42 protein-coding genes, 8 pseudogenes and 1 riboswitch (1 of these 51 cut by a window edge) are annotated in these 57,671 nt (G+C 61.0%); of the genes and pseudogenes, 20 read left to right on the top strand and 30 right to left on the bottom strand.

From position 1 onward, the window contains the following. Positions 1-97: 97 nt before the first annotated feature. The 3 genes and pseudogenes from dbpA (at position 98) to yccS (ending at position 5,200) form a co-directional block, all read left to right on the top strand. Positions 98-1,435 carry an ATP-dependent RNA helicase DbpA gene (dbpA, locus tag RS887_RS09480; RefSeq protein WP_416339955.1) on the top strand — a complete coding sequence of 446 codons (1,338 nt, stop codon included), beginning with the start codon at positions 98-100 and terminating at the stop codon, positions 1,433-1,435. 142 nt (positions 1,436-1,577) lie between these two features. Continuing rightward, positions 1,578-2,756, top strand: a complete 1,179-nt coding sequence (locus tag RS887_RS09485; RefSeq protein WP_322615144.1) for an NAD(P)/FAD-dependent oxidoreductase — start codon at positions 1,578-1,580, stop codon at positions 2,754-2,756. 261 nt (positions 2,757-3,017) lie between these two features. Next, a pseudogene (yccS, locus tag RS887_RS09490) lies at positions 3,018-5,200 on the top strand (YccS family putative transporter). 154 nt (positions 5,201-5,354) lie between these two features. Here yccS and RS887_RS09495 read toward each other — a convergent pair. Continuing rightward, a pseudogene (locus tag RS887_RS09495) lies at positions 5,355-6,093 on the bottom strand (substrate-binding periplasmic protein). Between the two features lie 257 nt (positions 6,094-6,350). On the opposite strand from RS887_RS09495, the gene RS887_RS09500 reads away from it, so the two are divergent. Further along, on the top strand, positions 6,351-6,803 hold the full coding sequence (locus RS887_RS09500) for a GNAT family N-acetyltransferase (RefSeq protein WP_322615145.1): 453 nt from the start codon (positions 6,351-6,353) through the stop codon (positions 6,801-6,803). A 126-nt stretch (positions 6,804-6,929) separates the two neighbouring features. Here RS887_RS09500 and RS887_RS09505 read toward each other — a convergent pair whose 3' ends face one another. From RS887_RS09505 to RS887_RS09515, 3 genes are read right to left on the bottom strand one after another with little or no spacing between them, the layout of a single operon-like run. Beyond that, a complete protein-coding gene (locus RS887_RS09505; protein WP_085716427.1) occupies positions 6,930-7,226 on the bottom strand; it encodes a winged helix-turn-helix domain-containing protein in 297 nt (98 codons plus the stop codon). Positions 7,227-7,276: 50 nt separating this feature from the next. Then, a complete protein-coding gene (locus RS887_RS09510) occupies positions 7,277-7,783 on the bottom strand; it encodes a M48 family metallopeptidase (protein WP_322615146.1) in 507 nt (168 codons plus the stop codon). A 45-nt stretch (positions 7,784-7,828) separates the two neighbouring features. Beyond that, positions 7,829-9,952 (bottom strand): putative bifunctional diguanylate cyclase/phosphodiesterase, encoded by a 2,124-nt coding sequence (locus tag RS887_RS09515; protein WP_322615147.1) that lies wholly within the window; start codon positions 9,950-9,952, stop codon positions 7,829-7,831. 323 nt (positions 9,953-10,275) lie between these two features. Between RS887_RS09515 and RS887_RS09520 the strand changes: the two genes are divergently transcribed. Next, the gene (locus RS887_RS09520; RefSeq protein ID WP_322615148.1) at positions 10,276-10,944 is read left to right on the top strand and encodes a polysaccharide lyase family 7 protein; all 669 of its coding nucleotides are present in this window, start codon (positions 10,276-10,278) and stop codon (positions 10,942-10,944) included. Positions 10,945-11,134: 190 nt separating this feature from the next. Here the strand turns inward: RS887_RS09520 and fba are convergent, their stop codons facing one another. The 6 genes from fba to tkt all read right to left on the bottom strand — a co-directional run bounded on the left by fba (position 11,135) and on the right by tkt (position 17,548). Continuing rightward, a complete protein-coding gene (gene fba / locus RS887_RS09525; protein WP_007981624.1) occupies positions 11,135-12,199 on the bottom strand; it encodes a class II fructose-bisphosphate aldolase in 1,065 nt (354 codons plus the stop codon). Between the two features lie 268 nt (positions 12,200-12,467). Further along, positions 12,468-12,800, bottom strand: coding sequence for an MliC family protein (locus tag RS887_RS09530; RefSeq protein ID WP_322615149.1), 333 nt, complete (start codon positions 12,798-12,800; stop codon positions 12,468-12,470). A gap of 56 nt (positions 12,801-12,856) precedes the next feature. After that, complete coding sequence (locus RS887_RS09535; RefSeq protein WP_008019897.1) at positions 12,857-13,078, bottom strand: hypothetical protein; 222 nt, start codon at positions 13,076-13,078, stop codon at positions 12,857-12,859. 35 nt (positions 13,079-13,113) lie between these two features. Continuing rightward, positions 13,114-14,277 carry a phosphoglycerate kinase gene (locus RS887_RS09540; RefSeq protein WP_322615150.1) on the bottom strand — a complete coding sequence of 388 codons (1,164 nt, stop codon included), beginning with the start codon at positions 14,275-14,277 and terminating at the stop codon, positions 13,114-13,116. A gap of 24 nt (positions 14,278-14,301) precedes the next feature. Beyond that, on the bottom strand, positions 14,302-15,360 hold the full coding sequence (gene epd, locus RS887_RS09545; protein ID WP_322615151.1) for an erythrose-4-phosphate dehydrogenase: 1,059 nt from the start codon (positions 15,358-15,360) through the stop codon (positions 14,302-14,304). Positions 15,361-15,550: 190 nt separating this feature from the next. Next, positions 15,551-17,548, bottom strand: a complete 1,998-nt coding sequence (gene tkt, locus RS887_RS09550) for a transketolase (protein WP_322615152.1) — start codon at positions 17,546-17,548, stop codon at positions 15,551-15,553. A gap of 261 nt (positions 17,549-17,809) precedes the next feature. On the opposite strand from tkt, the gene RS887_RS09555 reads away from it, so the two are divergent. The 4 genes and pseudogenes from RS887_RS09555 (at position 17,810) to RS887_RS09570 (ending at position 22,374) form a co-directional block, all read left to right on the top strand. Next, on the top strand, positions 17,810-18,805 hold the full coding sequence (locus RS887_RS09555; RefSeq protein ID WP_111285470.1) for an ArsR/SmtB family transcription factor: 996 nt from the start codon (positions 17,810-17,812) through the stop codon (positions 18,803-18,805). 18 nt (positions 18,806-18,823) lie between these two features. After that, positions 18,824-20,014 carry a methionine adenosyltransferase gene (metK, locus tag RS887_RS09560; RefSeq protein WP_057398198.1) on the top strand — a complete coding sequence of 397 codons (1,191 nt, stop codon included), beginning with the start codon at positions 18,824-18,826 and terminating at the stop codon, positions 20,012-20,014. Positions 20,015-20,202: 188 nt separating this feature from the next. Beyond that, positions 20,203-21,879 (top strand): annotated as a pseudogene (gene ligB, locus RS887_RS09565) (NAD-dependent DNA ligase LigB); the annotation flags it as partial. Positions 21,880-21,978: 99 nt separating this feature from the next. After that, entirely contained in the window at positions 21,979-22,374 is a 396-nt protein-coding gene (locus RS887_RS09570; RefSeq protein ID WP_085716416.1) for a DUF1090 domain-containing protein, read from the top strand. 142 nt (positions 22,375-22,516) lie between these two features. Here the strand turns inward: RS887_RS09570 and RS887_RS09575 are convergent, their stop codons facing one another. Next, positions 22,517-22,966 carry a c-type cytochrome gene (locus tag RS887_RS09575; RefSeq protein WP_111285464.1) on the bottom strand — a complete coding sequence of 150 codons (450 nt, stop codon included), beginning with the start codon at positions 22,964-22,966 and terminating at the stop codon, positions 22,517-22,519. Between the two features lie 128 nt (positions 22,967-23,094). On the opposite strand from RS887_RS09575, the gene RS887_RS09580 reads away from it, so the two are divergent. Further along, on the top strand, positions 23,095-24,279 hold the full coding sequence (locus RS887_RS09580; protein WP_322615153.1) for a murein transglycosylase A: 1,185 nt from the start codon (positions 23,095-23,097) through the stop codon (positions 24,277-24,279). Positions 24,280-24,396: 117 nt separating this feature from the next. Here RS887_RS09580 and RS887_RS09585 read toward each other — a convergent pair whose 3' ends face one another. Both RS887_RS09585 and RS887_RS09590 read right to left on the bottom strand, forming a co-directional pair. Further along, a complete protein-coding gene (locus RS887_RS09585) occupies positions 24,397-24,780 on the bottom strand; it encodes an MAPEG family protein (RefSeq protein WP_322615154.1) in 384 nt (127 codons plus the stop codon). 49 nt (positions 24,781-24,829) lie between these two features. Beyond that, positions 24,830-25,663, bottom strand: coding sequence for an EamA family transporter (locus tag RS887_RS09590; protein ID WP_322615155.1), 834 nt, complete (start codon positions 25,661-25,663; stop codon positions 24,830-24,832). Between the two features lie 319 nt (positions 25,664-25,982). Here RS887_RS09590 and RS887_RS09595 point away from each other — a divergent pair. Beyond that, positions 25,983-27,152, top strand: a pseudogene (locus RS887_RS09595) (MFS transporter). A 91-nt stretch (positions 27,153-27,243) separates the two neighbouring features. Here RS887_RS09595 and RS887_RS09600 read toward each other — a convergent pair. Continuing rightward, the gene (locus tag RS887_RS09600) at positions 27,244-27,648 is read right to left on the bottom strand and encodes an acyl-CoA thioesterase (RefSeq protein ID WP_056853937.1); all 405 of its coding nucleotides are present in this window, start codon (positions 27,646-27,648) and stop codon (positions 27,244-27,246) included. A 198-nt stretch (positions 27,649-27,846) separates the two neighbouring features. Then, a riboswitch (S-adenosyl-L-homocysteine riboswitch) is annotated at positions 27,847-27,949 on the top strand. Between the two features lie 23 nt (positions 27,950-27,972). Between RS887_RS09600 and ahcY the strand changes: the two genes are divergently transcribed. From ahcY to RS887_RS09625, 6 genes and pseudogenes are all read left to right on the top strand, one after another. Continuing rightward, a complete protein-coding gene (ahcY, locus tag RS887_RS09605; RefSeq protein ID WP_085716412.1) occupies positions 27,973-29,382 on the top strand; it encodes an adenosylhomocysteinase in 1,410 nt (469 codons plus the stop codon). A 157-nt stretch (positions 29,383-29,539) separates the two neighbouring features. Next, complete coding sequence (gene metF, locus RS887_RS09610) at positions 29,540-30,385, top strand: methylenetetrahydrofolate reductase [NAD(P)H] (protein WP_111285452.1); 846 nt, start codon at positions 29,540-29,542, stop codon at positions 30,383-30,385. 193 nt (positions 30,386-30,578) lie between these two features. Then, the gene (locus RS887_RS09615) at positions 30,579-31,349 is read left to right on the top strand and encodes a substrate-binding periplasmic protein (RefSeq protein WP_416339942.1); all 771 of its coding nucleotides are present in this window, start codon (positions 30,579-30,581) and stop codon (positions 31,347-31,349) included. A 26-nt stretch (positions 31,350-31,375) separates the two neighbouring features. Beyond that, positions 31,376-32,810: pseudogene (locus tag RS887_RS09620) on the top strand (IS1182 family transposase). Between the two features lie 171 nt (positions 32,811-32,981). Next, positions 32,982-33,074: pseudogene (locus tag RS887_RS30540) on the top strand (amino acid ABC transporter substrate-binding protein); the annotation flags it as partial. Between the two features lie 223 nt (positions 33,075-33,297). Then, the gene (locus RS887_RS09625; protein ID WP_322615156.1) at positions 33,298-35,160 is read left to right on the top strand and encodes a DEAD/DEAH box helicase; all 1,863 of its coding nucleotides are present in this window, start codon (positions 33,298-33,300) and stop codon (positions 35,158-35,160) included. Between the two features lie 240 nt (positions 35,161-35,400). Here RS887_RS09625 and RS887_RS09630 read toward each other — a convergent pair whose 3' ends face one another. From RS887_RS09630 to RS887_RS09645, 4 genes and pseudogenes are all read right to left on the bottom strand, one after another. Beyond that, positions 35,401-35,994 (bottom strand): YceI family protein, encoded by a 594-nt coding sequence (locus tag RS887_RS09630; RefSeq protein WP_322615157.1) that lies wholly within the window; start codon positions 35,992-35,994, stop codon positions 35,401-35,403. A 32-nt stretch (positions 35,995-36,026) separates the two neighbouring features. Then, entirely contained in the window at positions 36,027-36,578 is a 552-nt protein-coding gene (locus RS887_RS09635) for a cytochrome b (protein WP_322615158.1), read from the bottom strand. 249 nt (positions 36,579-36,827) lie between these two features. After that, positions 36,828-38,156 (bottom strand): annotated as a pseudogene (locus RS887_RS09640) (IS4 family transposase). Between the two features lie 118 nt (positions 38,157-38,274). Next, entirely contained in the window at positions 38,275-40,029 is a 1,755-nt protein-coding gene (locus tag RS887_RS09645) for a flavin monoamine oxidase family protein (RefSeq protein ID WP_322615159.1), read from the bottom strand. Between the two features lie 223 nt (positions 40,030-40,252). Between RS887_RS09645 and RS887_RS09650 the strand changes: the two genes are divergently transcribed. Together RS887_RS09650 and RS887_RS09655 are read left to right on the top strand one after the other, a co-directional pair. Further along, positions 40,253-41,659 carry an adenosylmethionine--8-amino-7-oxononanoate transaminase gene (locus tag RS887_RS09650; protein ID WP_322615160.1) on the top strand — a complete coding sequence of 469 codons (1,407 nt, stop codon included), beginning with the start codon at positions 40,253-40,255 and terminating at the stop codon, positions 41,657-41,659. A 166-nt stretch (positions 41,660-41,825) separates the two neighbouring features. Then, the gene (locus tag RS887_RS09655; RefSeq protein ID WP_322615161.1) at positions 41,826-42,545 is read left to right on the top strand and encodes a 16S rRNA (uracil(1498)-N(3))-methyltransferase; all 720 of its coding nucleotides are present in this window, start codon (positions 41,826-41,828) and stop codon (positions 42,543-42,545) included. 96 nt (positions 42,546-42,641) lie between these two features. Here the strand turns inward: RS887_RS09655 and trhA are convergent, their stop codons facing one another. Continuing rightward, positions 42,642-43,259 (bottom strand): PAQR family membrane homeostasis protein TrhA, encoded by a 618-nt coding sequence (gene trhA / locus RS887_RS09660; RefSeq protein ID WP_322615162.1) that lies wholly within the window; start codon positions 43,257-43,259, stop codon positions 42,642-42,644. A 131-nt stretch (positions 43,260-43,390) separates the two neighbouring features. Between trhA and RS887_RS09665 the strand changes: the two genes are divergently transcribed. Further along, positions 43,391-44,305: a LysR substrate-binding domain-containing protein gene (locus RS887_RS09665; protein WP_322615163.1), complete on the top strand. Its 915-nt coding sequence runs from the start codon at positions 43,391-43,393 to the stop codon at positions 44,303-44,305. 112 nt (positions 44,306-44,417) lie between these two features. Here the strand turns inward: RS887_RS09665 and madM are convergent, their stop codons facing one another. The 11 genes and pseudogenes from madM to RS887_RS09720 all read right to left on the bottom strand — a co-directional run. Further along, positions 44,418-45,182: a malonate transporter subunit MadM gene (gene madM, locus RS887_RS09670; protein ID WP_322615164.1), complete on the bottom strand. Its 765-nt coding sequence runs from the start codon at positions 45,180-45,182 to the stop codon at positions 44,418-44,420. Position 45,183: 1 nt separating this feature from the next. Beyond that, entirely contained in the window at positions 45,184-45,600 is a 417-nt protein-coding gene (gene madL / locus RS887_RS09675) for a malonate transporter subunit MadL (protein ID WP_111285438.1), read from the bottom strand. 64 nt (positions 45,601-45,664) lie between these two features. Next, positions 45,665-46,576, bottom strand: coding sequence for a malonate decarboxylase subunit epsilon (gene mdcH, locus RS887_RS09680; RefSeq protein ID WP_322615165.1), 912 nt, complete (start codon positions 46,574-46,576; stop codon positions 45,665-45,667). Next, complete coding sequence (locus RS887_RS09685) at positions 46,573-47,193, bottom strand: malonate decarboxylase holo-ACP synthase (protein WP_322615166.1); 621 nt, start codon at positions 47,191-47,193, stop codon at positions 46,573-46,575. The genes mdcH and RS887_RS09685 overlap by 4 nt, the downstream gene beginning before the upstream one ends. After that, positions 47,187-47,990, bottom strand: coding sequence for a biotin-independent malonate decarboxylase subunit gamma (gene mdcE, locus RS887_RS09690; protein ID WP_322615167.1), 804 nt, complete (start codon positions 47,988-47,990; stop codon positions 47,187-47,189). The genes RS887_RS09685 and mdcE overlap by 7 nt, the downstream gene beginning before the upstream one ends. Beyond that, the gene (locus tag RS887_RS09695) at positions 47,987-48,838 is read right to left on the bottom strand and encodes a biotin-independent malonate decarboxylase subunit beta (RefSeq protein WP_322615168.1); all 852 of its coding nucleotides are present in this window, start codon (positions 48,836-48,838) and stop codon (positions 47,987-47,989) included. Before RS887_RS09695 ends, mdcE begins: the two co-directional genes overlap by 4 nt. Continuing rightward, on the bottom strand, positions 48,831-49,130 hold the full coding sequence (locus tag RS887_RS09700) for a malonate decarboxylase subunit delta (RefSeq protein WP_007975424.1): 300 nt from the start codon (positions 49,128-49,130) through the stop codon (positions 48,831-48,833). The genes RS887_RS09695 and RS887_RS09700 overlap by 8 nt, the downstream gene beginning before the upstream one ends. Continuing rightward, complete coding sequence (locus RS887_RS09705; protein WP_322615169.1) at positions 49,130-50,020, bottom strand: triphosphoribosyl-dephospho-CoA synthase; 891 nt, start codon at positions 50,018-50,020, stop codon at positions 49,130-49,132. The genes RS887_RS09700 and RS887_RS09705 overlap by 1 nt, the downstream gene beginning before the upstream one ends. Then, positions 50,020-51,690 carry a malonate decarboxylase subunit alpha gene (gene mdcA / locus RS887_RS09710; RefSeq protein ID WP_322615170.1) on the bottom strand — a complete coding sequence of 557 codons (1,671 nt, stop codon included), beginning with the start codon at positions 51,688-51,690 and terminating at the stop codon, positions 50,020-50,022. The genes RS887_RS09705 and mdcA overlap by 1 nt, the downstream gene beginning before the upstream one ends. Positions 51,691-51,899: 209 nt before the next feature. Beyond that, positions 51,900-52,361: a chemotaxis protein CheW gene (locus tag RS887_RS09715; RefSeq protein WP_322615171.1), complete on the bottom strand. Its 462-nt coding sequence runs from the start codon at positions 52,359-52,361 to the stop codon at positions 51,900-51,902. After that, positions 52,354-57,671, bottom strand: a pseudogene (locus tag RS887_RS09720) (Hpt domain-containing protein); it runs 702 nt beyond the window's last position. Before RS887_RS09720 ends, RS887_RS09715 begins: the two are co-directional and overlap by 8 nt.

A 57,671-nucleotide genomic window follows, 5' to 3' on the forward strand; every position in this document is an offset into this window, starting at 1 on the left:
GCCATCGGACTGGTACACTGCGCGACATTTTGTTTTGCAGGCCAGTCCCGTGACCACCATCGCCACCGAATTTAATACTTTGCCGCTGTCCGCCGCCATGCTGGCTAACCTCGACTCCCTCGGTTATGCCCAGATGACGCCGATCCAGGCGCAAAGCTTGCCGGTGATCCTCAAGGGGATGGACCTGATCGCCCAGGCCAAGACCGGCAGCGGCAAGACCGCCGCATTCGGCATCGGCCTGCTGAACCCGATCAATCCGCGCTACTTCGGCTGCCAGGCGCTGATCCTGTGCCCGACCCGCGAGCTGGCCGACCAGGTCGCCAAGGAAATCCGCCGCCTGGCCCGTGCCGAAGACAACATCAAGGTCCTGACCCTGTGCGGCGGCGTATCCCTCGGCCCGCAGATCGCCTCGCTGGAACACGGCGCGCACATCATCGTCGGCACCCCGGGGCGCATCCAGCAGCACCTGCGCAAGGGCTCGCTGGTGCTTCACGGCCTCAATACCCTGATCCTCGACGAAGCCGACCGCATGCTCGACATGGGTTTCTACGACTCCATCGAAGAAATCATCATGCAGGCCCCGGAACGTCGCCAGACCCTGCTGTTCTCCGCCACCTACCCGGTCGGCATCAAGCAGCTGGCGTCGAAGTTCATGCGCAATCCGCAGCAGGTGAAGGCCGAAGCGTTCCACGACGATACGCAGATCGAACAGCGCTTCTACGAGATTTCCCCGGACGACCGCATGAGCGCGGTGACCAAGGTGCTTGGCCACTTCCGCCCGGCATCCTGCGTGGCGTTCTGCTTCACCAAGCAACAGGTTCAGGAAACCGTCGATCACCTGACCGCCAAAGGCATCTCCGCCGTCGGCCTGCACGGCGATCTGGAACAGCGTGACCGCGACCAGGTGCTGGCGATGTTCGCCAACCGCAGTACTTCGGTACTGGTCGCCACCGACGTCGCCGCCCGCGGCCTCGACATCGACTCGCTGGACATGGTGATCAACGTCGAGCTGGCCCGTGACTCCGAAATCCACATCCACCGCGTGGGCCGTACCGGTCGTGCTGGCGAGAAAGGCCTGGCCATCAGCCTGGTCGCGCCGTCCGAAGCGCAGCGTGCACAAGCCATCGAGCAATTGCAGAAGACGCCGTTGACCTGGGACCAGGTGGACAACCTCACCTCCAAGGGCGGCGGCCCGCTGCTGCCGCAGATGAGCACCCTGTGCATCGCTGCCGGCCGCAAGGACAAGGTTCGTCCGGGCGACATTCTTGGCGCACTGACCGGTGACGCCGGCATCCCCGGTGCCCAGGTCGGCAAGATCGCGATTTTCGACTTCCAGGCCTATGTGGCCGTGGAGCGCGGCGTCGCCAAGCAGGCCTTGCAACGTTTGAATGACGGCAAGATCAAAGGCCGTTCGATGCGCGTTCGCATCCTGTAAGTACGACGTATATCCCTGTGGGAGCGAGCTTGCTCGCGATGGCGGACTGTCAGACAACAACTATGTTGAATGTGCCGGCCTCATCGCGAGCAAGCTCGCTCCCACAATTGTTTTTGTGGTGACACATTTAGAGGACACCGTTTTGCGCTCTACCGAAGTCGTGATCATTGGCGCTGGCGCCGCAGGGTTGATGTGTGCACTGACCGCCGCCGGGCGCGGGCGCGAGGTGTTGCTGCTTGACCATGCCAACAAGGCCGGCAAGAAAATCCTGATGTCGGGCGGTGGCCGCTGCAATTTCACCAACATGTACACCGAACCGGGTAATTTCCTCTCGCAGAACGCGCATTTCTGCAAATCCGCCCTGGCCCGTTACACCCAGTGGGATTTCATCGGTATGGTGGCCAAGCACGGCGTGCCGTATCACGAGAAAAAACTCGGCCAGTTGTTCTGCGATAACAAATCCAGCGACATCCTTGAAATGCTGCTCGACGAGTGCGATCAGGTCGGCGTCAGCCTTCACCTGGACACCTCGATCCAGACCATCGAGAGGCTTGAGAAGGGCTACTTGCTGGACACTACAATGGGTCAGATCACCTGCGAATCGCTAGTGATCGCCACCGGCGGCCTGTCGATCCCGACCCTGGGCGCCACCGGTTTCGGCTACCAGGTGGCCAGGCAGTTTGGCCATGAGCTACTGCCGACCCGCGCAGGCCTGGTGCCGTTCACCATCACCGACCAGCTCAAGGCTTTGTGTACCGAGTTGTCCGGTACCTCGGTGGATTGCCTGGTGAGCTGCAACGACCAGAGCTTTCGCGAGAACATCCTGTTCACCCACCGCGGCCTCAGCGGCCCGGCGATTTTGCAGATTTCCTCGTTCTGGGAGTCCGGCGATACCGTCCTGATCAACCTGCTGCCGGATCACGACGTACCGGACTGGCTGCAACAGCAACAGGCCGAACGTCCCAACAGTGAGTTGAAAACCCTGCTCGGGGAAATTTTCACCAAGAAGATGGCCAACCTGCTGGCGGACAACTGGTTCGTCTCCAAACCGATGAAGCAGTACACCCACGCGGAACTGGCCGATATCGCGGAAAAACTGGCGAGCTGGAAAGTCGTGCCTGCGGGCACCGAAGGCTATCGCACCGCCGAGGTGACCCTGGGCGGCGTCAATACCAATGAGGTGTCGTCCAAGACCATGGAATCGCTGAAAAGCCCGGGGCTGTATTTCATCGGCGAAGTGCTTGACGTGACCGGGCATCTGGGCGGGTTCAACTTCCAGTGGGCGTGGGCGTCGGGTTACGCGGCCGCGCAGTACGTCTGATCCAAAAACCTACACACCCTCCTGTGGGAGCGAGCTTGCTCGCGATGGCGGCCTATCAGTCAACATCTCTGTTGAATGTTATGGCCTCATCGCGAGCAAGCTCGCTCCCACAGGTTTCTCGGCCAGCCACAAAACTTGTGATCAACCAGGTCACCAATGCTCAAAGGAACAGATTTTGCTGTCTGATGTGATCGGCGCCATTGCGTCGGCGTCATTAGTGGCTCAATTTAGCGTCATTGCCTCGGAAGGCCTTCGCATTTCATGTCATCGACTTCGTTCCGCCAGTCTCTGCGTCGCCTTTGGGCGCTGGATAAATTCAGCTACAGCGTGCGGGTATTCATCGCCCTGACCGGCACCATGGCATTGTGCTGGTATCAGGACGAAATGGGCCTGCTGATCCCGTTGTTCCTGGGGATTATCGCCAGCGCCCTGGCCGAGACCGACGACAGCTGGCAGGGCCGTCTCAACGCGCTGGCCGTGACGCTGGTGTGTTTCGCCGTTGCCGCCCTGTCTGTCGAACTGCTCTTCCCCTACCCCTCACTGTTTATCATCGCCTTCGCCCTGGCCGCGTTCTGCCTGACCATGCTCGGCGCCCTCGGCGAACGCTATGGCGCGATTGCCTCGGCGACGTTGATTCTGTCGGTCTACACCATGATCGGCGTGGACCAGCGTGGCGGTGCGGTCACCGACGTCTGGCATGAGCCGGTACTGCTGGTGGCCGGTGCGGCCTGGTACGGCCTGCTCTCGGTGTTGTGGCAGGCGCTGTTTTCCAATCAGCCGGTGCAGCAGAGCCTGGCGCGGTTGTTCCGCGAGCTGGGCTTTTACCTGAAGCTGAAATCCTCGCTGTTTGAGCCGGTCCGGCAGATGGATGTGGAGGCGCGGCGCCTGGAACTGGCCCAGCAGAACGGCCGGGTGGTGGCGGCACTGAATGCCGCCAAGGAGATCATCCTGCACCGGGTCGGTAACGGCCGACCGGGGTCGAAAGTCAGCCGCTACCTGAAACTGTACTTCCTCGCCCAGGACATCCACGAACGCGCCAGCTCTTCGCACTACCCTTACAACGCCCTGGCCGAGGCCTTTTTCCATAGTGACGTGCTGTTCCGCTGCCAGCGCCTGTTGCGCCAGCAAGGCAAAGCCTGCCGGGCCCTGGCCGAATCGATCCAGATGCGCCAGCCGTTCACCTATGACGCCGGTTTCGCCGAAGCCCTGAACGACCTGGATGCCTCCCTCGAACACCTGCGCATCCAGAGCAACCCGGCCTGGCGCGGCTTGCTGCGTTCACTGCGGGCACTGGCGGCCAACCTCGGCACCCTCGACCGCTTGCTCAGCGATGCCAGTAACCCTGACGCCCTGGCCGACGCCACCGACAGCAGCTTGCTTGACCGTTCACCGCGCAACCTCAAGGACGTGTGGCTTCGCTTGCGCACGCAGCTGACGCCGACCTCGCTGCTGTTCCGCCATGCCCTGCGATTGCCCCTGGCGCTGAGCATCGGCTACGCCATGGTGCATTTGATTCACCCGTCCCAAGGCTACTGGATCATCCTCACGACGCTGTTCGTCTGCCAACCGAACTACGGCGCCACCCGCCGCAAACTCGGTCAACGGATCATCGGCACCGCCATTGGCCTGACCCTGGCCTGGGCGCTGTTCGACCTGTTCCCGAACCCGCTGATCCAGTCCTGTTTCGCCATTGCCGCCGGGGTGGTGTTCTTTACCAACCGCACCACCCGCTACACCCTGGCGACGGCGGCAATCACCTTGATGGTGCTGTTCTGCTTCAACCAGGTGGGTGACGGTTACGGGCTGTTCGTGCCACGGCTGTTCGATACCTTGCTCGGCAGCCTGATCGCCGGGCTGGCGGTGTTCCTGTTCCTGCCGGACTGGCAGGGACGGCGCCTGAACAAAGTGCTGGCCAACACCCTGGCCTGCAACAGCATTTACCTGCGCCAGATCATGCAGCAATACGCGGTGGGCAAAAGCGACGACCTGGCCTACCGCCTGGCCCGCCGCAACGCGCACAACGCCGACGCGGCGCTGTCGACCACACTGGCCAACATGCTGATGGAGCCCGGGCATTTCCGAAAGGAAGCGGACGTGGGCTTCCGCTTCCTGGTGCTGTCACACACGCTACTGAGTTACCTGTCGGGCCTTGGCGCACACCGGGAAACCCAACTGCCGGCGGACGTACGCGAGCACTTGATCGAAGGGGCAGGGGCGAAACTGGCCACCAGCATCGACGCGATCGCCCAAGGGCTGGCGAGCAAGTTTCGATCGAGATTCAGAGCGATGAAGAAGAAGCACTGGCCAATGAACTGGAACAGATGCCCGATGAAATCGATGAAGGCCAGCGGCTGGTGCAGACGCAACTGGCACTGATTTGCCGTCAGCTCGGGCCGTTGCGGACATTGGCGGCGCATCTCATCAAGGATACGAGTGAGGATTGAGAATTCTGCTGTCTGAGCGGGCCTCTTCGCGGGCAAGCCCGCTCCACAGGGTTATCTGGTGGTCACAAGTTTTGTGTTCGCCTTCGCCCACTGTGGAGCAGGGCTTGCCCGCGAAGAGGCCGGCAAAAACAACATAGATTCTGGATCAGCCTACTCACATCCCATGCTGCTTCATCAACTTGTCGCAACTCCCGTCCGCCTTCATGGCCGCGATCTCGCGGTCGAAACCGGCGACGATCTGCTCATGCTGCGGATTCTTCAGGCTGACCAGAATGTGCAGGCTGTTCTCGCTCAAAGCCTTGGGCAGGAATTCCACGGCGTTGCGTACCTTGGGTGACTCGCGGGCCAGGTAGTAGCGGGCAACGTACTCATCTTCCAGCGTCAGCTTGACCCGGTCGGCCGCGACCATGCGCACGGCCATGGCGAAGCTGTGCACAGGGACTTTCTGCAATGAGTCGTCCTTGTCGAACTCAGGCGAATAGGCGTAACCGCGCACGATGGCAATCGGATACGTGTGCAATTGCTGCAGATTACTGAACTCGATGGGCACGTCTTTGCGCTTGAGAAAACGCACGCGATTGAGCAGGTACTCGCCGGAAAACTGGCCGAGGTCTTGTACGCTCGTCGTTATACCAGGCGTTGACCAGCACGTCGTATCGGCCCTCGCCCAATCCCATCAAGGCCCGTGCCCAGGGCACCTGTTCGAACTCACTGGCATAGCCGGCCCTGGCGAGCGCGGTACTGACAATGTCCGTGGCCAGACCACCGTTGACGAGCGTGGAATCGGTAAAGGGGGGCCAGGCATCAGCGACCAACCGCAGTTTTTCTGCCGCCGCTCCCTGAACCAGCAACAGCAATCCAATCAAGGCAAAAGCTCGATGCAATCGCGGCATGCTAGAAAATCCTTAGCGGGCGGATTGCCCGACGTGTTTTCAGCCAAAACCCCAAGGCCCCGTACCGGCAAGACCCGGGTGCTAAACATTAGCTCATCGAAGCCACAGCACAGCGCTTCGATCCAGATTACACAAAGAAGACATCCACGCGAGAAATGAATGATGGCATTTTGGCCTATGTCACAGATTCTTCCGCCATAAAGACTTCTGGCGTGAGTGCGCTTAGTATCGGAACGACGTTTTCAGGGAATCAAAACATGACAGTCGACTGGATCTGCAAACACCACAGCGACCTGGGCAAGGAGCAGCTGTACGCCATTTTGCAGCTGCGCGCCGAGGTGTTCGTCGTCGAACAGAAATGCGTTTACCAGGATATCGATGGCCAGGATCTGGAAGGTGACACCTGCCACGTGATGGCCTGGGACGGTAACCGGCTGGTGGCCTACCTGCGGCTGCTTGACCCGCAGTCACAGGGCGGCGACGTGGTGATCGGGCGGGTGATCATCGCCCCGCAGGCACGCGGCGCCGGGTTGGGGCATGAGTTGATGGAACAGGCGCTCAAACAGATCGAGAAATACTGGCCCGGTCTGCCGGTCTACCTCTCGGCCCAGGCGCACTTGCAGGGGTATTACGGGCGGTACGGGTTTGTCGTGGCGGGTGAGGAATATGTGGAGGATGGCATTCCACACATCGGGATGCGCCGCCCTTAAAGGCCTCTTCGCGAGCAAGCCCGCTCCCACATTTGATCTCTATCGCACACAAAACCTGTGTGCACTGCTGAACTAATGTGGGAGCGGGCTTGCTCGCGAAGGCGTCAGTCAAAACACTGAAAGACTTCAGGGATACTCGAGCACCGCCTTGATCTGCCGAAGGTTACGCTCGATCCACCCGCGATCGATCGCACCCCACTCGCGAATCCGATAGCGTCCCGCATGGTTGCGCGCGCCCTCTTCCTGCTCGAATTCACACACGATATCCAGATCCGCCAACGCCGCGATGGTGTCCTGTGCCGTGCGCCGGGGCATGCCGGTGACGTCGGTCAGCGCCGGGACGTTGCTGGCCAGCCCGCTGTCGATCAGGTACGCCACATACAACCGGCGATAGAAGCTGCTCTTGGTCTTGCTTACGTCCATCCGACGCTCCTGAAAAATCGTCCGGCCGCGGCCCGAGCCTGCGGCAGCTACTACGCGCCGGCAGGTGCCGGCAAATCCCGCCACGTCAGGTACACCCGCACATCGAATTCCACCTGGTGATAACCCGGCAGCATGTGCTCGCACAGTTTGTAGAACGCCTTGTTGTGGTCCGACTCCCTGAAGTGCGCCAATTCATGCACCACGATCATTTTCAGGAACTCGGACGGCGCTTCCTTGAACAGCGAAGCGATGCGGATTTCCTTCTTCGCCTTGAGCTTGCCGCCTTGCACCCGGGAGATCGTGGTGTGCAGGCCGAGGGCACGGTGGGTCAGGTCCAGGCGGTTGTCGAACAGTACCTTGTCGATGGCCGGAGCATTACGCAGGAACTCCTGCTTGAGGTCCAGGGCGTAGGTGTACAGCGCCTTGTCGCTCTGCACCCCATGCTTTTGCGGGTAACGCTGGCTCAGGTAATCGCCCAGCCGACCGTCGGTGATCAGCTGGCGCACCTGAGCCTGCAAGGTAGCAGGATAGGCCTGGAGATATTTCAACACGGTCATCGGGGCGGCAATACACGTCACTAAAAGGTCGCCAGTGTAGCGAATTCAGCAGGGCAGCGCGCTCCAGTCAAACGGCTGGACAAACCGTGCGGTGTCTTCGGCCATCATCGGCCGGGCCACCAGGAAGCCCTGCACATATTCACAGCCGTTGGCCTTCAGCCATTCATACTGCGCGACGGTTTCCACCCCTTCGGCAATCACCAGCATCCCGAACTGTCTGCACAGGTCGATCACACTGCGCACCAGCGCCGCATCCCGTACCGACTCCGGCAAACGGGCGATCAGATGCCGGTCGATCTTGAGGGTATCCAGCGCCAGGTCGCGCAAGTGCGACAGGGAACACGGTCCGGCCCCGAAGTCATCCAATGCCACGCGTACGCCCAGATTGTACAGCAGGCGCAATTGCTTGCGGGTTACTTCGGGGTTGTGCATCAAGGCCTCTTCCGTGACCTCGACTTCCAGATGATGGGGTTGCAAGCCATGGCGCTCCAGCACCTGGCGCAATTCAGTGACCAGATTGGGCATGCCGAACTGGGTACTGCTCAAACTGACGCCGAGCACCAGGTCCTCGGTAAACAGGGGCTCCCAGGCTTTGCGTTGCCCGGCGCTGCGATGGTAGATCCAGCTGCCCAGACGACTGATCAGCCGCGCCTCTTCCAGCAGTGGCAAAAACAGCCCAGGGGGGACATCGCCAACGCTCGGATGCTGCCAGCGCAACAAGGCTTCGAAGCCACGAATCCGCCCGTCGGCAATCGCAACCTGAGGCTGATACACCAGATTGAAATCCCGGTTCTCGATGGCTGTGCGCACACTTTCTTCCAGCATCAACCGCGAGCGCGCCCGGCCGTTCATATCGTGATCGTAGAAGCGATACTGCTGGCGACCGGCACGTTTGGCTTCGTACATGGCGATGTCAGCCGCGCGCAGCATCCCGTCGAGATTGGCGCCACAATCAGGGAATGTGGCGATGCCGATGCTGGCACCCAGGGCGATATCGAGGCCGTCGACCTGCTGACAGATCGACACTCGCTCGATGAGCTTCTCGGCAATCTTCGCCGCTTGCTCGGGGAACTCCAGATCCAGCAGCGCAGTGAATTCGTCGCCACCCATCCGCGCCAGAATGTCGAAGGGCCGCAAGCAGGCCTTCAACTGTTCGGAGACCCAACGCAGCACCCGATCGCCAGCATCGTGCCCGAGCGAATCATTGACGCGCTTGAAGCCGTCGAGGTCCAGGTACATCAAGACCCAGGCACTGTCGGAACGCTCACCGCGCAACAGCAGGTTCTCTACGGTCTGGTAGAAACCCCGGCGATTGAGCAACCCGGTCAGCGGATCGGTGACCGCCTGAAATTCCAGCTGCTGATGCAGATGACGCACCACCGACATGTCCAGCACGGTCACTACCATCGCATGTTGCTCGGCAGGCAACGGCGCACAGGACAAGGCCACCGGCACCTGCTGGCCGGGCGCCGTACGCAGCAGGGCATCGTGCAGGCGCAGGGTTTCGCCGCGTTTGTATCCGGCCAGCCACTCGGAGTCGGCCCAGATCGGGATATGCGGTTTTTGCAGGTAGTCCAGAAACTCCTTGCCTTGCAGTTCCTGCACCGTGGCATTGAGCAACCGCGACATCGCCGGATTGGCAAAACGAATCAGGCCGTCCTCACCCAATACCAGAATGCCTTCGGCAGCGTTATCGAGCACCGACGCATTAAAGGCACGAGCGGATTCCAGATCGTGACTCAGGCGTTGCAAGGCCCGGCGGTTTCGCTGGTGTTCGAGCAATGCCTGAACCTTGGGCGTGAAGACCTGTGGGTCGAACGGCTTGAACAGGTAATCCACCGCACCGCTGGCATAGCCCTTGATCACTGCGTCCTGGGACTGCTCGTTGGCGGTCAGGAAAATGATCGGCGTGAGACGGGTTCGCTGGCTACCGCGCATCAGGCGCGCCACTTCATAACCGTCCATGCCTGGCATCTGCACGTCCAGCAGCACCAGGTCGATATCGTGTTCAAGCAACAAGCCGAGGGCCTCGAAGCCCGAGGCGGCAGTAATGACCCGCCAGTCATGGCGCTGTAACAACGCGCGCATGCTGATCAGGTTTTCGGGGTAATCGTCGACGACTAAAAGGGTTGAGCTGCCTTCTACTGGCGTGGGTTGCGCGCATTCCATGCTGCTTCTCTTATTGCGGGGCGTCAGACCGGCTTCTCGTGAAAACCGGACAAATACTGTGACTTCACTCTAGACCCGGTTCTGCAAAAGCAGAAGGTGTCAGTGAGCCATCATTTAATCATAGTGTCTTTTTACCGACTAACGGTCGATGGTTCAGGCGATGGAAACCGGGAAAGATGGCGTTTCGACAGGATGTTGACGTCAGCCACCCGTCAGACAGGCGTTAACAAAATCTCCCGCTACGCTTATAAAGGCCGACCCCGAAGGTGCGGGCTAGAGCATCTGGCACGTCCGTGCAGCATGAATCAAGTGGAAGAACCGACATGATCGACCTTGCAACCTGGAACCTCAGCGTCCCCGTCGGCAGCCCGCCGTACACCGTCGAAACCTCCAAGCTGGTGGATGGCTTCAAGGATCAATACTTCCATTCCGACACTGGCACGTTGTTTTTCTGGGCGCCCGTGACCGGTTCCCGTACCGAAAATGCGATTTATCCACGCACCGAACTGCGTGAAACCTACAGCAATGGCACACTGAAAAACTGGTACTACCCGGACGCCGACAACTTGTTGCATGCCACGCTGGCCGTTAACCAGGTGCCCAGTTCCGGGAAAATCGTCATCGGCCAGATCCATGCCTACCAAAGCCAGAAACCGCTGGTGAAGGTCGAATACCAATACAAGACAAGTACAGCCACCGGCAACATCGTTGCCAAAGTCCGGATGCATCCGGATGACGATGAGGGTCGGGTGATCATTGTTGCGACGGGGGTGAAGCTCGATCAGCAGTTCAACTATCTCATTCACCTCAGCCCCGGTGGTGCCTTGGGCATCAGCGCGGCGGGCTATAACTGGAATACGCAAATCAGCACAACCTGGCGCGACAAACCGATGTACTTCAAGGCTGGGGTCTATGTGCAGGACAACACCGGGTACACCACTGAAGGCGGGAAAGTGACCTTCAGCAAGCTGGATATCGATCACAACAATTGATATCGAGGCACTGTTAACCTTGTGGGAGCGGGCTTGCTCGCGAAGGCGTACTGTCAGACGACATTAATGTTGAATGACACACCGCTTTCGCGAGCAAGCCCGCTCCCACACTGACCGCGTCGACCACGGGTCATCGCCCATAAAAAACCCGCCTTTCGGCGGGTTTTTATGCAGCTCAAACGCAGAAGGCTTAGTTGACCTTGGCGTTCAACTCACCTTTCAGGTAACGCTGATACATGCCTTCCAGCGAGATCGCCTTGATCTTCGAAGCGTTGCCGGCAGTACCGAAGGCTTCGTAGCGAGCGATGCACACGTCGCGCATGGCGGTCACAGTGGCGCCGAAGAATTTACGCGGGTCGAATTCGCTCGGGTTGGTAGCCATCAGACGACGCATTGCGCCAGTGGATGCCAGGCGCAAGTCGGTGTCGATGTTGACCTTGCGCACGCCGTGCTTGATGCCTTCGACGATTTCTTCAACCGGTACGCCGTAGGTTTCCTTGATGTCGCCGCCGTACTGGTTGATGATCGCCAGCCACTCTTGCGGAACCGAAGACGAACCATGCATTACCAGGTGAGTGTTCGGAATGCGCTTGTGGATTTCCTTGATGCGGTCGATCGCCAGCACGTCGCCGGTAGGCGGCTTGGTGAACTTGTAGGCGCCGTGGCTGGTGCCGATGGCGATGGCCAGGGCATCAACCTGAGTGCGTTTTACGAAGTCAGCGGCTTCTTCCGGGTCGGTCAGCATCTGGCTGTGATCCAGTACGCCTTCGGCGCCGATGCCGTCTTCTTCACCGGCCATACCGGTTTCCAGCGAACCCAGGCAGCCCAGCTCGCCTTCTACCGAAACGCCACAGGCGTGGGCCATGGCCACGGTCTGCTGGGTCACGCGCACGTTGTAGTCGTAGTCGGTCGGGGTCTTGCCGTCTTCACCCAGGGAGCCGTCCATCATCACCGAGCTGAAGCCCAGTTGAATGGAGCGCTGGCAGACGTCAGGGCTGGTGCCGTGGTCCTGGTGCATGCACACCGGGATGTGCGGGAATTCTTCGATGGCTGCCAGGATCAGGTGACGCAGGAACGGTGCACCGGCGTATTTGCGAGCACCGGCCGAAGCCTGGACGATCACCGGGGAGTCAGTCTTGTCAGCGGCTTCCATGATGGCGCGCATCTGCTCAAGGTTGTTGACGTTGAAGGCTGGAACGCCGTAGCCGAACTCGGCTGCGTGGTCCAGCATCTGGCGCATGCTGATAAGTGCCATTGTATGTATCTCTCCCGGTTGAGGGTCGTTAATCGTGCCAGCCTGCCGTAGCGGCGGCGGCTATTCAAGTTATTGCAGATCGGGGGTTAAGCCCGGGCTGCGAATTTGGTGTTGCATCAATCTCAATCACGACACAAAACAACTGTGGGAGCGGCGGTGCGACGTTTCGACTTGCTCGCGAATGCGATTTAACATTCAACATTTATGCAAGCTGATCCACCGCTTTCGCGAGCAAGCCCGCTCCCACATGGGGTCCGTGGTGTTTCAGTTATTGCGCCTTACAACCGCGGCCAATCAAATCATTGGTGGCGACCCAGTAAACCAGGCCTTCCTCACCTTTTATGTGAAACGCCAGCATGTCATTGCTGTACAGCGAACCCGATGCGCCCGGTTCCTGCTTCAAACGGTAGACCTGATCGGCACCGCCCAGGCGCACGTCGACTTCCCTAAGGCTGTCGTCGGTGTAACGCCAAACCACTTTGGCCTGGCTGTCGCAGGTCCAGGTGGTCCAGTTATCCACAGGTGCGGACGACTGGAACAGGTTCAACTGAGCACAACCCGCCAACAGCGCCAGCGCCGTAACGGCGATAAAACCTTTCATCCGTGTCCCTCGGCTGACGGCACACGCCGCCAGCCCTGAGTAAAGAGTCAGACCCGTCAAGGGCAGCCATGTTCCTTGGCGGGTGCCTGGGTCTCGTATTTGTCCAGGCCCTCGGGCCCGGAGCGCTTGTTGAGCACCGGGTTGGTTTCCGCCTGCCAGTCCGCCTGATAACAGCCGTTGCGTGACGCCGGCGCCTCGGGCTCCGGCGTGGCTTTCGGGCTGCTCCCGCAAGCCGCCAGTGAGCCCGCGACGATCAACAGCGCTAACGTCTTGACCATGTCCACACTCCCTTGCCGGGTCAAACGGGCGACCCTCAGGCCTTGGCCCGGCTTTCCAGGACTTCAACGGCTGGCAGCACCTTGCCTTCGACGAATTCGAGGAACGCGCCACCACCGGTAGAAATGTAGGAGATCTGCTCGGCCACGCCATACTTGTCGATGGCAGCCAGGGTGTCGCCACCGCCGGCAATGGAGAACGCAGCGCTGTCGGCGATGGCCTGGGCCAGCACTTTGGTGCCATTGCCGAATTGATCGAACTCAAATACGCCAACCGGACCGTTCCACAGAATGGTCCTGGACGACTTCAGCAGCTCGGCGAAATTCGCGGCGGTCTGCGGGCCGATGTCGAGGATCATGTCATCGGCAGCGACGTCAGCGATCAGCTTCACTGTTGCAGCAGCGCTCTCAGCGAATTCCTTGGCAACCACCACGTCCACTGGCAGCGGCACGCTGACTTTGGCGGCGATGGCACGAGCAGTGTCGAGCAGGTCCGGCTCGTACAGCGACTTGCCGACCGGGTGACCGGCAGCCGCCAGGAAGGTGTTGGCAATGCCGCCGCCGACGATCAACTGGTCGCAGATCTGGCTCAGACTGTTCAGTACGTCGAGTTTGGTCGACACCTTGGAGCCGGCAACAATGGCAGCCATCGGCTTGGCCGGAGCACCCAGGGCCTTGCCCAGCGCATCCAGTTCAGCAGCCAGCAGCGGGCCGGCAGCGGCGATCTTGGCAAACTTGGCCACGCCGTGGGTCGAACCCTCGGCACGGTGCGCGGTACCGAAGGCGTCCATCACGAACACGTCGCACAGGGCGGCGTACTGCCGGGCCAGTTCGTCGGCGTTCTTTTTCTCGCCTTTGTTGAAGCGCACGTTTTCGAACAGCACGATGTCGCCGGCCTTGACGTCAACGCCGCCCAGGTAGTCAGCCACCAGTTGCACTTCACGGCCCAGGGCGCGGCTCAGGTAGTCGGCGACTGGCTTGAGGCTGTTCTCGGCCGAGAACTCGCCTTCGGTCGGACGGCCAAGGTGCGAGCAGACCATCACGGCCGCGCCTTTTTCCAGGGCCAGCTTGATGGTCGGCAGCGAGGCCAGGATACGCGCATCGCTGGTGACAACACCGTCCTTGACTGGGACGTTGAGGTCTTCGCGGATCAATACGCGCTTACCTTGCAGATCGAGGTCGGACATCTTCAACACGGTCATGGGTCGCATTTCCTGGGTAGCTGTTTAGAGAGCAGTTTTTTTGGATGAAGCTATTTGCAGATAGTGTTGCGCAACGTCCAGCATTCGGTTGGCAAAACCCCATTCGTTGTCGAACCAGGCCAGGATGTTCACCAGCCGTGGGCCGGAAACTCGGGTCTGACTGGCATCGACGATCGCCGAATGTGGGTCATGGTTGAAATCACAGCTTGCGTGGGGTAGCTCGGTGTAGGCCAGCAGGCCTTTGAGCGGGCCGCTGGTGGCGGCCTCGCGCAGGATCCGGTTGACTTCGACAGCGTCGGTCGCAGTGGCCGTTTGCATCGTGATATCGAGGCAGGACACATTAACCGTCGGCACCCGCACGGCTTTGGCCTGAATTCGTCCGGCAAGTTCCGGCAACAGGCGCTCAATACCACGCGCCAGACCGGTGGACACCGGAATCACCGACTGGAACGCCGAACGGGTGCGGCGCAGGTCTTCGTGGTGATAGGCATCGATGACGGGCTGATCGTTCATGGCCGAGTGAATGGTGGTGATCGACACGTAATCCAGGCCAATGGCCTGATTCAGCAGGCGCAACAGCGGCACGCCGCAGTTGGTGGTGCAGGACGCGTTGGACACCAGCAACTCGTCGCCGGTCAGGCAATCCTGGTTCACGCCATAGACGATGGTCGCGTCGACGTCCGTCTCGCTGGCCATCGGCTGGGAAAACAACACACGCGGGGCGCCGGCGTCGAGGAAACGCTGGCCGTCTTCGCGAGTGTGATAAGCACCGGAGCACTCGAGCACCAGATCGATGCCCAGGGATGCCCAATCGATGCCTTCGGGGGTGGCACTGCGCAGGACCTTCACGCAGTCGCCATTGATATGCAGACAATCGCCGTCGACCTTCACTTCACCGGGGAACCGGCCGTGGGTGGAGTCGAAACGTGTCAGGTATTCGATACTGGCCATGTCGGCCAGATCGTTGATCGCGACAATCTCGAACCCGGCCTTGTCGCCTCGCTCGAACAACGCACGCAAGACGCAACGACCAATCCGGCCGTAGCCGTTGAGTGCAACTTTGTAGGGACGCGGTTGAGGCATGGGGTTCTCGATAGACGCAGGCAAACGAATTCTCGTTAACAACACATCCCCCCTGTAGGAGTGAGCCTGCTCGCGATGGTGGCCCAGACAACGCGGGGATTCAGGCATCCAGCGTTATCGTTAACGACCATCGCGAGCAGGCTCGCTCCTACAGGGGGACCGCGGTGGTCATGAAACCACCGCGTCGTGCTTAGTCTTCCAGCAGCTCTTCAGCCTGACCCAGGATGTTTTCCAGGGTGAAGCCGAACTCTTCGAACAAGGCCGACGCAGGCGCCGACTCGCCGTAGGTGGTCATGCCGATCACGCGACCTTCCAGGCCGACGTACTTGTACCAGTAGTCAGCATGGGAAGCCTCAATGGCGATACGGGCGCTGACCTGCAACGGCAGGACCGATTGCTTGTAGCCGGCGTCCTGGGCGTCGAACACGCTGGTGCAAGGCATGGAAACCACGCGCACCTTGCGGCCCTGCTCGGTCAGTTTGTCGAAGGCCTGAACGGCCAGACCGACTTCCGAGCCGGTGGCGATCAGGATCAGCTCAGGCTCGCCTGCGCAGTCCTTGAGCACATAGCCGCCGCGGCTGATGTCGGCGATCTGGCCGGCATCACGGGTCTGGTGCTGCAGGTTCTGACGCGAGAAGATCAGGGCCGAAGGACCGTCCTTGCGCTCCAGTGCGTACTTCCAGCTCACCGCCGATTCAACGGCATCGGCCGGACGCCAGGTGTCGAGGTTCGGCGTGCAGCGCAGGCTGGCCAGTTGCTCGATTGGCTGGTGAGTCGGGCCGTCTTCGCCCAGACCGATGGAGTCGTGGGTGTAGACGTGGATCACACGCTGCTTCATCAGGGCCGACATGCGCACCGCATTGCGGGCGTATTCCATGAACATCAGGAAGGTCGCGCCGTAAGGTACCAGGCCGCCGTGGAGGGCAACGCCGTTCATGATCGCGGTCATGCCGAACTCGCGCACGCCGTAGTACATGTAGTTGCCGCTGGCGTCTTCGGCGGTGACACCTTTGCAACCCTTCCACAGGGTCAGGTTGGAACCGGCCAGGTCAGCCGAACCGCCAAACAGTTCTGGCAGCAACGGGCCGAATGCATTCAGGGCATTCTGGCTGGCTTTACGGCTGGCGATGGTTTCGCCTTTCGCGGCCACTTCGGCAATGTATTCATCGGCCTTGGCCGAGAAATCGAGTGGCAGATCGCCATTGAGGCGGCTCATGAACTCAATAGCCAGTGCTGGGAAAGCTGCGGAGTAAGCAGCAAAACGCTGATCCCACTCGGCTTCGACCGCGCGGCCGGCTTCTTTGGCATCCCACTCGGCATAGATGTCGGCCGGAATTTCGAACGGGCCGTGGTTCCACTTCAGCGCCGCACGGGTCAGGGCGATTTCCGCGTCACCCAGCGGGGCGCCGTGGCAATCTTCCTTGCCTTGCTTGTTCGGCGAACCGAAACCGATGGTGGTCTTGCAGCAGATCAGGGTTGGCTGCGCGCTCTTGCGGGCCGTCTCGATCGCAGTCTTGATCTCTTCCGGATCGTGACCGTCGACATTGCGGATCACTTGCCAGTTGTAGGACTCAAAACGCTTCGGCGTATCGTCGGTGAACCAGCCTTCGACTTCGCCGTCGATGGAGATGCCGTTGTCATCGTAGAAGGCGATCAGCTTGCCCAGGCCCAGGGTACCGGCCAGGGAAGCGACTTCGTGGGAAATGCCTTCCATCATGCAGCCATCACCCAGGAACACATAGGTGTGGTGGTCGACGATGTTGTGGCCAGGACGATTGAACTGCGCCGCCATGACTTTTTCAGCCAGGGCAAAACCCACGGCGTTGGCCAGGCCTTGGCCCAGTGGACCGGTGGTGGTTTCTACGCCCGGGGTGTAGCCGAGTTCCGGGTGGCCCGGGGTGCGGCTGTGCAGTTGGCGGAACTGTTTCAGGTCGTCGATCGACAGGTCGTAGCCGGTCAGGTGCAGCAGCGAGTAGATCAGCATCGAGCCGTGGCCGTTGGACAGCACGAAGCGGTCACGGTCGGCGAACGATGGATTGCTCGGGTTGTGCTTGAGGTAGTCGCGCCAAAGTACCTCGGCGATATCCGCCATACCCATTGGGGCACCGGGATGGCCGCTGTTGGCTTTTTGCACGGCATCCATGCTGAGGGCACGAATGGCGTTGGCACGCTCACGACGGCTAGGCATCGCTGTTCTCCTGGGGGCTTGAATAAAACGAAACGGAAAAAAGGCGAGCATTTTCCCTCACCGGGCCGCCTCGGGGCAATGACAGATAGTCATCTGGAGGCGTTTTTCCAATGGATAACGACGTATTAACGTGATGAAACCTTTCTGCTCCGGTTTAGTTGACTGAACCTAACGTCAGGAAGTGCCATCTATCGAGCAATATCAAAACTTTTTGATATTGCTCTTGCGATGCCATCGACCCGTGACTAGACTGCCGGCCTTATGAATTTACGCGTGCCCTCCATTCAACATGACGATTGCGATGAGCTGGCGGCCTTGTGCAAGGCTGGCGGCGATCCCCTGCGGTTGAATGTTTTGCGCGCACTGGCCAACGACTCGTTCGGCGTGCTGGAGCTGGCGCAGATCTTCGGCATCGGCCAGTCAGGCATGAGCCACCACCTCAAGGTACTGGCCCAGGCCGGCCTGGTGGCAACGCGCCGCGAAGGCAACGCGATTTTCTACCGTCGCGCCCTGCCCCATACCGAACTGCTGGGCGGTAAATTGCACGCAGCCCTGCTCGAAGAAGTGGACAACCTGACGCTGCCGAGCGACGTGCAGTCGCGCATCGCCCAGGTCCATGGGCAACGCGCGGCCGCCAGCCAGGACTTTTTCTCACGGGTAGCGGAGAAATTTCGCGCCCAGCAAGACTTGATCGCCGGCCTGCCGCAATACCGCGAAAGCGTGGTGGCCCTGCTCGACAAGTTGAGCTTTGACAAAGACGCCACGGCCATTGAAGTCGGCCCCGGTGATGGTGCATTCCTGCCTGAACTGGCGCGCCGCTTCTCGCAAGTCACGGCGCTGGACAACAGCACCGCGATGCTCGAACTGGCGCGCCAGGTCTGCGAACGCGACAAGCTGACTAACGTTAGCCTGCAATTGGCCGATGCATTGAACGGCGTCAGCCTCAAGGCCGATTGCGTGGTACTGAACATGGTGCTGCACCATTTTGCCGCGCCGGCCGATGCGCTCAAGCACATGGCCCACTTGCTGCAACCAGGCGGTAGCCTGTTAGTGACAGAGTTATGTAGCCACAACCAGAGTTGGGCCAAGGAGGCCTGCGGTGATCTCTGGCTGGGGTTTGAACAGGACGATTTGGCCCGTTGGGCCACCGCTGCGGGACTCGCTCCCGGGGAAAGCCTCTATGTAGGCTTACGCAATGGTTTCCAGATCCAGGTCCGCCATTTTCAGCGACCGGCTGGCGACACTCACCATCGGTAAATTCAGGAAAACATCGAGATGAGCGAATACTCCCTCTTCACCTCCGAGTCCGTGTCTGAAGGGCATCCGGACAAAATCGCCGACCAGATTTCCGATGCAGTGCTGGACGCCATCATTGCCCAGGACAAACACGCTCGCGTAGCGGTGGAAACCCTGGTCAAGACCGGCGTGGCCATCGTTGCAGGTGAAGTGACCACCAGCGCCTGGGTCGACCTGGAGCAGATCGTTCGTGATGTGATTTGCGATATCGGCTACACCAGCTCCGACGTAGGCTTCGACGGCGCCACTTGCGGCGTGATGAACATCATCGGCAAGCAGTCCCCTGACATCAACCAGGGCGTTGACCGTGCCAAGCCTGAAGATCAGGGCGCCGGCGACCAGGGCCTGATGTTCGGCTACGCCAGCAACGAAACCGACGTGCTGATGCCGGCACCGATCACCTTTTCGCACCAGCTTGTGCAACGTCAGGCCGAGGCCCGTAAATCCGGCCTGCTGCCTTGGCTGCGCCCGGACGCCAAGTCCCAGGTCACCTGCCGTTACGAAGGCGGCAAGGTTGTCGGTATCGACGCGGTAGTCCTGTCGACCCAGCACAACCCTGAAGTCTCGTACAAAGACCTGCGCGAAGCCGTAATGGAGCTGATCGTCAAGCACGCGCTGCCTGCCGAACTGCTGAGCAAGGACACCCAGTTCCACATCAACCCGACCGGCCAGTTCATCATTGGCGGCCCGGTGGGTGACTGCGGTCTGACCGGTCGCAAGATCATCGTCGACAGCTACGGCGGCATGGCCCGTCACGGCGGTGGCGCGTTCTCCGGTAAAGATCCATCGAAGGTTGACCGTTCGGCCGCCTACGCCGGTCGTTACGTGGCCAAGAACATCGTTGCCGCCGGCCTGGCCGAGCGCTGCGAGATTCAGGTGTCCTACGCCATCGGCGTTGCCCAACCGACTTCGATCTCGCTGAACACCTTCGGCACCGGCAAGATCAGCGATGACAAGATCATCAAGCTGGTCCGCGAAGTGTTCGACCTGCGTCCATACGCGATCACCACCATGCTCGACCTGCTGCACCCGATGTATCAGGAAACCGCTGCGTACGGCCACTTCGGTCGCACCCCGGCAACCAAGACCGTTGGCGAAGACACCTTCACCACGTTCACCTGGGAAAAAACCGACCGCGCCGACGCCCTGCGTGCTGCTGCCGGCCTGTAAGACTTCCCCGCAACACCCGAAGCCCCGCACGGTTCGCGCCCTGCGGGGCTTTTTATTGCCTTGCGTTTGGGACCGCGTGGCCGCCTTCGCGAGCACCGCCACCAGAAATACCCGGAAAAAATCCCCATCACTGCGCCATCGGATACTGACCTAGCCTTCACGCACCTCACCGAGCAAGGACGCTCAAGATGCTTCCTGACCTGCGCCTGTTTTTCGCCACTCTACTGACCTTTGCCCACCTGACCGCCAGCGCCGCCGAATGTCCGGACTGGCCATCCGAACGCGCCCTGAATGAAGTCGGCAAGCTGCAACAGCAAATCGACCTCTGGGACGAAAGCTATCACCGCCTGGGACACTCGCTGGTCGCCGATGAACTCTATGACCAGTCCCGCGCGCGACTTACTCAATGGCGCCACTGCTTCAATCTGAGTCCGTCCGCAGACCCCTTGCGCACTGCACGCGGCACACTGCCCCACCCCATTGTCCACACCGGCCTGGACAAACTGCACGATCGCCCCGCCGTCGAAAAATGGCTACGTGACCGGGTGGACGTCTGGGCCCAGCCTAAAATCGATGGCGTGGCGGTGACCCTGGTTTACCGCAACGGCCTGCTGGCCCAGGCAATCAGCCGTGGCGACGGTAAAACCGGTCAGGACTGGACGGTTCCGGCACGGCAGATTCCGGCCATCCCGCAACGCCTGTCGCAGACCCGGGACTTACTCGTGCAAGGCGAACTGTATTGGCGCCTGACCGATCATGTGCAAGCCCAGGCCGGTAGCCTCAACGCTCGCTCCACGGTGGCGGGCCTGATGGCGCGCAAGGTCTTGAGCCCCGAACAGGCCGCCGGCATCGATCTGTTTGTCTGGGATTGGCCCCAAGGGCCGGCGAGCGTGCCCGCGCGTGCCGCGGCACTGAGTGCGCTGGGCTTCCCGAGTACCACGGCATACAGCCAGCCAATCACCTCCGTGATCGAGGCCGAACGCTGGCGTGAACACTGGTATCGCTCCCCCCTGCCCTTTGCCAGCGACGGCATCGTCCTGCGCCAGAACCAGCGCCCCGCCGCCGAACGCTGGCAGGTCAGGCCGCCCTACTGGGCCATCGCCTGGAAATACCCCTTCGCCCAGGCATTGGCTGAAGTCCGCCAGGTTCACTTCAGGATCGGCCGAACCGGGCGGATCACTCCGGTACTTGAACTGACCCCGGTGACGCTCGATGACCGGCAGATCAAACGCGTCAGTGTCAGTTCGTTGCAACGCTGGCAGGCGCTGGACATACGTCCGGGTGATCAGGTCGCCATCAGCCTGGCCGGGCTGACCATTCCCAGGCTCGAAGGCGTTGTATTGCGCAGCAGTGAACGCGCCGAATTGAACGTGCCGCTGGCGACGGACTTTCATTCTTTGAGTTGCTGGCAACCGACTCCGGACTGTGAGAGCCAGTTTCTCGCGCGCCTGACCTGGCTCAGCAGCAAGCAGGGGCTGGCGCTGCCCAATGTGGGTCCGGGCACCTGGGAAAAACTTCTTGCAACAGGTCGCCTGAACGGTCTGCTGGATTGGTTGACCCTCGATGCCCAAGAGCTTGCTACCATTGACGGTTTCGGCGAGCGCAGCGCGGCTCGCCTTGCAGACAGTTTCAACCAGGCCCGGCAGCGCCCGTTCGCGCACTGGCTGAAAGCCCTCGGAATGCCGCCGACAGGTCAGGCGCATCCTGGCGATTCATGGCAGGCACTGGCGCAACGAGACATTGAACAATGGCGGGCCGAGGCTGGTATCGGGCCAGGACGCGCGGCGCAGTTGAACGCTTTTTTCCGCGATCCGCAGGTCCTGGCCTTGAGTAAAACGTTACGTGATGCCGGGATTGACGGCTTTAGCGGTCAGCCCTGCGCCCAGCGGGAACCCAAAGGGGACCGCCGGGCTCCAACAAGCCATTGCCACACCAGCCTGCTTGCTTTCCTACATGGAGCTTTTATGAAATTTCTTTCACCGCTCGCCCTGTTGACCCTTTGCAGCGTGCTGGCCACCCCGTTGATGGCGGACGAGGAAGCGCCGGGGCTGACCGGTTGCGCCGCCAAGAAGCAAGGTATCGTCAACCAGATCGAATTGGCCAAGGTCCACGGCAATGCCGACCAGCAGGCAGGCCTGGAAAAAGCCCTGAGCGAAGTCGAAGCGAACTGCACCGACGCCTCGCTGAAGAAGGAACGGGAAAACAAGGTGCTCGACGCCAGACACGAAGTCAGCAAGCGTCAGGCGGACCTCGACAAGGCCATGAGCAAAGGCGACCCCGACAAGATCAACAAGCGCAAAGACAAACTCGCCGATGCCCGCAAGGAATTGCAGGACGCACTCGATGAGCTGGATAAGTAATCACTGGTAACGAACAGAGGTCTTCGGTGTTGCCGAAGCAGCCTTCGCGAGCAAGCCCGCTCCCACAGGGGATGTGTGGTGTGGCACATATCCCCTGTGGGAGCGGGCTTGCTCGCGAAGACGTCAGACCGGGCAACGCCAGTCAATGATCCCGAAACGCCTTATGACATGCACTGCAAGCATCTTCGACTTTCTGCACCGCCGGCCCCAGATTGCTGGCCTTGTAGGGTTGAACCTGGCTGGCGATCACCAGTTCACCGGTGGCGGATTCAAGGTCACGGGCCATTGCCTGGAAGCGCGCCTGTTGCTCCCAGACATCGCGCTTGGCGCTGGTGTGATCTTCCTCGCGGACCTGCGGAAAATGTTGCCACGGCTCACGGGACAGCGCATCGAGTTTCACCGCGCCCTCGGCGAACTTCGGGCCATCGAACGGAATGCGCCCACGCAGCATGCCACCCAGGTCTTCACCCGTCTTGAGCATCTGCTTGAAAATGCTCTTGCGCTGGCCGAGCGGCGAGTTGGGGTCGACGCCGCCACAAGCGGACAACGTCAGGCAGGCCAGCAATACAACGGAAAGTCTTTTAAGAGTCATGGTGGCTTCAGGTCACGGGAAACGGCGGCCAGTATCCTCGCGTCACCGGAAAAGACCAATAGCCCTATTATCAATAAGGGTTGTTTGAGCGCATGAAGCGCTCAGGCAACCGGCAAAGGAATCACTCCATGAACAGCCGTTTCAAGGCATGGCGTCACAGCCTGGCCTGGACCCTGCCGATGGTGGCCCTGCTTGCAGGCTGCACCGGTGGCGACAATCAGCAACCGAAAACCCATGCCCTGGCCACCTACTCCAGCGCCACATGGGAAGCGCTGCCGGCGGTGTCCGACAACGACCTGGTCGCCGGCTTCGGTTCGTGGCGCAGCGCCTGCACCCGACTCAAGGCCGACCCGGTATGGGGCGGCACCTGCGCAGCGGCTGCCAACGTGCCGCAAACCGCCGGCGACATTCGCGGTTTTCTCAAGCAGAACCTCGATGTCTATGGCCTGCGCGCCGCCAACGACAACCCCAATGGCTTGATCACCGGCTACTACGAACCGGTCTATCCCGGCAGCCTGACCCAAACTGGCGCCGCCAATGTCCCGGTCTATGGCGTCCCCGAAGACATGATCGTCGTCGCCCTCGACAGCATTTACCCGGAACTCAAGGGCAAACGCCTGCGCGGTCGACTTGAAGGCCGCGTACTCAAACCGTACGACGACGCGGCAACCATCGAAAGCAAAGGGGTCAAGGCGCCGGTCGTGGCCTGGCTGACCGATCCGATGAACCTGCAATTCCTGCAAATCCAGGGTTCGGGTCGTATCCAGCTCGACAATGGTCGCCAGTTGCGCATCGCTTACGCCGATCAGAACGGCCATCCGTATCGACCGATCGGCCGCTGGCTGGTGGAACAGGGCGAGTTGAAAAAAGAAGACGTGACCATGGGTGCCATCAGCACCTGGGCCAAGGCCAATCCGACGCGAATTCCCGAACTGCTCGGCAGCAACCCCAGCTACGTGTTCTTCACCCGCAACCCGGACAGCAACGAAGGTCCGCGCGGCTCGCTGAACGTACCGTTGACCGCCGGTTACAGCGCGGCGGTGGATCGCAAGGTCATTCCGCTGGGCAGCCTGTTGTGGCTGTCTACCACCAGGCCGGACGGCACGGCCCTGGTTCGCCCCGTGGCGGCACAGGACACCGGCGGCGCCATTGCCGGCGAGGTGCGGGCGGATCTGTTCTGGGGCACGGGTGACGCGGCCGGGCAACTGGCCGGGGACATGAAACAACAGGGGCAGATCTGGATGCTTTGGCCCAAGGGTGCTGCGCTCCCGCAAGTGCCGCAAGTGGCAAATGCGGAGAAGACCAAGCCCTGAGGCGAGTGTTGACCGTTAGATAGCTTTCGCGAGCAGGCTCGCTCCCACAGAAGACATGCGCTCCAATGTGGGAGCGAGCCTGCTCGCGATGAGGCCGGTAAAAAACCTGAAGATCTTTTACACCGACACCACAAAGAAACTCACGATCAACGCCATCCCCACGAACCACACCAACGACCGCAGCGTCGCCCAGTCCGCCAGGTAGCAAATGATGTAGAGCAGGCGGCAGGTGATGAACAGCACGGCCAGCACATTGATCGTCACCAGTTCGGCATTGCCGGCCAGATGCGCCACGATCACCGCAGCGGCGAACGCCGGGATCACTTCAAAACTGTTCAGTTGCGCGGCATTCGCCCGCTTGCCGACGCCCTCCAGATTGTCGAGAAAGCTCCGAGGGTCATGATTGTCTTTGAGCCTGAACCCGCCACTGAGCTTGGCGATCCACGTGCACACATACGGCAGGAAAATCGCGATCAGAATGCACCACAGAGCCACCGTCATAACGCCGTCCTTTCTTCAGGTTATAAAGAGCCGAATTCCATCGGGGCGATCAAAACTTCATCACCAGTATGCCGATCAGTACCAGCCCGCAAGCCAGGAGTCGCGGCCGGCCGAATGGTTCTTTCAAGTAGCGCATGCCGAACAGCACCACCAGAATCACACTGATCTCGCGCAGCGCTGCGGCCTCGGCAATCGACCCCATCTGCATCGCCCACAGCACCAAAGCGTAGCTGAACAACACGCAGAACCCGACCGCCAGGCCCAGCCGCCATTGCTCGCGCCAGAACAACTTGAATGCCGGGCGCTTGCGCACCCAGGCCAGCAACGGAAACGGCCAGCCGCTCAGCAACGTGACCCAGACCAGGTAATCCAGCGGATGGGCCCAGCGCCGCAACGCCTGACCGTCGATGTAGGTGTAGCAACCGATGCACAGGCCGATCAACGCCACCACCGGCAACATCGACCACGGTAAACGCGCACCGCCGCCGCCCTGCCAGAGCAGGCACAGCATGCCGAACGGGATCAGCAGAATTCCGAAAATCTGCTGATGGGTCAGCACCTCCCCGGCAAAGATCAGTGTCAGCGCCAACACCACCAACGGTGACAGACCGCGCATCAGCGGATAAACCAGCCCGAGGTCGCCGACCCGATAGGCCTGGATCAGCAAATAGCGATAGAGCAGCTCGAATGCCGCCGATGCCAGGATCCACGGCCAGATCTCCAGCGGCGGCACGGCCAGGAACGGCAACATCAGCGCGACAAAGAGCAGCGCCACGCTGTCCATGCAGGCCACCACCAACAGCCGCTCCGCACTGAACTTGATCAGGGTATTCCACGCCGCATGCAACAGCGCCGCCACCAACACCAACGCCGTCGCAAGCACGGCCTACTCCTTTTGTTGTCTCCACGATCCCTATAGGAGCGAGCTCGCTCGCGAAAAACGTCAGGGCAACGCGTTCAAGCAGTAAGAACGCGTATTCGTTGACGTCCATCGCGAGCAAGCTCGCTCCTACAGAGAATCCGCGCAGAGAATTGATTCGCCATATGTCAGTGGCTGTTTATACTGCAAGCCGCCACGCCGCACTCAGTTGCGCACAGACTAATTCCAATAAAAATACTGCCCGGCCCGCTCTCGTCGAGAACGGTCGTCGGCCTGCGTATGCCTGATCACAGCGTCAAGACTACCGACAGAGACCTTGCGCATGCCACTCGCTTTGCTTGCCCTCGCTGTTGCCGCCTTCGGCATCGGCACCACCGAATTCGTCATCATGGGCCTGCTGCCCGACGTTGCCCGCGACCTCAGCGTGAGCATTCCCGATGCCGGCCTGCTGATCACCGGCTATGCCCTGGGCGTGGTGTTCGGCGCACCGATCCTCGCCGTCGGCACCGCTAACATGCCGCGCAAGGCCACCCTGCTGGGCATGACGCTGATGTTCATCCTCGGCAACATGCTCTGCGCGCTGGCGCCGAATTACGCCACGCTGATGGCCGCGCGAGTGATCACGGCACTGTGCCACGGCGCATTTTTCGGCATTGGTTCGGTGGTGGCCGCCGGGCTGGTAGCCCCCAACAAACGGGCTCAGGCGATTGCCATGATGTTCACCGGCCTGACCCTGGCCAACGTGCTTGGCGTGCCACTGGGCACAGCACTCGGGCAATACGCAGGTTGGCGCTCGACGTTCTGGGCGGTATCGGTGATCGGTGTGCTGGCCGCGATTGCGCAATGGGTCTGGCTGCCGAAAAACATCGCGATGGATAAGGCCAACCTGGCCAGCGAGTTCAAGGTGCTGGGCAAGGCCAACGTATTGCTGGCCCTGGGCATGAGTGTGCTGGCCTCCACCAGCCTGTTCAGTGTGTTTACGTACATCGCGCCGATCCTGCAGGACATCACCGGCGTTAGCCCCCACGGCGTCACCATCATGCTGCTGTTGTTCGGCGTTGGCTTGACCGCCGGCAGCATGCTCGGTGGTCGTCTGGCGGACAGCCGTTTACTGCCCTCGCTGGTGGGCATGGCACTGGCGGTGCTGGTGGTGCTGGCGGCATTCACGCAAACCAGCCATTCGGTGATCCCGGCGGCCATCACACTGGTGTTATGGGGAACGTTTGCCTTCGCCCTGTGCCCGATCCTGCAACTGCTGATCATCGATCAGGCCCATGAAGCTCCGAACCTGGGCTAGACCTTGAACCAGAGCGCCTTCAACCTTGGCAACGCCGCCGGGGCATGGATTGGCGGACTGGTGGTGGCCAGCGGCGCGGATCTGGCGGACTTGCCGTGGACCGGCGCCCTGGTCAGCGGGCTGACCCTGTCGACTGCACTGTTCTTCATCTATCGCCAGCGGCGCGGAGCGGCTGTGCTTGATGTGGCGGGTTGAGCATCACCGGTGGCGGGTCATTTAGCTACGACCGTTGCTACGGGTATTCCGTTCTGTAGGAGCGAGCATGCTCGCTCCTACAGGTCTTGCATCACTCGACGCTGGCGTCATCCTTGAACTGGTCCTTGACGTACTTGATCTCGGTCCGGCCGTGAGGTGCCGGCAAGCCGTCTTCACCGAGGTTCACGAACACCATTTTTTCAACGGTGAGGATGCTCTTGCGGGTGATCTTGTTGCGCACTTCACACGTCAGGGTGATCGAGGTGCGGCCGAATTCGGTAGCCGTGATGCCCAGTTCGATGATGTCGCCCTGGCGCGAGGCGCTGACGAAATTGATTTCGGAAATGTACTTGGTCACTACTCGCTGGTTGCCCAACTGGACGATGGCGTAGATCGCCGCCTCTTCGTCGATCCAGCGCAGCAGGCTACCGCCGAACAAAGTGCCGTTAGGGTTGAGGTCTTCGGGTTTTACCCATTTGCGGGTATGGAAATTCATATTCACTCCTGAGCGTCTTGCCGAATGATGGGCGGTATCTTGGCAGACCCCGGGCCAGAGCTCTATTCACCATCGACTATGGTCGCGATTACCGTTCGGACATTGGCCTGCAGAAACCCTTTGGAAGATCAGCATAGACGGCTATAATCGCCCCCGTTTCAAAACGGTAACCTCTACTGGATACCGTTTTCCCGCCACCTGTCCGAGGGGCGCTGCAGCAGGCTAGACCTGTCAGGCTCGGATGGGGCGTTGCCAGGCCTTGATCGGCCCGACACTAAACGCACAACGGCGCCCATTCGCATACATTACGAATGGAGGCTCTTCATGAGCGCTGTCAACACGCCTGCAGATTTTACCGACTACAAAGTTGCCGACATGTCCCTGGCTGCCTGGGGCCGTCGCGAAACCATCATCGCCGAATCCGAAATGCCAGCCCTGATGGGTCTGCGTCGCAAGTACTCCGAAGAGCAACCGCTCAAGGGCGCGAAGATCCTCGGCTGCATCCACATGACCATTCAGACTGCCGTGCTGATCGAAACCCTGGTTGCCCTGGGTGCCGAAGTGCGCTGGTCGTCCTGCAACATTTTCTCGACTCAGGATCAGGCCGCCGCTTCCATCGCCGCTGCCGGCATCCCGGTTTTCGCCTGGAAAGGTGAAACCGAACAAGAGTACGAGTGGTGCCTGGAGCAAACCATCCTCAAGGATGGCCAGCCATGGGACGCCAACATGATCCTTGACGACGGCGGCGACCTGACCGAGCTGCTGCACAAGAAGTACCCACAGGTGCTGGATCGCGTCCACGGCGTGACCGAAGAAACCACCACCGGCGTTCACCGCCTGCTGGACATGCTGGCCAAGGGCGAGCTGAAAATCCCGGCCATCAACGTCAACGACTCGGTGACCAAGAGCAAGAACGACAACAAGTACGGCTGCCGTCACAGCCTGAACGATGCGATCAAGCGCGGCACCGACCACCTGCTGTCCGGCAAGCAAGCGCTGGTGATCGGCTACGGCGACGTGGGCAAGGGTTCCGCTCAGTCCCTGCGTCAGGAAGGCATGATCGTTAAAGTCTCCGAAGTCGACCCGATCTGCGCCATGCAAGCCTGCATGGACGGTTTCGAAGTGGTTTCGCCGTTCATCGACGGGATCAACAACGGCACCGAAGCCAGCATCGACAAGGCACTGCTGGGCAAGATCGACCTGATCGTGACCACCACCGGCAACGTCAATGTTTGCGATTCGAACATGCTCAAAGCCCTGAAGAAGCGCGCTGTTGTCTGCAACATCGGCCACTTCGACAACGAAATCGACACCGCTTTCATGCGCAAGAACTGGGCATGGGAAGAAGTGAAGCCACAGGTTCACAAGATCCACCGTACCGGCGCTGGTGATTTCGACCCACAGAACGACGACTACCTGATCCTGCTGGCCGAAGGCCGTCTGGTTAACCTGGGCAACGCCACTGGCCACCCGAGCCGCATCATGGACGGTTCGTTCGCCAACCAGGTTCTGGCTCAGATCTTCCTGTTCGGCCAGAAGTACGCCGACCTGTCGCCAGCCCAGAAAGCCGAGCGCCTGACCGTTGAAGTACTGCCGAAGAAACTCGACGAAGAAGTGGCCCTGGAAATGGTCCGTGGCTTCGGCGGCGTGGTGACTCAACTGACCAAGACCCAGGCCGACTACATCGGTGTGACCGTCGAAGGTCCGTTCAAGCCGCACGCCTACCGCTACTGATCGGCCGGCTCTTCCTGTGTAGGAGCGAGCTTGCTCGCGATGGACGTTAACGATAACGCGTGCTGTCTGGATAAATGCGTTGTTTTTGCGTTTTTCGCGAGCTAGCTCGCTCCTACAGGGGCCAGCGTCCGCTTTACGTGTTTCCAAGGATATGACCATGTCCCAAGAACGTCGCTACAGCTTCGAGTTCTTCCCTACGAAGACCGATGCCGGGCAAGAAAAGCTGCTCGCCACTGCTCGCCAGTTGGCTGCCTACAACCCCGATTTCTTCTCCTGCACCTACGGCGCCGGCGGTTCGACCCGTGATCGCACGCTGAACACCGTGTTGCAGCTCGAAAGCGAGGTCAAAATCCCTGCCGCTCCGCACCTGTCCTGCGTTGGCGACAGCAAGGACGACCTGCGCGGTCTGCTGGCCCAGTACAAGGCCGCCGGCATCAAGCGCATCGTTGCCCTGCGCGGTGACCTGCCTTCCGGCATGGGCATGGCCAGTGGTGAAATGCGCCACGCCAATGACCTGGTTGAATTCATTCGTGAAGAAACCGGTGATCATTTCCACATCGAAGTCGCTGCCTACCCGGAAATGCATCCGCAAGCGCGTAACTTCGAAGAGGATGTCGCCAACTTCGTGCGCAAAGCCAACGCTGGCGCCGACAGTGCGATCACCCAGTACTTCTTCAACGCCGACTGCTACTTCTACTTCGTGGAACGCGTGCAGGCGTTGGGTGTGAATATCCCGATCGTGCCGGGCATCATGCCGATCACCAACTACAGCAAGCTGGCGCGCTTCTCCGATGCCTGCGGTGCGGAAATCCCGCGCTGGATCCGCAAGCAACTGGAAGCCTACGGCGACGACACCCAGAGCATTCAGCGCTTTGGCGAACAGGTCATCACCGAGATGTGCGAACAACTGCTGCAAGGCGGCGCTCCGGGGCTGCACTTCTACACGCTGAACCAGGCTGAAGCGAGCCTGGCGGTGTGGAATAACCTGAAGTTGCCGCGTTAAAAGTCGTTAAAGCAAGATCAAAAGATCGCAGCCTGCGGCAGCTCCTACAAATATATGTGTATTCCTTGTAGGAGCTGCCGCAGGCTGCGATCTTTTGCTTTCAACGCACCATTAATGTGCGGCAATCCACGGAGTTAGAGCATCTGCAGTCAGTTTCTGGCTCTTTCCGGTTTCTCGTCGTAATCTCAAGCACATGCCTTTGATCACGCAATTGACCGCCGTGCTTGTCTTCACTTGCCTGAGCTTCGCCGCCTGGGGCGAGAAGCTGCGCATTGTCACAGAGCCGTGGGCGCCTTATGTGTATGAAGACAATGGCAAATCACTGGGCCTTGACTACGAAACCACCGCCATTGTCTTCAAGCGCCTGGGCATCGAGGTGGAATGGCAGTTCCTGCCATGGAAACGCTGCCTGTCGATGCTTGAATCAGGCCAGGCCGACGGCGCGCTGGACATCTTTCACAGCGATGCGCGTGATGCCACCCTGCTCTACCCCAGCGAACCACTGTCCGAAGTCCAGTTCGTGATGTTCTACGCCAATGACCGGCCCCATCCGTTTCGCACCCTTGATGACTTGCGCGGCCTGACCATCGGCACTTCGCCGGGTTACCTGTACAGCAAGGACTTCAGTGATTCGACGCTGTTCGCCCGCGAGCCGGCGCCCACCCATGAAGCCAACTTCGGCAAATTGGTGCGCGGGCGGATTGACCTGCTGATTACCGACCACCGGGTCGGCCAGCATTTGCTCGATGAACTGGGCATCCGCGACAAGATCACCGAAAACCCCACGGTCATCAGCCAGCAAAGCCAGTTTCTCGCGGTGCGGCGCAATGCGGGCATGGACCTGCTCGTGCAGCGTTTCGGTGCCGAACTCAAACGCTTCAAGCGCGAACCCGCCTACGCCGAACTGAGTGCCCGCTATGGTGCCAGGCTGTGTGAAAACACCAGCGTTTGTCTAATCTTCTGATCGTCGAGATCGTAGCGGGGACGATCATGAAGCGATTCATTGAAGGTGAGGCTCGGACGCAAGTCACGTTGCTGCCGGAGTGCCTGGACGATTACGTTGCCGAAGAAAATCCAGTGCGTGTGATCGACGTTTTCGTTGATGAACTCGACCTGGGGGCACTTGGGTTTGAGGGTGTTGACCCTGCTGCAACGGGGCGTCCTGCCTACCATCCAGCGATCTTGCTGAAGATCTATATCTACGGCTATCTCAATCGGATTCAGTCCAGCCGCCGGCGAACGTGAGGCCGAGCGCAACGTCGAGTTGATGTGGCTGACGGGGCGTTTGGCCCCGGACTTCAAAACCATCGCCGACTTTCGCAAGGACAACGGCAAAGCCATTCGCAGCGTCTGCCGCCAGTTCGTAGTGCTTTGCCGCAACCTCGACCTCTTCTCCCAATCAATCATCGCCATCGACGGCAGCAAATTCAAAGCCGTCAATAATCGCGACCGTAACTTCACCCAGGGCAAAGTGAAGGCACGCATGCAGCAGATCGAGCAGAGCATTGACCGCTATCTGGCGGCGATGGATTCGGCGGATCGGGCAACACCCGAAGTGGCCGAGGCCAAAGCCGAGCGGCTGAAAGAAAAGATAGAAACCCTGAAACAGCAGATGCAGAAACTCAAGGACATCGAGGCGCAGCTCCACGACAGTCCAGACCAGCAGATCTCGCTTACCGATCCAGACGCACGCTCAATGGCCACGAGCGGCCGAGGTACCGGAACGGTTGGCTACAACGTACAAACAGCCGTCGACGACAAGCACCATCTGATCATTGCCCATGAGGTGACCAACGTTGGCAATGACCGGACGCAACTCAGCAATATGGCGAACCAGGCGCGTGAAGAGATCGGCGCCGAGTCGCTGACGGTGGTCGCCGACCGAGGTTATTACAAGGGTCTGGAAATCCTTGCCTGCGAGCAGGCTGGCATCACCACCTTCGTACCGAAACCCCTGACATCGGGCAGCAAAGCCGAAGGCCGATTTGGTAAGCAGGACTTCATCTACGTTGCTGCATCGGACGAGTATCGGTGCCCGGCGGGGCAGTTACTGACCCGGCGGCATTCTTCGGTGGAAGACGGCATGCTACTGCACTGTTATTGGTTCTCGGGCTGCCAGTCCTGCGCAATGCGCAAGCAATGTACGACGGGTAAGGAGCGCCGGGTAAAGCGCTGGGAACATGAAGCCGTCATCGATGCGATGCAGGTACGGCTGGAAAATGATCCAACGATGATGAGGCGTCGCCGACAGACCGTTGAACATCCTTTTGGAACGCTCAAATACTGGATGGGGAGTACCCACTTCCTGACCAAAACCCTGCCGAGGGTAAGCACCGAGATGAGCCTTCATGTGCTCGCCTACAACCTCAAGCGAATGATGAGCATCTTCGGCATCGCAGGATTGCTTGAAGCGATCAGGGCGTGAATCCAGCCGCGTGATCGGCCGTGATTGGGTGTTTGGGCCGCTGACGCGGCCCAAACAGCCTTTACGAAGGACTATGTAGCTGACCAAGGCAATACGCGCTTGCGTCTGCTGGTTTCGCAGGTAACGCCCATAGCTCTCAGCTTTCGACGTATTCAGTGCGTTTTCACACAGCCTGGTGCGGAACCGGCCGCCAGCGTGAAGACTGAAAAGGCCACGGCCGCCACGGAAAAAACCGTTGAGCAGCAGGAAAGCAGCGCACAGTGATTGCTCTGTTATACTCCGGCCTTCCCGCCAGGCTCACGCCCGGACGCTCGGAATCGTTCAAGGCATCTCAACCCCGCTACTGCGCAGCTTCACAGCCCGCGCGAGCGCTTGCAGGCGAGCCTTCGAGACCCAGCAGGACCGGACGGGATAGCGTCTTCTTAAACGCCATTCGCGCCAGGCAAGACTCCCATTGGGCCAAGCCCTAACTAAAACAGGATTTCTCATGTCCTTTGCTTCCCTCGGTCTCTCCGAGGCTTTAGTCCGCGCCATCGAGGCGGCGGGCTATACCGAGCCTACTCCGGTGCAACAGCGGGCCATTCCCGCCGTGTTGCAAGGTCGCGACCTGATGGTCGCGGCACAGACAGGTACTGGTAAAACCGGCGGTTTCGCCCTTCCGATCCTGGAGCGGTTGTTCCCTAACGGTCATCCGGACAAATCCCAGCGTCACGGCCCGCGCCAGCCGCGCGTACTGGTCCTGACCCCGACTCGCGAACTCGCCGCGCAAGTGCATGAAAGCTTCAAGGTCTATGCCCGTGACCTGAAGTTCGTCAGCGCCTGCATCTTCGGCGGTGTCGGCATGAACCCGCAGGTTCAGGCCATGGCCCGCGGCGTAGACGTGCTGGTGGCCTGCCCTGGCCGCCTGCTCGACCTGGCCGGCCAAGGCAGCGTCGATCTGTCCCACGTGGAAATCCTCGTGCTGGACGAAGCCGACCGCATGCTCGACATGGGCTTCGTCCATGACGTGAAGAAAGTGCTGGCGCGTCTGCCGGCCAAACGCCAGAACCTGTTGTTCTCGGCGACCTTCTCCAAGGACATCACCGACCTCGCCGGCAAGCTGCTGCACAACCCGGAACGCATCGAAGTCACCCCGCCGAACACCACGGTCGAGCGCATCGAACAACGCGTGTTCCGTCTGCCGGCCAGCCACAAGCGTGCCTTGCTGGCCCACCTGATCACCGCCGGCGCCTGGGAACAGGTGCTGGTGTTCACCCGCACCAAGCACGGCGCCAACCGCCTGGCCGAGTACCTGGACAAACACGGCCTGAGCGCCGTCGCGATCCACGGCAACAAGAGCCAGAACGCCCGCACCAAAGCCCTGGCCGACTTCAAGGCCGGCACCGTGCGCATCCTGGTAGCCACCGACATCGCCGCCCGCGGCCTGGACATCGACCAGTTGCCACACGTGGTCAACTTCGAACTGCCGAATGTCGATGAAGACTACGTGCACCGTATCGGTCGTACCGGCCGTGCCGGTCGTTCGGGCGAAGCGATTTCGCTGGTAGCCCCGGACGAAGAAAAACTGCTGAAAAGCATCGAACGCATGACCAAACAGAAAATCGCCGATGGCGACCTGATGGGCTTCGATGCCAGCGCCGTGGAAGCCGAAAAACCTGAAGTGCGCGAGCGTCCGGACATGCGTAACCCACGCAATCCGCGTGGCCCGCGCGGCGACGGTCCGAACGGCAGCGGTGGCGGTCGCAAGGACAAAGGCAAGGACAAGGGCAAGGAAAAACCGGCGGGTGAACGTGGCGAGCGTCCGGCCCGTCAGCAAAAACCTCGCGAAGGTACTCCGGCTCGCGAACAGCGTCCGAGCCAACCGCCACGCGCCGCCGCTGACCGTGCCCCGGACGAGTTCCTGGACGACGATATCGATAACTTCGGTAACCGCGTCGATTACGTGCCGCAGCAGAAACCCGCGCAAGGCCGTGGTCGTCGTCCAGGTGCTCCGGCACAAGGCACCGCAGCAGGTTCGGGCGCTCCACGCTCCGGCAAACCACAAGGTCGCCAGAGCGGTCCGCGCAACAGCGATGGCGCCAGCACCGGCACCCCGCCAGCCAAGCGTAACGGCCCTCGCAGTGGCGCACCGCGCGACGGCCAGGCCCGCCGCGAAGACTCGCGCAATCGCCGCCCGGCCCGTGACGACCAGTCGCGCTCCGAGCCGGCCGTGCAGAATCCGCGTGGCCCGGCACCGAAGATCATGCACAAGGAGTCGAAAGCCGACCGCTTCCCGACACCTGAGCAACTGGATCAACTGCCAAGCCGTCCTCGTGGTGAAAAACCAGCGCTGCTGACCCGCAATCGCTGAGTTATCGCCGCAATAAAAATGCCCCGATTCGAAAGAGCCGGGGCATTTTTTATGCGTCGCAAATGACCTGTAGGAGCGAGCTCGCTCGCGATGGTGGTCAACGATAACGCTGGAAACCTGACACCCCGCGGTGTTCTCGGGTTTCTCGCGAGCAAGCTCGTTCCTACAGGAGGCTATGCATTGGCAATAAACAACGCCCGCGCTCATGTGAGCAGCGGGCGTCTTTGTCAGGCGCGAAAATTACTTCGCTTTGACACCTTCAAACGTGATGTACAGATCGACCGCGTCGGACTGTGGACCCAGGTCCATCATCTTGCCGAAATCGGAACGCTTGATGCTGGTAGTGCCCTCGAAGCCTGCACGGTAGCCGCCCCATGGATCCTTGCCTTCACCCAGGAAAGTGGCCTTGATCACGACTGGCTTGGTTACGCCAGCAATAGTCAGGTCGCCGGCCACGTCGGCCGTGTCTTTGCCCGCGGCGTTTTTACCGGTGGCTTTGACGCTGGTGGACACGAACGTGGCTTTAGGGAAATCAGCCACTTTCAGGAAGTCTTTGCTGGAGATGTGCTTGTCACGTTCGGCGTTGTTGGTGAAAACGCTGGCAGGATTCACGTTGAACTCGATCTTGCTGTCTTCAGGCTTGGCAGCGTCGAAGCTGAACTTGCCGTCCATAGTCTTAAAGGTACCGGTGATGAAGCTGTAGCCCAAGTGGCTGATCTTGAAGTTGACGAAGGCGTGCTGGCCTGTTGTGTCTACAACGTAGTCAGCCGCCATCACATTGGCGGACAGCAGAGCGGAACCGATTGCCAGAGCGGCGAGAGTCTTTTTCAACATGCTTTGTTTTCCTTGGGAGTCGAGGTTGAACTTCAGGCTTTGCGACCCAGCATTCGCTTGAGGGTCGCATCACGATCGATAAAGTGGTGCTTCAATGCTGCCAACGCATGGAGGCCGGAAAAAATTACCAGCACCCACGCCAGGTAGAGGTGAATCGCGCCGGCGTTATCTGCCTGGTCCGGCAGTCCGGAAACCAGGGCAGGCACTTCAAACCAGTCAAACACCGGAATCCCGGCACCTTCTGCGGTGGAAATCAGGTAACCGGCAATCATCACGGCGAACAGACAGATATACAGAAACAAATGGCCGAACATGGCGCCCAGACGCGTCATGCGGCTGTAGCTGGTCAGGGCCGGTGGTGGTGGGCTGATGAAGCGCCACAACACGCGCAGCACCATGACGCCCAGCAAGATCAAGCCGATGCTCTTGTGCAGATCCGGCCCGTCCTTGCGCCAAGGGTCGTAATAGCCCAGGCCGACCATCCACAGCCCGAGGGCGAACAAACCGAATACGGCCAGTGCCACGCCCCAGTGCATGAAGATGCTGACCCAGCCGTAGCGGGAGGTAGAGTTACGTAGCTGCATTGCCTAGATCCCTGTAAGTGCTGGCCCAAGACTATCGGGTTATCTATCGAATTAAAGCCGAAAATTTCGCTTTGAAATATCGAGAAATACGATAAAGAGTCTGAAACAGGCGAGTTAAGAAAAGATTAAAGGCCAATGTGTATACAAAAATGTAGCCCAACTCAATAACACTTCTTGCAAGAGGTTTATTCGATTGTGAATCCGGATTTCTCCGGGCATAAAAAAACGCGGCATTTCTGCTAATGCCAGTCAGTTAAGCTGACTGGCATTTTTATTTTTGATCGGATACTTCGGGGATTTCAGCCTGATAGCTCGCGGATAAACCCGCTCTTCCCGGCGATGCGGCAGTACATAGTGCGGGGCCGAGGCATGCAATTCGGCGAGGTATTTGGGGATGTTCCCTGAGCGATCCGCAGAAACGCCATTGATAAAACCCAGGATCGCCCAAGTACACGCGGTGAAGCTTAGCTCGCACGGATGGATGCCCGGACAATGGCGGCTCATTTCCACCATCTGATAACGCAACAGGTTGTAGCCCAGCAACACGCCCCACAACTCTTGCTCGATCATCTCGGGCGTCTTGCTACGCAACGTGTAGCTGCTGTTGAGCAGTGTCTGTTTCATTTCCCTGAATCCTAATTCGATTTCCCAGCGATGGCTGTATAGGTCGACGATTTCATCGGATGGGAAACGCAGCGGATCGACCATCGACGTCAAAATCTGACAGACCTTGCCCTTTACGGTCTTGCTTAGGAGCCTTGCGGTTAGGCGCTCTGGCAAGCCTGGCCACTGCTTGCGGGCCTGCGGCGAAGTGCTGAGCGAGACCACCGCATCCTGACGCCCCAAGCGCTGAATCACTTCGTACTGCGCACCTTTACGCAGCGGCATCAGCCAATGCCGCTCAGTGCCGACCTGCTGCCATTGGTGCAGCAACCCCAAGGAGTAGAAACCGCGATCAAACAGCGTCAGCGAGTGATCTGGCGTGGTGTCGATCAGTTGCTCTGCCAGTTTCATTTCGTTACTGCGATAGCCATCAAAAGCACTGCCGATCAGCAAATGGCTGGTCAACTCCATTTGGCAAACCATGCGCACCTGAGGAAAACCGGTATCGCCATGCTGGTTGCTGGCGGAGTCGTAACGCGCACGGTTTTGGGTGTATCGGGCGTTCGCCAGACGACACCGTCGACCCCAGTAAACGCAATCCGGCCCAGGTCGGATGGCCGGCCGCTTCATGCCAGCTTTTCTGCGTCAGATCGAAGACTTGTCGTACGGCCTCGCTACCCAATCGTTGACGGGCCTGGACTACGGCGCTGGTGCGACCAGTGGGCGTTGCCCGGGCAGCATGATGTTCATGCGACTGACCACATCCCACGCCGACATGCGCCGGAAAAACGCCATGGAGATGACGCACCAGAGCATCATTTCCAAGGGCAGACGCCGCTTGCGAAGGGTGGCTACGCCGGCCTGTTCCAACGCTTGCTCGACCAGAGAGGGATCAAGCAACGAGTCCAATCCCTCAATGGAATTGGGAGTCGAGACGAAGTTGTGGGTTAGTTCCAGTGCCCGAGCCAGACGCATAAAAAAATCCGATGCCTATTCAGGCATCGGATTTTGATTTCTTGCGGCCAAAGGTCAAGCGACGAGGCTTAACTGATCGGCATTAGGCATTTCTGCCGCGTTTTTTTGACTCCAGTGCTTACTGCGCCTTGGTGTCCGTTGCCGGGGTTGCAGCAGGTTTGGCGACCGGCTTCTTCGCCGGCTCAGCCTTCTTGACCGGTGCCTTGGGCGGGGCTTTTTTCGCCTCGGTCTTGGCTGCCGGTTTGGCCGGAGCCTTTTTGGCTGGCTCGGTTTTTACCGGGGTCGCAGGCTTCGGTGCTTCCACCGGGGTCGGCGCGACAACCGGGGCCGGCGCCGGAGCAGGCGCTGGCGGTGCAACGGGCTCAGGTGCCTTGACCGGCTCTGGCTTCTTCTCGTCATCCGAGCCGCCAAACAGGTTGCTGAAGAAATTGCCTTTCTTCGCCGCCACCGCACCAGCGCCCGCCGCAGCGGCGGCCGGGACCACTTTCGCCGGTTCGAACGACTTGCCCGCCGCCAGGTCTTCAACCTGGCTGGCTGCGCGCTGACCGGTGCGCAGCGCGCCTTCCAGAGTGCCAGGGTACAGGGTGTCTGTGTGCTCGCCGGCAAAGGCTACACGCTGGACCGGACGTTCCCACAGGCGCCAGAACTTGCTGATCTGGCCCGGACCAAAGGCCAGGTAGGCACCGCCAGTCGACGGGTCGGTGCTGTAGCGACGGATTTCATAACCGGTGAACGAACCGCGAGCCTGTGGATAGAACGCATGCAGGCGGATCAACACCTGATCGGCCATCTGCTTGTCGCCGAAAGCCTGCATCACCCGCGCGTTGTCGCCGGACAGGTTGATCACCACATTGGCACCGCCCTTCAGGGCTGGCTCGACCCACAACATGCCCAGGCCGGTGTTGCTGTAGATTTCGCCAGACATGCGCGCCTTGGACTCCCACACCGGCGTCTTGAACTTCAGCATGATCTGGTCGCGCCAGCCGTAGTTGGTGCCCTTGATCGCCGCCAGGTGCTGGGCGTCCAGCGCCGGGGTCATCTGAATCTTGTTCAGCGCGCGCAGTGGCACGGCCAGCACGGCGTAGTCAGCCTTGTAACTGACGTTGTCGACTTTGACGGTCACACCATCCTTGTCCTGAATGATCGCCGAGACCGGGGAGCTGGTCTTGATGGTTTTAAGCTGCTTGACCAGAGCCTGGGCCAGCACCGGACTGCCACCGACCAGGCGCGAAGCACGCAGGTCACGATCGGAGACGCCACGGTAAACGCGGCTCTGCTGCGCGAAGTACAGCAGCGACAAGCGCGAAGGTTCGTCGTAGCGGGTACGGATCTGCTGGTTGATCAACTGGCGAGCGGTGGCCGGCAGGTTCTGCTTGTCGAGCCAGCTCGACACGTTGATCTGATCCAGCGCGTGCAGCGTGTTGTTGGCAGCCGGGTTCTGCGGGTCGTCGATCGAGCGCGCCAGATCGTCCACAGTCTTGTCGAAGCGCTTGAGCACCTCGGCGGTGGCCGGTTGTTTGGTCGCCAGATCGGCGGCGGAGAAATACTCGCCATCGATCAGGTAGCCTGGGGTCCGCACGAACTCAGGGGCCGGCGTGGTACTCAGCTTGAAGTTCGATACGTACTTGTTCAGCACCGGTTGGGCCTTGTCATTGCCGATCCACTCGCTGGTGGCCATGCCGGAGCGGCCGCCCAGGCTCGACTTGGCTTCCAGCAGAGTGACCTGCCAGCCCTTGTTCTGCAGCTCGTATGCGGCAGTCAGGCCCGACAGGCCGCCGCCGATCACGATCGCGGTTTTATCCTTGGCCAGCGCAGACACGCTGAACAGCCCCAACATCACCAGCGCACAGGCGCGCAGCCAACCGACAGACATTCAGCGAACTCCGGAATTACACGAGGAAAAAAGCAGTTTTTGCGAGCCAGACGGCTCAAGAACCGCGAAGGATACGTCAGCCTTCAAACACCCGCCAGCAACGTCTTTCGGCCTGGATAAAGTAGCTCATTCGACACAATGGGTTGTCCCCGTGGCACGCATTGCATAGGCTTGCGCGATTGTTTGTCCGCGCAGGTAACGGACCGCCTCCAGGAGAGTGAAAATGGGCCTGAATAATCAGTGGATGCAACGCGATCTCGCCGTGCTGTGGCATCCCTGCACACAGATGAAAGATCACGAACAACTGCCGCTGATCCCGATCAAGCGCGGGGAAGGCGTGTGGCTGGAAGACTTCGAAGGCAAACGCTACCTCGATGCGGTCAGCTCCTGGTGGGTCAATGTGTTCGGGCACGCCAACCCGCGGATCAACCAGCGCATCAAGGACCAGGTCGATCAGCTCGAACATGTGATCCTTGCCGGTTTCAGTCATCAACCGGTGATCGAACTGTCCGAGCGCCTGGTGAAAATGACACCGGACGGCCTGACCCGGTGCTTCTACGCCGATAACGGTTCGTCCTGCATCGAAGTCGCGCTGAAAATGAGCTTTCACTACTGGCTCAATCGCGGTCAGCCGAACAAGAAACGCTTCGTCACGCTGACCAACAGCTACCACGGCGAAACCATGGCGGCGATGTCGGTGGGCGACGTGCCGCTGTTCACCGAGACCTACAAAGCGCTGCTGATGGACACCATCAAGGTACCGAGCCCGGATTGCTACCTGCGCCCCGAGGGCATGAGCTGGGAAGCGCATTCGCGCAATATGTTCGCGGCCATGGAACAGACCCTGGCCGAAAACCACGACACGGTCGCGGCGGTGATTGTCGAGCCGCTGATCCAGGGCGCCGGTGGCATGCGCATGTACCACCCGGTGTATCTCAAGCTGCTGCGGGAAGCCTGCGACCGCTACGGCGTGCACCTGATCCACGACGAAATCGCCGTCGGCTTCGGCCGCACCGGGACGATGTTCGCCTGCGAACAGGCCGGCATCCGCCCTGATTTCCTGTGCCTGTCCAAAGCCCTGACCGGCGGCTATCTGCCGCTGGCGGCGTGCATGACCACCGACGAGGTCTACAGCGCCTTCTACGACGACTACCCGACCCTGCGCGCCTTCCTGCACTCCCACAGCTACACCGGCAACCCGCTGGCGTGCGCGGCGGCCCTGGCGACCCTGGACATCTTCGAAGAAGACAACGTCATCGAGAACAACAAGGCCCTTGCGCAGCGCATGGCTGCGTCGACGGCGAATCTGGTCGACCACCCTAACGTATCCGAAGTGCGCCAGACCGGCATGGTGCTGGCCATCGAGATGGTCAAGGACAAGGCCAGCAAAGAAGCTTATCCGTGGCAGGAACGTCGCGGCCTGAAGGTGTTCCAGCACGCCCTGGAGCGTGGTGCCTTACTGCGTCCATTGGGTAGCGTGGTGTACTTCCTGCCGCCGTACGTGATCACTCCGGAGCAGATCGATTTCCTGGCCGAAGTGGCCAGCGAAGGGATCGACATAGCGACCCGTGACAGCGTCAGCGTGGCGGTGCCGAAGGACTTCCATCCGGGGTTCCGTGATCCGGGTTGATTCGATTAATTCAGGATTTGTGGTGCCTGGACTGCCGCTTTCGCGAGCAAGTCGGATCGCCGCACCGCCGCTCCCACAGGGAAATGCATTCCAATGTGGGAGCGGGCTTGCTCGCGAATGAAGTCAACACCGATTTAACTGATTCACATTTTTCCAGAGAACCAACATGAGACTGTCCCGCTTCTTCATCGACGCCCCCCTGAGCACCGGCGAGCACGAATTGCCCGAAGCCCAGGCCCACTACATCGGCCGAGTCTTGCGCATGGCCGAAGGCGATGCGCTGCAACTGTTCGATGGTTCCGGACATGAGTTTCGCGCCACCCTGGTCGAAGTCGGCAAAAAGCGCGTCGTGGTGCAGATCGATGAGAGCTTCGCCGGGCAGATCGAGTCGCCGCTGCAAATCCATCTCGGCCAAGGCTTGTCCCGAGGCGAGCGCATGGACTGGGCGATTCAGAAAGCCACGGAACTGGGCGCCACTGAAATCACCCCGATCTTCACCGAACGCTGTGAAGTCCGGCTCAAGGACGAGCGCGCCGACAAGCGCCTGCTGCATTGGCGCCAGGTGGCGATCAGCGCATGCGAGCAATGCGGGCGTTCACGAGTTCCGGTGATTCATCCGCCGGTGCTGTTGGCGGATTGGTTGAAGCAGACGCAAGCTGAGTTGAAGCTGGTGCTGCACCCGGTGGCCGAGCCGTTGGTCAGTCATGCCAAGCCTGCGACGCTGGCGTTTTTGATTGGACCGGAGGGCGGGTTGTCGGATGCCGAGGTGGACCAGTCCAAATCGGCGGGTTTCCATTCGGCTCGACTGGGCCCGCGAGTGTTGCGTACCGAGACCGCGCCGGTAGTTGCGCTGGCGGTGGCCCAGCAGCTTTGGGGTGACTTTTAGGGCCTCATCGCGAGCAAGCTCGCTCCCACAGTAGATCTCCAGTGAACGCCGATCCAGTGTGGGAGCGGGCTTGCTCGCGAATGGCCGCGACGCGGTCTAGAGGACATAAAAGAAAATCGCCACAAAATGCAGCAAGCTCCCGGCAATCACAAACAGATGCCAGATCCCGTGGGCATGCCGCAGCCGGTCGTCCAGGGCAAAAAAGATGATCCCCACCGTGTACAACACCCCGCCTGATGCCAGCCACGCAAATCCGGCGACGCCCAGCGCCGCCAGCAACGGCTTGACCGCCACCAACACAATCCAGCCCATCACCGCGTAAATCACGATCGAAAGAATCCGTGCTTCCGAACGCGGCTTGATCTCCTGCAGGATGCCGATCAGCGCCAGCCCCCAGACAATCCCGAACAACGTCCAGCCCCACGGCCCGCGCAGGGTCACCAGGCAGAACGGCGTGTAGCTTCCGGCGATCAACAGATAGATCGAAAAGTGATCGACCTTCTGCATGATCGCTTTCTTGCGCCCGCGCACGCTGTGGTACACGGTCGATGCGCTGTAAAGCACCAGCAGGGTAAAGGCGTAGATCGCCATGCTGACAATCTTCCACGGGCTGCCGTCGAGGCTGGCCAGCACAATCAGCCACACCCCCCCGACAAACGCCGCCACAGCCCCGACCAGATGCGTCCAGGCATTCAATCGTTCCCCGTGATACATGTGTTGCTCACCTCGAATTTCATTACCGCAACGCGCAAGGCTCAGGCCTGGAGCGTAAAAGCGCAATGTTTCTGTACGACGGGGCCGGCGGAATTGGGCACAATCGAGTCATTCCAGAAAGAGTCCGGCCCATGCTGATCGATGAAGAGTTGACCCTGAAAAAACTCGAGGTGTTCCTGGCCTTCATGCGCACCGGCAACCTGGCACGAGCGGCTGCCGAGTTGCAGACCAGCAATGTCAGCGTGCATCGGGCGATCCATTCCCTGGAAAGCGCCCTGCGCTGCCCGTTGTTCAAACACGAAGGCCGCAGCCTGACCCCGCTGGAAAGCGCCTATGTGCTGGAAGAGCGGGCGCAGAAGCTGATTCAGGATGTCGTCGAAACTGTGCGCCTGACCCGCGAAGCCGCCGGGTTCTCGGCCGAACGGTTCAAATTGGGTTCGCTGTACTCACTGACAGTGAAGACCGTGCCGCAGCTGATCATGGGTTTGAAGATCCGCCGCAGCGAGCTCAACATCGACCTGATCCTGGGTTCCAACATCGACCTGCTCTACAAGCTCAAGAACATGGAGGTCGATGCGGCGCTGGTGTCGCTGGACGACAGCGTCAACGATCCGGATTGCGAGCACATCCCGTTGTTCTCCGACGACATCTTCCTCGCCACGCCCGCCGACTCCAGGTTTGCCCAGCGCACCGAAGTCGACCTGGCCGAGGTCCGCGACGAAACCTTCATCACCCTGACCCAGGGCTTCGCCACCCACCAGGACGGCAAGCGGGTATTCGAGCAGGCAGGGTTCGAGCCGAAGGTGGCGATGCAGGTCAACGACATCTTTACCCTGCTGAGCATGGTCAGTTCGGGCGTGGGTTATGCGTTGCTGCCAGGGCGGATTGCAGCGGTGTACGAGAACCGGGTGAAGCTGATCCCGTTGCAGGAAAAGTACCGTTTGCAGCAGCACATTGGCGTGGTGTTTCTGAAGGCCAAGGAACGCGATCCGAACCTGCTGGCGTTGCTGGCGGAATGCCGGATGTATGCCAATCGCCAGGCTTGAGACCGAGTCGCGCCCTTCGCGAGCAAGCCCGCTCCCACAAGGGGGAATGCATTCCAGTGTGGGAGCGGGCTTGCTCGCGAAGACTTAAGTCCCGGCGACTCAGTTTCTGAAACTATCCAACAATCCCGCGAACAATGAAGAACAACAACGAAGGCCCCAGCAAACACCCAAGCCCGGTATGGAACGTCGCAGTCAGCGCCCCATAAGGCACCAACCGCCGATCCGTCGCGGCCAGCCCCGCTGTCACACCGCTCACCGCCCCGGCCAGCCCACCGAACACCATCGCCGAGCGCGGGTTATCCAGGCCCATCCAGCGCGCCGCCATCGGCGTGCCGACCATCACCAGAATCGCCTTGATCAGGCCGGTGGCAATCGATAGTGCCACGACATCGGAGCTGGCTCCAATTGCGGCTCCGGTCACTGGGCCGACGATATAAGTCACCGCACCGGCGCCAATAGTGGTCATGCTCACCGCATCGCGGTACCCGAAGGCCCAGGCCATGCACGCGCCGACAATAAACGGCAGCACCGTGCCCAACAGCAGCGCGATCACGCCGATCAAGCCGGCTTTTTTCGCTTCAGTGGCCTGCACCTCGAATGCCGTGGCGACGATGGCGAAGTCCCGCAGCATGGCACCGCCCATCAACCCGATGCCGGAAAACAGCGTCAAGTCCGCCAGGCCTTTTTGCCCACCGGTCATTGTGCCGCCAACCCAGGCGAGCACCAGGCCGATGACGATGGCAATCGCCGAGCCGTGGATACGCCCGAAGGTCAGGCGCTTGGAAAGAATGACCGACACCCACATGATGATGCCGACAAAAGCGAATGCGGTGACCAGGCTGTTGGTTGCCAGGCCTTTCTCAATGAGTTCCCACATGTCAGCGACCTCCTACTGGAGTGCCAACCGGCGTTACATCCGCCGGTTCATCGGGCAGGGGTTCGCCCTTGTGGGTCCGGCTGATCAGGGCAATGGTGCAGCCACAGACCACCACCGAACCGATCGCCGCCAACACCGCCACCGGACCACCGTGCAGCGCCGTGACCACGTTCTGTTGCGCCGCCATCGCCACCACCACCGGGATGTACATGGCACCCCAGAAGCCGACGCCCAGCTCGCAATCCCTGGTCATGCCGCCACGTTTTTGCATCCACAACCGTGCGCAAATCAGCAGGATCATCGCGATCCCGACACCGCCGACGTTCGACTTCACACCCAGCAATACACCGAGCATGTCCCCCATGATCACCCCTGCCAGCGTACAGATCGCTAACAGCGCCACACCGTAAATAATCATTGTTGTAGTCCTCAAAATGCATCGTCGAATGTTGTTTTTGTTGTTCGAAGCCTGAGTCGGTGATTTAAGAGTGACGGCTGCCCTCCTCACGCATCAGCGCCTGAAGCGTATCGAGCCGCGCACCGTCGAAGGCAATCACGGTGCCCTGCTCGAACACCCGGCGCGCCAGCCCGGTCAACACCGCGCCGGGCGGCAGTTCGATCTGTAGACGTACGCCGCGTTCGTAAGCGCTTTGTACCGTCCCGCGCCAATCGACGATGCGGCACATGTTGAAGGCCAGGTCATCACGCAAGGCTTCGGGCTTGATCAGCGGACGCGCACGACTGCCGCTCAGGTAACCCACCTTCGGAGTTTGCAGCGGCACTCTGGCGAAGGCGTCGGCCAGTCGTTGCGCGGGGGCCTCAAGCAATGGGCAATGGGACGGCACGCTCACGGCCAGACGCTTGGCCAAGCCGGCTCCACAACCTTTCGTCAACTCGGCCACCGCCTTCATCGCCACATCGCTACCGGCAATCACCACCTGGTTATCGGCGTTGATATTGGCCAGATAAACCGGCGTTTCCGCGCTATGCACCCGGGCCAGTAATCCTTCCACCGTGGCCAGGTCGAGACCGATGATGGCGGTCATGCCGTAGCCCTGTGGATAAGCCTGCTGCATCAGCTCACCGCGCAGGCTGACCAGATGCAGCGCATCGCTGAAACTCAAGGCACCGGCCACCACTGCGGCCGGGTAGGCGCCGATCGACAAGCCGGCGACGTAGTCCGGGGCCATGCCCAACTGGCGTGAAGCGGCAACGCCGGCGATCAGCAGGCAAAGCTGAACCGCCCTCGTCGACTGCAACGCCTCGGCAGAATCCAGCTGCGTCACCTCTTCACCGAGCAGGTCGCTCGCCTCGTTCAAGATTTCCCGAGGCAAACGCGCCAGCATGCCGGGTTGTTGCGCGCCCTGGCCAGGGAACACCAGCAAGCTGCTCACGCCGCTTGCTCCTGTGGATTCCACGGATCGCTGACCAGACTGGCTTGAGCGGCACTTTTCAACAGGACCCGCGACGAAGCACCGGCCCACTCGCGCAGGGCGACGGCGCCCGACGGTGTCTGCAATTGCAGGTCAACGCGGCACACGGCCGTGTCAAGAACGGCCACCAACGCCTGCGCGTCGACACGACTCAACGGACGTGGCGTACGCAGGATCAGATCGAGATCGCTGCCCTCGTGCAATGCGGCAAACCCGCTGGCCAACTCGAACCCGGCACTGCCACTGACGCCCCAGACCCAACCACTGTCATCGAGGTGCGGGCGCAACTGCGCCAAGGCTCGCAGCGCCGGGAAATCACGCGGGCCTTGAACATGGCACAGTTCTTCCGGCCGCACCCGCCGCGTGATGGTAGCGACCTCCATCTGCGCGGCAAATCGCTGTTCACGCAACGGCCCGCGCACGCCCACCGCCACCTGCCCCGCCGCGCTCAAGGCGCGACGGACCACCACCGGCTGGCCCGCACTGATCGACTCGATCACCCACGCAGGCGCATCCGCAGGCAACTGCTGCGGGGTCATGCCCCACAGCAGGTCGTGAGCCAGAAGCCCTTTCACCACTGCGCTCTCAGCAATTGGCGAACCTTGCTCGACGCCGCACGGTTGGCCGCACCCAGACGACCGCTGAGATCTGCGCCCTTCTCGGCGATATCACCCATCGCCTGAGTCAGGCACTCGGTCACCCGCGCCAGATCCGCCGAAGTCGGCTGCTCGATCTGTTTCACCGACAAGGTTTCCCACAGCAGTCCGAGGCTGGCATAGCTGTCGATGTCATAGGCCATCGGTGGCACGCTGGCGGCGAAGGCTTCGAGTTCTTCAACGCTGCGCAAGGTCACCCGCGCCGCCGACGCCTTGCCCATGGCATGCACCATCACGCCCGGATCGCGCAGGGCGATCAAGCGATTGGCCTGATAGCCGTGGGCCAGAAACGCCCCGGACATTGCCTTGCCCACCAGCAAACCGATGACCGCATGACCGGCCAGACGGGCACGGGCATAACTGTCCGCCGCAGCGGCCAGCGCCTGATGAATGCCAAGGGCTTCCTCACGTCGACCGTAAGCCTGGCTCGGCACGTCGACGATGGCGATCAGGGCGCGTTTTTGTGCCTTGTTCTGATCGGCGGCGATGACTTCATCCACGGCCTTGGCCAGGCCCCAGCCTTCGAGCAAACCCACTTCGCCATTGCGTGCACGGACGAAGCGGTTATCGGGATCAGCCACCACCGCGATGAAACGCACAGGCTGATCGCCCAGCACTCCGTCCGCGACCTTCAGCGAAGCCGGCAAACCCTCGACCGGTTGCGCCCCGGCACTCAAGGCGTTGAACCAGTTCAAACCACGCAGGGAATACGAACTCATGGGCGTTCTCCTTGGTACAGATCGCGAACCACGGACGGCTCGATTTGCGGTCCGGCGTCCAGACGCGCCAGGCGTTGCAGGAACAACCCGGCCTGACGGCTGCGGGGTTGCGCCGGCAAACCTTGCTTGAGCCATTCACCAACCTGCTGGCGGATCTGCGCCACGTCGTCAGCGACATAACCGTCCGCCAGACCACTGGCGAAGCGCTGCTCGCCACCGGTCAGGCTCCAGATGAAAGGCCGGTCGCGGGAATCGTATTCCTCGAGTCCGGCTTCCTGTTCGATCACCTGCGGGCCGTTCAGGCCCAGTCGCGCTTCCTGGGTCACCAACAGGTAGCTGCACAACCCGGCGGCAATCGACATGCCGCCAAAACACCCGACGCTGCCCGCCACGACACCGACCACGGGTTGGTACTGCTGCAAGTCGACAATCGCCGCGTGGATGTCGGCAATCGCCGCCAGGCCGAGGTTGGCTTCCTGCAACCGCACGCCGCCGGTTTCCAGCAGCAGCACGGCGCGGGTCGGGATGCCGTTGCGGTTGTCTTCGGCGGCCAGTTCCAGTGCGCCGGCAATTTTTGCTCCGCCGACTTCACCGAGGCTGCCGCCCTGGAACGCACCTTCGATGGCCGCGACCACCACGGGCAGGCCATCGAGATTGCCCTTGGCGATCACCACGCCGTCGTCGGCCTGCGGCACCACACCCTGGCGCGACAGCCATGGCGACATGATGCGCTGGAACGGGTCGAGCAATTCGCGGAAGGTCCCGGCGTCGAGCATGGTCCTGGCCCGTTGCCGGGCACCGAGTTCGACGAAGCTGTGCTTGTTCAGCAGGGATGCGCTGTCAGTCATGGCCGATCTCCTCGAAGCCCTGTTCCAGACGTAGGCGCACCACGCCCGGTGTCGCGCCGAAATCGTGGATGTCGATGTCCATCGCCGGCGGTGTCTGGCCGTCGAACATCCGTGCGAACAGGTGCTGCCAGCGTTGTTCGCTGCCATTGACCGAGGTCTGTACATTGATCGTCAGTTTGCCGGCCTGACCCGGTTCGATCAGCACTTCCAGATCGCCCGAGCCGACACAACCCACCAGTGTGCGGCCGCGTGGTGGCTGCCCGGCGGGGAATTCAAAGGATAAAGTTTCCATCAAAACACTTCCCTTCTTGAATGGCAGAGGATGAGGCCGTCGTCCGACTCGATACGGTCGATGAACAGGCAGGCCGCGAGCAGGTCCGCAGCACCGCCGGGCGAGGCATTCAACGCGATCAGTTGTTGGTCCAGCTCATACAGGCGGCGACGTCCGCCGAGGCTGGCACTGCCACCCGCATCGAGCACCGCCCGGGCGCCCCGCTGCATGGTGTTCAACCCCTCGTCACCCGCGCGGTAAAGCACGCAGGTGTCGGCCAGATTCGTCATGATCGCCAGCAGCGCATCGAGCCTGGCATTTTGCTCGCCATGACCTTCGTCACGGCTGCGGCGCAGTTGTGGCAGCGCACGTTGTATCACCGCCGGGAAGCCCAGTTGCGCTTCTTCACGGGCACCCCGTGCACCGTAACGCTGGGCGACTTGAGCGCCGTGGCTCAGCGGGCGCGGCGCGTGACGGTCGTCGAGCAGCGCCAGACGCGCGGCACGAATCGATACGCTGCTTGCAGCCGTGGACCTGGGGTCCAGCGCAACGGCCGTGACCAACAAGCCCAAGGCCCAGATCGCCCCGCGATGGGTGTTCACACCGCCGGTGGTGTCAAGCATCGCTTGCTCGCCTTCGCGACCGATACGGCCCACGGCTTCGCGCAGCGGCAATCCGACTTCGCCGAACTCGATGGCTGTCTCAGCCATTTCCTTGAAGGCCGGCCACAGGGACAGCGCCGAAGCGTGCATCAGTCCCAGGTGCAAATCGGTGTGGGCGCCATTGCCGCGACGGTCGACCAGTGCCGGTTTCGGCGACAGATCCGCCTCGTCGATCAACGCGTCCACCGCCAGGTCCGCCAGCCGTTCGGCCAGGCTCAGGGCTGTGGTTTGCAGGTTGAGTGCGTGCATTACCAGCTCCTGAATTTGGCGGGCGGGTTGTAGAGGCCACCGGACCATTCCACCAGATCGGCCACGCTTTTCGCCGCGAGCAGTTCGCGGGTGGCGTCGGTGCGGCGGATGCCGAGGTCTTCGGGCAAGGCGATCAGGCCTTCACGGCGCATGCGTGCAGTGTCCTTGGGGTTGTGACACAGGCCGATGGCGGTCACCCCGGCGACGGCGGCGATCATCGCCTGGCGTTCTTCCAGCGAGCGCGCCTTGTACAGATAGGCGATACCCTCTTCGGTCAACAGGTGGGTAACGTCGTCGCCGTAGACCATGATCGGTGCCAGGGGCATGCCGCTTTTCTTCGCCACATCAACCGCATCGAGGGTTTCAACGAAGGTCGGCTTGCCACCCTCCTGGAAGGTCTCGACCATCTGCACCACGAGTTTTTTACCGCGTTCGAGCATCGGCTCGGCCACTTCGGTGTTGCGCATGTCGAGCCAGGCTGGCGTGCCGTGACGACGACCGCGCGGGTCGTGGCCCATGTTCGGTGCGCCGCCGAAACCGGCCAGGCGCCCCCGGGTCACGGTAGAGGAATGACCATCGCCATCGACCTGCAAAGTCGCGCCGATAAACAGGTCCACGGCGTATTGCCCGGCCAGTTGGCTGAACATCCGATTGGAACGCAGGGAGCCGTCGCGCCCGGTAAAGAACACATCCGGCCGCGCCGCAATGTAGTTCTCCATCCCCAGCTCGGTGCCAAAACAATGCACGCTTTCGACCCAGCCGCTTTCAATCGCCGGAATCAGGGTCGGGTGCGGGTTGAGCGTCCAGTTGCGGCAGATCTTGCCCTTGAGGCCGAGGGATTCGCCGTAGGTCGGCAGGATCAGTTCAATGGCAGCGGTGTTGAAACCGATACCGTGGTTGAGGGACTGCACATTGTGTTTTTCGTAGATGCCACGGATCGCCATCATCGCCATCAGCACGTGCACGGGCTTGATGTGCCGTGGATCGCGGGTGAACAGCGGTTCGATGTAGAACGGCTTGTCGGCCACCACCACGAAGTCGACCCAGGAGGCGGGAATGTCTACGCGTGGCAGATCGCTGACATCGTCCACCAACTGGTTGACCTGGACGATGACGATGCCGTCGCTGAAGGCCGCCGGTTCGATCAGTGCCGGAGTGTCCTCGGTGCTCGGCCCGGTGTAGATGTTGCCGGCGCGGTCGGCCATGAACCCGGCCGACAATACGACGTTGGGGATCAGGTCCACCACCAGCCGTGCGTAGAGTTCGATGTAGGTGTGGATCGCGCCGATTTCCAGCAGGCCGTCTTCGAGCAACTGGCTGATGCGCAGGCTTTGGGTGCCGGCAAAGGAGAAGTCGAGCTTGCGGGCGATGCCGCGTTCGAACAGGTCCAGGTGCTCGGCGCGGCCGACGCTGGGCATGATCATGTGCAGGTCATGCAGCTTCGCAGGGTCGGCCTTGGCCAGGGAGCGCGAAAGGAAATCCGCCTGCTTCTGGTTGTTGCCTTCGAGCACCACACGGTCGCCGGGCAGGATCAACGCCTCCAGCGCCGCAACGATGTTGTTGGTGGGCAACACCACACCGTCGGCAAGACCTCGCACCAGCTCGAGGCGCCGCTGCTTTTCGCTGCGCCGCCGCGTCCATCGCGAGTCGGGGGATATTGTTGTTGTCATGACCACTCCACGGGTTCGCTGTCGTGGGGATCACCTTAGGAGTGTTGGGTGGGGGCATCAATCAAGCAGAGTGGTGGATCGTTACGCTCAGGGTAATGGTTGTCTGGACTGACGCCTTCGCGAGCAAGCCCGCTCCCACATTGGATGCGGCCCCCTGTGGGAGCGGGCTTGCTCGCGAAGGCGTCAGTCAGATCACCGCTGAATCGGGATCAGTCGATCAACCCGGCATCCACCAACAAGTTCTCCAGCGCCAACAGATCCGGCACCTTGGCCACTTGCTCACCCACCTGCACTGCCGCCTGCTCCAGCGCACACAACGGCACATCCACGTAACTCAACTGGCTATCGAGCTTGCAGGAGCGCGGAATTCCCTGCACCAGCAGCGCGATGAATTTCAGCTCGGGCCGCCCGCCGAGGGTGTTGAGGATGACGATCCGTGCACGTTCGCCGATGACGATTTTCTGTGCGCATGCCGACTCGAAACTCAGCAGCGGAATCTGCCGGTCGCGCCACGTCACCAGCCCCAGGTACCACGGCGGTGTGTCGAGGTCGAACGTCCCCGGCTGCTGGTAATCGATCAGCTCGGCAACGGCGACGTTGGGCAGGATCAGGATGCGGTCGGCCAACGGCAGCAGCAAGCCGGTGAGGTTGCTGGTGCGGTGCTCAAGCATGGGTCTTGCTCCACAAGGCGATGCTTTCGAGCAGCACCGATTCCTGGTACGGCTTGCCAAGGTAGTCGTTGACGCCGATGGCCATGGCGCGATCGCGGTGTTTCTGTCCGGTGCGCGAGGTGATCATGATGATCGGCAGGTGTTGCAGGCGTTCGTCATTGCGCACCTGGGTCGCGACTTCGAAGCCATCCATGCGAGGCATCTCGATGTCCAGCAGCATCAGGTCGGGCATGTGCTCTTCGAGCAGCAGCATGGCATCGACCCCGTCCTTGGCGGTCAGCACGTTCATGCCGTGGCGTTCGAGCAAGCGGCTGGTGACCTTGCGCACGGTGACCGAGTCGTCGACCACCATCACCAGCAGCGGGCGCTGCGGTTCGGCCTCGACTTCCTGCCCCGCCGGACGCTGGGGCACACGGGCCTGCATGGCGCGGATCGGCGCCAGCAAATCCAGAATCATCACCACCCGGCCGTCCCCGAGAATCGTCGCCCCGGTCACCCCTTGCAGCGCCGCAAACTGCGGCCCCAGGCTCTTGACCACGATCTCGCGCGTGCCGGCCATAGCATCCACGAGCACCGCGATGTGCCGCTCGTTGCACTGCACCAGCAACACCGGCAATGGCAGGCTCTGGCCCAACAGTTTCGGGCGCGGGCCGGTTTTCAGCAGCTCACCCAGATAGCACAGCTCGTAACGTTGCCCGGCGTATTCGTAGGTTGGCGAATCGAAACGGAAATAGCCTTCGAGCTCGTTGGGCAGGACACGAACGATGCCGTCGATGGTATTGAGCGGGATCGCGTACTGGTCCTCACCGCACTGCACCATCAGCGCCCGGTTGACCGATACGGTAAACGGCAGGCGAATGCGGAAATGCACGCCCTGCCCGGGCACCGAGTCGATGCTCATGGTGCCACCCAATTGCCGCACCTCTTCGTGCACCACGTCCATGCCGACACCGCGACCGGAAATCTGGGTGATTTTCTCGGCGGTGGAAAACCCTGGCTGCAGAATGAACTGCAACACATCGTGATCACTGATGACGCTGTCCGGGGCCAGCAAGCCGCGCTTGATCGCCTTGCGCCGCACCGCGTCCAGCGGCACACCGGCCCCGTCGTCGCGGATGTCGAAAATGATGTCGCCGCCTTCGCGCAGCAGATCGAGGGTGATCTTGCCCTTGGCTGGTTTCCCCGCCGCCAGCCGCGCGTCGACGGACTCCAGGCCATGGTCGATGGCGTTGCGCAGCATGTGTTCCAGCGGCGCGGCCATGCGTTCGAGGACGTTGCGATCCATCTCGCCTTCGGCGTTATCGACGATGAAATCCACGTCCTTGCCCAGTTCGCTGGACACCTGCCGAACGATGCGCTGCAAACGCGGGAGCATGCGTTCGAACGGCACCATGCGTGTGCGCATCAGGCCTTCCTGCAATTCGGTGTTGATGCGGCCCTGCTGTTGCAACAGGTTTTCCGCATCCTGATTGCGGCGTTCGAGGGTTTCCTTGAGGTCGAGCAAGTCAGAGGCCGATTCGAACAGCGCCCGGGACAGTTGCTGCAACTGTGAGTGGCGGTCCATTTCCAGCGGGTCGAACTCTTCGTAGCCCAGACGCTCGGCGTCGACTTGCTGGCGGCTGAGGATCCGCCCCTGGGTTTCGGTATCGAGGCGGCGCAACTGGTCGCGCATGCGCTCGATGGTGGTCTCCATCTCGCTCAGGGCGATGTGTGCATCGTTGACCTGTTGTTCTATCCGGCCCCGGAAGATCGATGTCTCACCGGCCAGGTTGACCAGATCGTCGAGCAGCTCCGCCGAGACCTTGACCATGTCCGCCCCGGCATCGGACGGCGGCGCCAGCGGCTCGGCCTTGGGCGCGGACGACGGCACAACCGGCGCGGGTGTCTCTGGTTCGGCCGGATGGCTGAAGTTCTTGATCGCATCGATCAAGCGGTCGGCGGGCGGCATCGGCTCACCGGCACGGGCCGCGTCGAGCATCTGCGCCAGGCGGTCATGGCTGCGCTGCAACAGCGCGAACAACGGCTCCGTCGGTTGCAACACGCCGGTGGACAGGCCTTCGTAGAGGAACTCCAGTTCATGGGCCAGATCACCAATCGCGGCGATTTCCACCATGCGCGCACCGCCCTTGAGGGTATGCAGGTCGCGCAGCAGGGTCTCCACTTCCTGGCGATTCGAAGGCTGGGCCTGCCAGCGCTCCAGCGCCGCACCGGAGCTTTCGATGATGTCTAAACCTTCCTCCAGGAAGATCTCCAGCAATTCCGGATCATGCGCAGCCGAGTCGTTATCGCTCGTTTGCCGGGCCGCTTCGGCGACACCCGCATGACCTTGGCGGTAGGCACGAATGGCTTCGATCAGCTCGAGGGAATCGTCCAGCGGCTGGTTGAGGTGCAACTGTTCAAGGTACAACGCCAGTCGGTCATGGCTCTGTTGCAGCAGCACCGCCAGTGAATCGCTGAAGGCGTAACGACGGTCCAGCAGGCCTTGGTAAAGGCTTTCCAGTTCATGGGCCAGATCGCCGACCGGCCCGACCCCGGCCATGCGCGCACCGCCTTTGAGGGTGTGCAAATCCCGCTGCAGCGACGACAGCGGCGCCGCGTTATCCGAGTCGCGCAACCAGCGCTGCAAGGCCTGACCGGCGCTTTCGAGGATATCCACCGCTTCTTCAAGGAAGATCGCAACGATTTCATCGTCCAGTTCGCGCCCCTCTCCTGTAGGAGCGAGCTCGCTCGCGATAGGCGTTAACGATGACGCGTTGTCATTGGATAAGCGCGGCGCATTTGAGTCCATCGCGAGCGAACTCGCTCCTACAGGGGCAGGAGGTAGCGTGCGCTCAAGTTCCTCGGTCGCAGAACCCAGTTCGCGAATGCTCAGGCTCCGGCTGCCATCACTGCGGATCAGGCCCATGGCCGACGGATCAAGGCTTTCGTCGAGCAGCTCGCGCAAGGCCCTGATCCGTTGCGGCTGCGGGTTGATTTCTGGCCGGCGGCCAGTTCGTCGAGCATGTTGATCAGCGCTTCGTGGGCATGCTGCGCTTCATGGAAAAACCGTTCGCTGACCGCAAGGCTGCTTTCTTCCACGGCACCGTACAGGTCGAGCAACGCTTCGCACAACTCGTCCACCGGGTGCAGATCGGCCAGATGGGCGCCTTCGCCGAGAGTGGTCAATTCGTCCAGCAGCGCGCTGAGCTCCTGACGTTCGCCAGGGTGTTGCTGCCAACGCTGCAACAGGCTTTCGGCGTCCAGCAGGATGTCCATGCCCTGGGCGAGGAAATTGTTGATCAACTGTGGGTCGCGCTTGATCCGAAGCCCCGTGTTCGGTGTGCTCAGGAGGTTTTCCAGACGCTCGGCCAGCAGCGCCCTGGCTCGCTCGGTCAAACCCCGGGCGCCGGGGATTTCCGCCAGCGGATCTGTCTTGAGCTGACGCAAACCGAGGCGGAACAGTCCTTCTGCTTCCAGCAGCAATTCGACTTCATCCAGATCCAGCGTGATCAGGTGCGCCTTGTATTCCCGGGCCAGTTGATCCAGCGGTGCAGCCAGTTCGGCAATCGGCAACACACCGGCCATGGAGGCACTGCCCTTGAGGGTGTGCAAGGCGCGCTGCAATTCGTCGCTGGCCTGCAACGGCAGATGCTCGGCGGCCTGATCAAGGAAGCGATTGAGGCTGCCCAAGTGGGTTTCGGCCTCTTTGCGGAAGATCTCCAGCAACAGCGGGTCGAGGGCCGCGACATCTTGCGTATCCTCATCGGACACCGGTTCCTCGCCCTTGGCCAGGGCATGGGCGCGGGCGGCCAACTGATCGACATCGTTACGCTGACGCTGGGCATTGGCGGCGTATTCGGCCACCAGCTCCGGCAGCAGATGCAGCACGTCGCCGATCAGTTGCTGCACCGTAGCGCCTGGCTCCACGCTGTTTTCCAGTACGCGGTTGAGCAGGTTTTCCACGGCCCAGGCCAGTTCGCCCAGCACCAGGGCGCGCACCATGCGGCCACTGCCCTTGAGGGTATGAAAGGCGCGGCGCAGCTCACTCAGGGCCGAGCGGTTGTCAGGGTTGACCGACCAGCGCGGCAAGTACTCGCGCAGGATTTCCAGGACTTCGTCGGTTTCTTCGAGGAACACCTCGCGCAGCTCCTCATCCACCGGCTCTTCGCCTGAGGGCGGAGGCAGCAGGCTGCCCGGGGTGTTCAGCGCGGGCGGGTTCAGGCTCGAAACCGGGCTGGCGAGTACATCGGCCAGGGTCTGGACGATCTGCGGATCATCCAGCTCCTGCATCATCTGCATCACCTGCGCTTCGCTCGGGTTGAGCACATCATCAAGCACTGGCACATGCTGTTCACTGGGGAAGAACCCGAGGCTCGCCAGGCTTTTTTCCGCGACATCGAGCAGGTTTTCACCTTGTGCTTGCGGGTCGTCGCTGAGGCGCTCGAGGTAGTACTCGATGCTGGTGATCACGTCGGCCAGGCTGTCCAGTTCCTGCCAGCCCGGTTGACCTGGCTCGAGCAACAGGTGCTCGCGAATGAAGTGATTGCAGGTTTCGACCAGACTCGCTGCCCGGCTCAGCGGAATCATCGCCAACGCGCCGCGCACCTGGGTCAGCAAGGCCGGCAGCGCCTGCAGATGCTGGCGGTCCCAATCGGCGTCGATGTAGTCGACGATCATGTCCTTGGCCTGCTGCAAGCAGATGCGGGCCTCCTTGATCACGATCTGGTGGATCTGCGTCAGGTCGGTGGTTGGCAGGCGGTTGTCGTCCTGGCTCTCCGGCTCCACGGTACCGACCATGCCGGCCAGCGTCGCTTCGACGTACAACAAGGCCCCGGCAACATCCATGAGGATGGCATCGTTGGGTTCGCGCTGGCCCTGAGCGAGGCTGAGTACCACCGCCAATTGATCGATGATCACCTTGCGCGGCTGGCCGAAGCCCAGGACCGCCAGGGTGTCGGCAATCTGCCGTAGCGGCGCCAGCAGGCTGTCGAGGTCGGAGGTGTGCTGGCGGTCACTGCGCACAAACAGATCCAGACGTTCCTTGACCCGCACCAGCTCTTCGCACAGCGCTGCCAGCACCGAGCGCATGGCGTCACGGTCGGGACCGGCCAGCCGCGCACGTTCTTCATCGACCATCGCACTGTCGGGCAGCGCGTCGTCCAGTGAGTAGCGTTCTTTCATGGTCAGCATCTGCCCGGTGGGATGTTCGGCCTTGGCAATGTAGAACAGCAAACTCTTGAGCAGCTCCGGCGGGGCCGGCTGGTTGATGCCGTGCATGCCTTGTTCGAGCAGGCGCTTGAGTTCCTTGTCGGCATCCTTGAACAGGCTGCG

It is taken from the genome of Pseudomonas sp. BIC9C (assembly GCF_034541995.1).
GTDB lineage: Bacteria > Pseudomonadota > Gammaproteobacteria > Pseudomonadales > Pseudomonadaceae > Aquipseudomonas > Aquipseudomonas fluorescens_CC.

Coding starts and splice junctions, on each gene's coding strand:
- dbpA (WP_416339955.1), top strand. CDS start 98: ATGCTGGCTAACCTCGACTCCCTCGGTTATGCCCAGATGACGCCGATC.
- RS887_RS09500 (WP_322615145.1), top strand. CDS start 6,351: ATGACAGTCGACTGGATCTGCAAACACCACAGCGACCTGGGCAAGGAG.
- RS887_RS09505 (WP_085716427.1), bottom strand. CDS start 7,226: ATGGACGTAAGCAAGACCAAGAGCAGCTTCTATCGCCGGTTGTATGTG.
- RS887_RS09510 (WP_322615146.1), bottom strand. CDS start 7,783: ATGACCGTGTTGAAATATCTCCAGGCCTATCCTGCTACCTTGCAGGCT.
- RS887_RS09515 (WP_322615147.1), bottom strand. CDS start 9,952: ATGGAATGCGCGCAACCCACGCCAGTAGAAGGCAGCTCAACCCTTTTA.
- RS887_RS09520 (WP_322615148.1), top strand. CDS start 10,276: ATGATCGACCTTGCAACCTGGAACCTCAGCGTCCCCGTCGGCAGCCCG.
- fba (WP_007981624.1), bottom strand. CDS start 12,199: ATGGCACTTATCAGCATGCGCCAGATGCTGGACCACGCAGCCGAGTTC.
- RS887_RS09530 (WP_322615149.1), bottom strand. CDS start 12,800: ATGAAAGGTTTTATCGCCGTTACGGCGCTGGCGCTGTTGGCGGGTTGT.
- RS887_RS09535 (WP_008019897.1), bottom strand. CDS start 13,078: ATGGTCAAGACGTTAGCGCTGTTGATCGTCGCGGGCTCACTGGCGGCT.
- RS887_RS09540 (WP_322615150.1), bottom strand. CDS start 14,277: ATGACCGTGTTGAAGATGTCCGACCTCGATCTGCAAGGTAAGCGCGTA.
- epd (WP_322615151.1), bottom strand. CDS start 15,360: ATGCCTCAACCGCGTCCCTACAAAGTTGCACTCAACGGCTACGGCCGG.
- tkt (WP_322615152.1), bottom strand. CDS start 17,548: ATGCCTAGCCGTCGTGAGCGTGCCAACGCCATTCGTGCCCTCAGCATG.
- RS887_RS09555 (WP_111285470.1), top strand. CDS start 17,810: ATGAATTTACGCGTGCCCTCCATTCAACATGACGATTGCGATGAGCTG.
- metK (WP_057398198.1), top strand. CDS start 18,824: ATGAGCGAATACTCCCTCTTCACCTCCGAGTCCGTGTCTGAAGGGCAT.
- RS887_RS09570 (WP_085716416.1), top strand. CDS start 21,979: ATGAAATTTCTTTCACCGCTCGCCCTGTTGACCCTTTGCAGCGTGCTG.
- RS887_RS09575 (WP_111285464.1), bottom strand. CDS start 22,966: ATGACTCTTAAAAGACTTTCCGTTGTATTGCTGGCCTGCCTGACGTTG.
- RS887_RS09580 (WP_322615153.1), top strand. CDS start 23,095: ATGAACAGCCGTTTCAAGGCATGGCGTCACAGCCTGGCCTGGACCCTG.
- RS887_RS09585 (WP_322615154.1), bottom strand. CDS start 24,780: ATGACGGTGGCTCTGTGGTGCATTCTGATCGCGATTTTCCTGCCGTAT.
- RS887_RS09600 (WP_056853937.1), bottom strand. CDS start 27,648: ATGAATTTCCATACCCGCAAATGGGTAAAACCCGAAGACCTCAACCCT.
- ahcY (WP_085716412.1), top strand. CDS start 27,973: ATGAGCGCTGTCAACACGCCTGCAGATTTTACCGACTACAAAGTTGCC.
- metF (WP_111285452.1), top strand. CDS start 29,540: ATGTCCCAAGAACGTCGCTACAGCTTCGAGTTCTTCCCTACGAAGACC.
- RS887_RS09615 (WP_416339942.1), top strand. CDS start 30,579: ATGCCTTTGATCACGCAATTGACCGCCGTGCTTGTCTTCACTTGCCTG.
- RS887_RS09625 (WP_322615156.1), top strand. CDS start 33,298: ATGTCCTTTGCTTCCCTCGGTCTCTCCGAGGCTTTAGTCCGCGCCATC.
- RS887_RS09630 (WP_322615157.1), bottom strand. CDS start 35,994: ATGTTGAAAAAGACTCTCGCCGCTCTGGCAATCGGTTCCGCTCTGCTG.
- RS887_RS09635 (WP_322615158.1), bottom strand. CDS start 36,578: ATGCAGCTACGTAACTCTACCTCCCGCTACGGCTGGGTCAGCATCTTC.
- RS887_RS09645 (WP_322615159.1), bottom strand. CDS start 40,029: ATGTCTGTCGGTTGGCTGCGCGCCTGTGCGCTGGTGATGTTGGGGCTG.
- RS887_RS09650 (WP_322615160.1), top strand. CDS start 40,253: ATGGGCCTGAATAATCAGTGGATGCAACGCGATCTCGCCGTGCTGTGG.
- RS887_RS09655 (WP_322615161.1), top strand. CDS start 41,826: ATGAGACTGTCCCGCTTCTTCATCGACGCCCCCCTGAGCACCGGCGAG.
- trhA (WP_322615162.1), bottom strand. CDS start 43,259: ATGTATCACGGGGAACGATTGAATGCCTGGACGCATCTGGTCGGGGCT.
- RS887_RS09665 (WP_322615163.1), top strand. CDS start 43,391: ATGCTGATCGATGAAGAGTTGACCCTGAAAAAACTCGAGGTGTTCCTG.
- madM (WP_322615164.1), bottom strand. CDS start 45,182: ATGTGGGAACTCATTGAGAAAGGCCTGGCAACCAACAGCCTGGTCACC.
- madL (WP_111285438.1), bottom strand. CDS start 45,600: ATGATTATTTACGGTGTGGCGCTGTTAGCGATCTGTACGCTGGCAGGG.
- mdcE (WP_322615167.1), bottom strand. CDS start 47,990: ATGAGTTCGTATTCCCTGCGTGGTTTGAACTGGTTCAACGCCTTGAGT.
- RS887_RS09695 (WP_322615168.1), bottom strand. CDS start 48,838: ATGACTGACAGCGCATCCCTGCTGAACAAGCACAGCTTCGTCGAACTC.
- RS887_RS09700 (WP_007975424.1), bottom strand. CDS start 49,130: ATGGAAACTTTATCCTTTGAATTCCCCGCCGGGCAGCCACCACGCGGC.
- RS887_RS09705 (WP_322615169.1), bottom strand. CDS start 50,020: ATGCACGCACTCAACCTGCAAACCACAGCCCTGAGCCTGGCCGAACGG.
- mdcA (WP_322615170.1), bottom strand. CDS start 51,690: ATGACAACAACAATATCCCCCGACTCGCGATGGACGCGGCGGCGCAGC.
- RS887_RS09715 (WP_322615171.1), bottom strand. CDS start 52,361: ATGCTTGAGCACCGCACCAGCAACCTCACCGGCTTGCTGCTGCCGTTG.